Origin of the sequence: Achromobacter animicus (assembly GCF_040775605.1) — a bacterium.
In the GTDB taxonomy this organism is placed as follows: domain Bacteria; phylum Pseudomonadota; class Gammaproteobacteria; order Burkholderiales; family Burkholderiaceae_B; genus Achromobacter; species Achromobacter animicus.
Map to the genome: position 1 here is coordinate 3,229,920 of NZ_JAYGJK010000001.1, position 56,372 is coordinate 3,286,291.

General features: G+C 65.3%; 52 protein-coding genes (2 of these 52 cut by a window edge). 25 read left to right on the forward strand and 27 right to left on the reverse strand.

Annotated elements, in window-relative coordinates; all coding sequences use genetic code 11:
• The 3 genes from AB3147_RS14615 to AB3147_RS14625 form a co-directional block, all read left to right on the forward strand.
• Positions 1 to 536 carry the 3' portion of an RraA family protein gene (locus AB3147_RS14615; protein ID WP_239213756.1) on the forward strand. The gene continues 133 nt to the left of window position 1, outside the view, so 536 of the gene's 669 nt are visible here — the last part of the coding sequence; its start codon lies beyond the left edge, outside the window; it ends in the stop codon at positions 534 to 536.
• Positions 533 to 1,576, forward strand: a complete 1,044-nt coding sequence (locus AB3147_RS14620; RefSeq protein WP_239213757.1) for a hydroxyacid dehydrogenase — start codon at positions 533 to 535, stop codon at positions 1,574 to 1,576. Before AB3147_RS14615 ends, AB3147_RS14620 begins: the two co-directional genes overlap by 4 nt.
• A 72-nt stretch (positions 1,577 to 1,648) precedes the next feature.
• Positions 1,649 to 2,638 (forward strand): Bug family tripartite tricarboxylate transporter substrate binding protein, encoded by a 990-nt coding sequence (locus AB3147_RS14625; protein ID WP_367352247.1) that lies wholly within the window; start codon positions 1,649 to 1,651, stop codon positions 2,636 to 2,638.
• 51 nt (positions 2,639 to 2,689) lie between these two features.
• On the opposite strand, the gene argC is transcribed toward AB3147_RS14625, so the two are convergent.
• The gene (gene argC / locus AB3147_RS14630; RefSeq protein ID WP_367352248.1) at positions 2,690 to 3,622 is read right to left on the reverse strand and encodes an N-acetyl-gamma-glutamyl-phosphate reductase; all 933 of its coding nucleotides are present in this window, start codon (positions 3,620 to 3,622) and stop codon (positions 2,690 to 2,692) included.
• Between the two features lie 183 nt (positions 3,623 to 3,805).
• Between argC and AB3147_RS14635 the strand changes: the two genes are divergently transcribed.
• Positions 3,806 to 4,714: a LysR family transcriptional regulator gene (locus AB3147_RS14635; RefSeq protein WP_239213760.1), complete on the forward strand. Its 909-nt coding sequence runs from the start codon at positions 3,806 to 3,808 to the stop codon at positions 4,712 to 4,714.
• Here AB3147_RS14635 and AB3147_RS14640 read toward each other — a convergent pair whose 3' ends face one another.
• Positions 4,715 to 6,499: a chloride channel protein gene (locus AB3147_RS14640; RefSeq protein ID WP_175136415.1), complete on the reverse strand. Its 1,785-nt coding sequence runs from the start codon at positions 6,497 to 6,499 to the stop codon at positions 4,715 to 4,717.
• 83 nt (positions 6,500 to 6,582) lie between these two features.
• Between AB3147_RS14640 and AB3147_RS14645 the strand changes: the two genes are divergently transcribed.
• The 5 genes from AB3147_RS14645 to AB3147_RS14665 all read left to right on the forward strand — a co-directional run bounded on the left by AB3147_RS14645 (position 6,583) and on the right by AB3147_RS14665 (position 11,030).
• On the forward strand, positions 6,583 to 7,035 hold the full coding sequence (locus tag AB3147_RS14645; RefSeq protein WP_175136414.1) for a MarR family winged helix-turn-helix transcriptional regulator: 453 nt from the start codon (positions 6,583 to 6,585) through the stop codon (positions 7,033 to 7,035).
• Between the two features lie 119 nt (positions 7,036 to 7,154).
• Complete coding sequence (locus tag AB3147_RS14650) at positions 7,155 to 8,318, forward strand: HPP family protein (protein ID WP_367352249.1); 1,164 nt, start codon at positions 7,155 to 7,157, stop codon at positions 8,316 to 8,318.
• A 56-nt stretch (positions 8,319 to 8,374) separates the two neighbouring features.
• A complete protein-coding gene (locus tag AB3147_RS14655) occupies positions 8,375 to 9,814 on the forward strand; it encodes a sensor histidine kinase (protein ID WP_367352250.1) in 1,440 nt (479 codons plus the stop codon).
• Positions 9,811 to 10,425 carry a response regulator transcription factor gene (locus tag AB3147_RS14660; RefSeq protein ID WP_105239080.1) on the forward strand — a complete coding sequence of 205 codons (615 nt, stop codon included), beginning with the start codon at positions 9,811 to 9,813 and terminating at the stop codon, positions 10,423 to 10,425. Before AB3147_RS14655 ends, AB3147_RS14660 begins: the two co-directional genes overlap by 4 nt.
• 116 nt (positions 10,426 to 10,541) lie before the next feature.
• Positions 10,542 to 11,030, forward strand: a complete 489-nt coding sequence (locus AB3147_RS14665; protein ID WP_367352251.1) for a GlcG/HbpS family heme-binding protein — start codon at positions 10,542 to 10,544, stop codon at positions 11,028 to 11,030.
• 43 nt (positions 11,031 to 11,073) lie between these two features.
• Here the strand turns inward: AB3147_RS14665 and AB3147_RS14670 are convergent, their stop codons facing one another.
• From AB3147_RS14670 to AB3147_RS14685, 4 genes are all read right to left on the reverse strand, one after another.
• Positions 11,074 to 12,639 carry a hypothetical protein gene (locus AB3147_RS14670; protein WP_367352252.1) on the reverse strand — a complete coding sequence of 522 codons (1,566 nt, stop codon included), beginning with the start codon at positions 12,637 to 12,639 and terminating at the stop codon, positions 11,074 to 11,076.
• A 136-nt stretch (positions 12,640 to 12,775) separates the two neighbouring features.
• Entirely contained in the window at positions 12,776 to 13,315 is a 540-nt protein-coding gene (locus tag AB3147_RS14675; RefSeq protein WP_175136409.1) for a DsbA family protein, read from the reverse strand.
• Positions 13,312 to 13,815 (reverse strand): redoxin domain-containing protein, encoded by a 504-nt coding sequence (locus AB3147_RS14680; RefSeq protein ID WP_367352253.1) that lies wholly within the window; start codon positions 13,813 to 13,815, stop codon positions 13,312 to 13,314. The genes AB3147_RS14675 and AB3147_RS14680 overlap by 4 nt, the downstream gene beginning before the upstream one ends.
• A gap of 63 nt (positions 13,816 to 13,878) precedes the next feature.
• Positions 13,879 to 14,397 (reverse strand): Dps family protein, encoded by a 519-nt coding sequence (locus AB3147_RS14685; RefSeq protein WP_175121407.1) that lies wholly within the window; start codon positions 14,395 to 14,397, stop codon positions 13,879 to 13,881.
• A 326-nt stretch (positions 14,398 to 14,723) separates the two neighbouring features.
• Here AB3147_RS14685 and AB3147_RS14690 point away from each other — a divergent pair, with 326 nt between their 5' ends.
• The 4 genes from AB3147_RS14690 (at position 14,724) to AB3147_RS14705 (ending at position 18,728) form a co-directional block, all read left to right on the forward strand.
• Complete coding sequence (locus tag AB3147_RS14690) at positions 14,724 to 16,601, forward strand: PAS domain-containing sensor histidine kinase (protein WP_175121406.1); 1,878 nt, start codon at positions 14,724 to 14,726, stop codon at positions 16,599 to 16,601.
• Positions 16,598 to 17,248 (forward strand): response regulator transcription factor, encoded by a 651-nt coding sequence (locus AB3147_RS14695; RefSeq protein ID WP_279971057.1) that lies wholly within the window; start codon positions 16,598 to 16,600, stop codon positions 17,246 to 17,248. Before AB3147_RS14690 ends, AB3147_RS14695 begins: the two co-directional genes overlap by 4 nt.
• Before the next feature lie 116 nt (positions 17,249 to 17,364).
• Positions 17,365 to 17,745: a response regulator transcription factor gene (locus tag AB3147_RS14700; protein WP_218344018.1), complete on the forward strand. Its 381-nt coding sequence runs from the start codon at positions 17,365 to 17,367 to the stop codon at positions 17,743 to 17,745.
• 146 nt (positions 17,746 to 17,891) lie between these two features.
• Positions 17,892 to 18,728: an alpha/beta fold hydrolase gene (locus AB3147_RS14705; RefSeq protein ID WP_175121403.1), complete on the forward strand. Its 837-nt coding sequence runs from the start codon at positions 17,892 to 17,894 to the stop codon at positions 18,726 to 18,728.
• Between the two features lie 69 nt (positions 18,729 to 18,797).
• Here AB3147_RS14705 and AB3147_RS14710 read toward each other — a convergent pair whose 3' ends face one another.
• From AB3147_RS14710 to AB3147_RS14720, 3 genes are all read right to left on the reverse strand, one after another.
• Positions 18,798 to 19,727, reverse strand: a complete 930-nt coding sequence (locus tag AB3147_RS14710) for a CysB family HTH-type transcriptional regulator (RefSeq protein WP_367352254.1) — start codon at positions 19,725 to 19,727, stop codon at positions 18,798 to 18,800.
• A 10-nt stretch (positions 19,728 to 19,737) separates the two neighbouring features.
• On the reverse strand, positions 19,738 to 20,085 hold the full coding sequence (locus tag AB3147_RS14715) for a VOC family protein (protein ID WP_367352255.1): 348 nt from the start codon (positions 20,083 to 20,085) through the stop codon (positions 19,738 to 19,740).
• 227 nt (positions 20,086 to 20,312) lie between these two features.
• On the reverse strand, positions 20,313 to 21,146 hold the full coding sequence (locus tag AB3147_RS14720) for a DUF4189 domain-containing protein (RefSeq protein WP_367352256.1): 834 nt from the start codon (positions 21,144 to 21,146) through the stop codon (positions 20,313 to 20,315).
• Positions 21,147 to 21,450: 304 nt separating this feature from the next.
• On the opposite strand from AB3147_RS14720, the gene AB3147_RS14725 reads away from it, so the two are divergent.
• Positions 21,451 to 22,017, forward strand: a complete 567-nt coding sequence (locus AB3147_RS14725; RefSeq protein ID WP_367352257.1) for a hypothetical protein — start codon at positions 21,451 to 21,453, stop codon at positions 22,015 to 22,017.
• 26 nt (positions 22,018 to 22,043) lie between these two features.
• Here AB3147_RS14725 and AB3147_RS14730 read toward each other — a convergent pair whose 3' ends face one another.
• From AB3147_RS14730 to AB3147_RS14760, 7 genes are all read right to left on the reverse strand, one after another.
• Positions 22,044 to 25,643, reverse strand: coding sequence for an autotransporter outer membrane beta-barrel domain-containing protein (locus AB3147_RS14730; RefSeq protein WP_367352258.1), 3,600 nt, complete (start codon positions 25,641 to 25,643; stop codon positions 22,044 to 22,046).
• Between the two features lie 180 nt (positions 25,644 to 25,823).
• Positions 25,824 to 27,473, reverse strand: coding sequence for a PepSY-associated TM helix domain-containing protein (locus AB3147_RS14735; RefSeq protein ID WP_367352259.1), 1,650 nt, complete (start codon positions 27,471 to 27,473; stop codon positions 25,824 to 25,826).
• Between the two features lie 17 nt (positions 27,474 to 27,490).
• Positions 27,491 to 27,781, reverse strand: a complete 291-nt coding sequence (locus tag AB3147_RS14740) for a hypothetical protein (RefSeq protein WP_239212797.1) — start codon at positions 27,779 to 27,781, stop codon at positions 27,491 to 27,493.
• Positions 27,768 to 28,070 (reverse strand): hypothetical protein, encoded by a 303-nt coding sequence (locus AB3147_RS14745; protein ID WP_367352260.1) that lies wholly within the window; start codon positions 28,068 to 28,070, stop codon positions 27,768 to 27,770. The genes AB3147_RS14740 and AB3147_RS14745 overlap by 14 nt, the downstream gene beginning before the upstream one ends.
• 88 nt (positions 28,071 to 28,158) lie before the next feature.
• A complete protein-coding gene (locus tag AB3147_RS14750; protein WP_367352261.1) occupies positions 28,159 to 30,312 on the reverse strand; it encodes a TonB-dependent receptor in 2,154 nt (717 codons plus the stop codon).
• A gap of 198 nt (positions 30,313 to 30,510) precedes the next feature.
• Positions 30,511 to 31,143: a substrate binding domain-containing protein gene (locus tag AB3147_RS14755; protein WP_367352262.1), complete on the reverse strand. Its 633-nt coding sequence runs from the start codon at positions 31,141 to 31,143 to the stop codon at positions 30,511 to 30,513.
• A gap of 13 nt (positions 31,144 to 31,156) precedes the next feature.
• The gene (locus tag AB3147_RS14760; RefSeq protein WP_367352263.1) at positions 31,157 to 31,399 is read right to left on the reverse strand and encodes a LysR family transcriptional regulator; all 243 of its coding nucleotides are present in this window, start codon (positions 31,397 to 31,399) and stop codon (positions 31,157 to 31,159) included.
• 97 nt (positions 31,400 to 31,496) lie between these two features.
• Here AB3147_RS14760 and AB3147_RS14765 point away from each other — a divergent pair, with 97 nt between their 5' ends.
• Positions 31,497 to 32,246, forward strand: a complete 750-nt coding sequence (locus tag AB3147_RS14765; RefSeq protein ID WP_367352264.1) for a glucose 1-dehydrogenase — start codon at positions 31,497 to 31,499, stop codon at positions 32,244 to 32,246.
• A gap of 61 nt (positions 32,247 to 32,307) precedes the next feature.
• Here the strand turns inward: AB3147_RS14765 and AB3147_RS14770 are convergent, their stop codons facing one another.
• Positions 32,308 to 32,934 (reverse strand): DUF2625 family protein, encoded by a 627-nt coding sequence (locus AB3147_RS14770; protein WP_367352265.1) that lies wholly within the window; start codon positions 32,932 to 32,934, stop codon positions 32,308 to 32,310.
• 258 nt (positions 32,935 to 33,192) lie between these two features.
• Between AB3147_RS14770 and AB3147_RS14775 the strand changes: the two genes are divergently transcribed.
• Entirely contained in the window at positions 33,193 to 34,527 is a 1,335-nt protein-coding gene (locus AB3147_RS14775; RefSeq protein ID WP_367352266.1) for an MFS transporter, read from the forward strand.
• 190 nt (positions 34,528 to 34,717) lie between these two features.
• Positions 34,718 to 35,458, forward strand: coding sequence for an SDR family oxidoreductase (locus AB3147_RS14780; protein ID WP_367352267.1), 741 nt, complete (start codon positions 34,718 to 34,720; stop codon positions 35,456 to 35,458).
• A gap of 23 nt (positions 35,459 to 35,481) precedes the next feature.
• Here the strand turns inward: AB3147_RS14780 and AB3147_RS14785 are convergent, their stop codons facing one another.
• On the reverse strand, positions 35,482 to 37,395 hold the full coding sequence (locus AB3147_RS14785) for a B12-binding domain-containing radical SAM protein (protein ID WP_367352268.1): 1,914 nt from the start codon (positions 37,393 to 37,395) through the stop codon (positions 35,482 to 35,484).
• A 79-nt stretch (positions 37,396 to 37,474) separates the two neighbouring features.
• Positions 37,475 to 38,680 carry an alpha/beta hydrolase family protein gene (locus tag AB3147_RS14790; RefSeq protein ID WP_367352269.1) on the reverse strand — a complete coding sequence of 402 codons (1,206 nt, stop codon included), beginning with the start codon at positions 38,678 to 38,680 and terminating at the stop codon, positions 37,475 to 37,477.
• A gap of 251 nt (positions 38,681 to 38,931) precedes the next feature.
• Here AB3147_RS14790 and AB3147_RS14795 point away from each other — a divergent pair, with 251 nt between their 5' ends.
• From AB3147_RS14795 to AB3147_RS14805, 3 genes are read left to right on the forward strand one after another with little or no spacing between them, the layout of a single operon-like run.
• Complete coding sequence (locus tag AB3147_RS14795) at positions 38,932 to 39,585, forward strand: hydrolase (protein WP_175136389.1); 654 nt, start codon at positions 38,932 to 38,934, stop codon at positions 39,583 to 39,585.
• Between the two features lie 13 nt (positions 39,586 to 39,598).
• Positions 39,599 to 39,898, forward strand: a complete 300-nt coding sequence (locus tag AB3147_RS14800; protein WP_056561574.1) for a XapX domain-containing protein — start codon at positions 39,599 to 39,601, stop codon at positions 39,896 to 39,898.
• Positions 39,891 to 41,798, forward strand: coding sequence for an amidohydrolase (locus tag AB3147_RS14805; RefSeq protein ID WP_367352270.1), 1,908 nt, complete (start codon positions 39,891 to 39,893; stop codon positions 41,796 to 41,798). The genes AB3147_RS14800 and AB3147_RS14805 overlap by 8 nt, the downstream gene beginning before the upstream one ends.
• Positions 41,799 to 41,825: 27 nt before the next feature.
• Here the strand turns inward: AB3147_RS14805 and AB3147_RS14810 are convergent, their stop codons facing one another.
• The 6 genes from AB3147_RS14810 to AB3147_RS14835 form a co-directional block, all read right to left on the reverse strand.
• On the reverse strand, positions 41,826 to 42,836 hold the full coding sequence (locus AB3147_RS14810; RefSeq protein ID WP_367352271.1) for a Bug family tripartite tricarboxylate transporter substrate binding protein: 1,011 nt from the start codon (positions 42,834 to 42,836) through the stop codon (positions 41,826 to 41,828).
• 309 nt (positions 42,837 to 43,145) lie between these two features.
• Entirely contained in the window at positions 43,146 to 43,661 is a 516-nt protein-coding gene (locus tag AB3147_RS14815; RefSeq protein WP_367353540.1) for a DUF6708 domain-containing protein, read from the reverse strand.
• Positions 43,662 to 43,942: 281 nt separating this feature from the next.
• A complete protein-coding gene (locus AB3147_RS14820) occupies positions 43,943 to 47,155 on the reverse strand; it encodes a T6SS effector BTH_I2691 family protein (RefSeq protein WP_367352272.1) in 3,213 nt (1,070 codons plus the stop codon).
• Positions 47,156 to 47,513: 358 nt separating this feature from the next.
• Positions 47,514 to 48,623 carry a cyclic nucleotide-binding domain-containing protein gene (locus AB3147_RS14825; RefSeq protein ID WP_367352273.1) on the reverse strand — a complete coding sequence of 370 codons (1,110 nt, stop codon included), beginning with the start codon at positions 48,621 to 48,623 and terminating at the stop codon, positions 47,514 to 47,516.
• A gap of 166 nt (positions 48,624 to 48,789) precedes the next feature.
• Positions 48,790 to 49,716, reverse strand: coding sequence for a helix-turn-helix domain-containing protein (locus AB3147_RS14830; protein WP_367352274.1), 927 nt, complete (start codon positions 49,714 to 49,716; stop codon positions 48,790 to 48,792).
• 120 nt (positions 49,717 to 49,836) lie between these two features.
• On the reverse strand, positions 49,837 to 50,736 hold the full coding sequence (locus AB3147_RS14835; protein WP_367352275.1) for an alpha/beta fold hydrolase: 900 nt from the start codon (positions 50,734 to 50,736) through the stop codon (positions 49,837 to 49,839).
• Positions 50,737 to 50,826: 90 nt separating this feature from the next.
• Here AB3147_RS14835 and AB3147_RS14840 point away from each other — a divergent pair, with 90 nt between their 5' ends.
• Genes AB3147_RS14840 through AB3147_RS14850 form a run of 3 tightly spaced genes read left to right on the forward strand, consistent with a single transcriptional unit; the run spans position 50,827 to position 53,485 of the window.
• Positions 50,827 to 51,213: a MerR family transcriptional regulator gene (locus AB3147_RS14840; protein WP_175121381.1), complete on the forward strand. Its 387-nt coding sequence runs from the start codon at positions 50,827 to 50,829 to the stop codon at positions 51,211 to 51,213.
• Between the two features lie 50 nt (positions 51,214 to 51,263).
• The gene (locus AB3147_RS14845) at positions 51,264 to 53,012 is read left to right on the forward strand and encodes a SulP family inorganic anion transporter (RefSeq protein ID WP_367352276.1); all 1,749 of its coding nucleotides are present in this window, start codon (positions 51,264 to 51,266) and stop codon (positions 53,010 to 53,012) included.
• Entirely contained in the window at positions 53,009 to 53,485 is a 477-nt protein-coding gene (locus AB3147_RS14850; RefSeq protein ID WP_367352277.1) for a DUF1801 domain-containing protein, read from the forward strand. The genes AB3147_RS14845 and AB3147_RS14850 overlap by 4 nt, the downstream gene beginning before the upstream one ends.
• 244 nt (positions 53,486 to 53,729) lie before the next feature.
• On the opposite strand, the gene AB3147_RS14855 is transcribed toward AB3147_RS14850, so the two are convergent.
• Positions 53,730 to 54,281 carry an OmpA/MotB family protein gene (locus AB3147_RS14855; RefSeq protein WP_367352278.1) on the reverse strand — a complete coding sequence of 184 codons (552 nt, stop codon included), beginning with the start codon at positions 54,279 to 54,281 and terminating at the stop codon, positions 53,730 to 53,732.
• Positions 54,282 to 54,431: 150 nt separating this feature from the next.
• Between AB3147_RS14855 and AB3147_RS14860 the strand changes: the two genes are divergently transcribed.
• Positions 54,432 to 54,869, forward strand: coding sequence for a helix-turn-helix domain-containing protein (locus AB3147_RS14860; RefSeq protein ID WP_367352279.1), 438 nt, complete (start codon positions 54,432 to 54,434; stop codon positions 54,867 to 54,869).
• Positions 54,870 to 54,875: 6 nt separating this feature from the next.
• On the opposite strand, the gene AB3147_RS14865 is transcribed toward AB3147_RS14860, so the two are convergent.
• Entirely contained in the window at positions 54,876 to 55,775 is a 900-nt protein-coding gene (locus AB3147_RS14865) for a LysR family transcriptional regulator (RefSeq protein ID WP_367352280.1), read from the reverse strand.
• A 173-nt stretch (positions 55,776 to 55,948) separates the two neighbouring features.
• Between AB3147_RS14865 and AB3147_RS14870 the strand changes: the two genes are divergently transcribed.
• Positions 55,949 to 56,372, forward strand: partial view of an aromatic alcohol reductase gene (locus tag AB3147_RS14870; RefSeq protein WP_367352281.1) — the 5' portion only. Its footprint extends 509 nt past the window's final position; the window shows 424 of its 933 coding nt (coding positions 1-424); its start codon is at positions 55,949 to 55,951; the stop codon falls past the right edge of the window.

Consider the following 56,372-nt stretch of genomic DNA (forward strand, 5'->3'; position numbering starts at 1 on the left):
GACCCATGCACCGGACGCGCCGGATCCTGGGCCGCGCCTTCACGGTGCGCACCCGGCCCGGCGACAACCTGATGGTGCACAAGGCCATTGATACCGCGCAGCCCGGCGATGTCATCGTGGTTGACGCGGGCGGCGACATGAGCAACGCCATCATCGGCGAAATCATGGTGGGTTGGGCAGCCAAGCGCGGCTTGGGCGGCTTTGTGATTGACGGCGCCATCCGCGACAGCGAAACCATCGGCGAGGGCGATTTTCCCGTCTATGCCCGCGGCGTCGCGCATCGGGGTCCTTACAAGGACGGCCCCGGCGCCATCAACGTGCCCGTCACCGTAGATGGCATGGTCGTGATGCCCGGCGACCTGCTGGTGGGTGACGCCGACGGATTGCTGGCCATCCGGCCTGACGAAGCTCCGGCCATCGCAGAACGGGTTCGCGCCATCGCCCAAGCCGAGGCGCAAGTCCTGAAGGACATCGAGCGCGGCACGCTGGATCGCAGCTGGGTCGACGCGGCCCTCAAGTCGCGAGGCGTGCTGTGACGACCGCTACGCCCCGCCACCCGGCACGCCTTTGCAGGCTGGATCTCTGGCTCAATCCGGTGTTCGACGAGATCATCGGCGCCACGCCCGGAATCGCATTGTCGGTGCTTCCTGCGACCGGCGACGACGCCCGCACGCTGGCCGGCCTGAAGACCGCCCACGCCTACCATGTGTCCGCGGCCAAGGATGAGCTACCGCGCCGGTGGTTCGTCAACGCCGAGTTGATCGCGCAATGCCCGGATCTGGTGTGCGTGTCATCGGGCGGCGCGGGTTACGACACCATCGACGTGGCGGCCTGCACCGCGGCCGGCATCGCGGTCGTGAATCAGGCCGGCGGCAACGCGGAATCCGTAGCCGAACACACGTATGCGCTGCTGCTGGCCGTGCAACGGCGAATTGTCGAATCGCACAACCGCCTGCGCCGGGACACAGGTTTCACCCGCGAAGATCTGATGGGCCATGAAATCCACGGCGGCGTCATCGGTCTGGTAGGCATCGGCAAGATCGGCACCAGCGTTGCCCGCATCGCGCAAGGCTTCGGCCTGCGCGTCATCGCCCACGATCCGTTGCTGGACGCCGCGACCATCCGCAGCCGCGGCGCCGAACCCGTCGGGCTGGACGAGTTGCTGGCGCAATCGGACATCGTGTCGCTGCATTGCCCGCTGGACGCATCCACGCGAGGACTGATCGGCGCGAAGGCCTTTGCAGCGATGAAGCGCGGCGCAGTGTTCGTTTCGACGGCGCGCGGCGGCATCCACGACGAGGACGCATTGCATGACGCGCTGCGTAATGGGCATCTGCGAGGCGCGGGGCTCGACGTCTGGGAACAGGAGCCGCCCGATCGCTCGGCCCCGCTGCTGGCCCTGGACAACGTGGTCGCCACCTTCCACACCGCGGGCGTCACGCATGAGGCGCGCCGCAGCGTCGCCCGCTCATCGGCGACGCAGCTTGCCGCGATGCTGCGCGGCGAGCGGCCGCCGCAACTTGTGAATCCGGAGGTGTGGCCGCTGGCCGCCAAACGTATCGCCACGCTGACATAACAACGCGGCACACGCGCGGGTCCAGATACAAAGGCCGGCGCGGTGACCGCCAGAACCCCTGAGGAGACAACCATGCAACAACAAAACAAGCGCCGCACGCTGCGCACCCTGGCCACCCTGCTCGCGGGCGCCGCAATGTTCTCCGGCGCCGTGCAGGCCGCCGGCTATCCGGACCGACCGATCAACCTGATCGTGTCATACGGACCGGGTGGCGGCACCGATCTGGTGGCCCGGATGATGGCGCCCTACCTGCAGAAGCACCTGGGCGGTGACGCGCGCATCGTCGTGCTGAACCGGCCGGGCGCGGGCGGTGCAATCGGCTTCGCGGAACTGGCGCGCGCGCAGCCGGACGGCTACACCATCGGCTTCATCAACACGCCCAACCTGTTGACGATTCCCATCGAACGCAAGACCGCCTTCACCTGGCAGAGTTTTGACCTGCTGGGCAATCTGATCGATGATCCCGGCGCCTTCACGGTCCTGATCGACAACCCGGTCAAGAACCTTGCGGAATTGTCCGCCTACGCGAAGAAGAACCCCGGCAAGGTTACCGTCGGCACCACGGGCACGGGGTCGGACGACCACCTGGCCATGCTCCGGTTCGAGCGGGCGTCCGGCACGAAGCTCAGCCACATCCCGTACAAGGGCGCAGGCGAGGTGCGCGGTGCACTGGCAAGCGGCGAGATCACGATCGGCGCGATCAACGTGGGCGAGGCGCTTCAATACCAGAAAGGCGGCACGCCGCTGCGCTTCCTGGGCCAGATGGGCAACACGCGCTCGGCCGCGCTGCCGGACGTGCCCACGTTCAAGGAACAGGGCTTCAATTTTGAACTGGCTTCGCTGCGCGGGCTGGCCGCGCCCAAGGGGTTGCCGGACGACGTGCGCACGAAGCTGGTCACGGCGGTCAAGCGTACGGTCGACGATCCGGAATTCCAGGCCAAGGCCCAGGAGATGTTCGCGCCGCTGCGTTACTTGCCGCCCGCTGAATATGCGAAAGAGCTGAAGGCGGGCGAAGCGCAGTTCCAGCAACTTTGGAAAGAAGCGCCCTGGCTCGACAAGTAGAGATGTGTGCCCGGGGCGGCGGCCGATGGCTCGGCCCCGCGGCCATCGGCGTCAACGCATCGCCGCCAGCATCAGATCCAGATTCTGCACCGCCGCGCCCGAGGCGCCTTTGCCGAGGTTGTCGAACACGGCCGTCAGCAGCACCTGACCGTGCTGCGCATTGCCGTAGACGCCCAAGCGAAGATCGTTCGTGCCGTTCAGCGCCTCGGGATTCAGGTTCGTGTGCGCGGCGGCCTCGTCGCGCGGCACGACCTGCACGTGCTTCGTGCCGGCGTAGTGCTGTTGCAGGCATTCGTGCATTTTTTCGGCATCCACACCAGCAGGCAGCAGGCGCAGGTGCAGCGGAATCGTCAGGACGATGCCCTGGCGGAAAGCGCCATAAGACGGCACGAAAACGGGACGCTGCGTGAGGCCGGCGTGCCGCTCGATCTCGGGGGTGTGCTTGTGCCCCAAGCCCAGACCGTAGACCTGAAACGCGGGACCGCGCGGGCCATCCGCGCCTTCATAGGCATCCACACTGGCCCGGCCGCCGCCCGAGTAGCCGGACACCGCGTTGATGACCGCCGGATAGTCGGCGAGCACGAGGCCGGCCTGGACCAACGGCCGCAGCAGCGCAATGGCGCCGGTGGGGTAGCAACCGGGGTTGCTGACCCGCAGCGCGTGGGCGATGCGCTCGGCTTGGCCGGCGCTCATTTCCGGAAACCCGTACACCCAGCCCGCGTCCGTGCGATGCGCGGAGCTGGCGTCGATGATGCGCACCTTGGGATTGACGACGGACGCGGCCGCCTGGCGCGCGGGATCGTCGGGCAGGCAGAGGATTGCGATGTCGCTGGAATTGATCGCATCAGCGCGGCGCTGCGGGTTCTTGCGGTCGGACTCCGGCAGCGTCAGCAGTTGCAAATCGCTGCGGCCGTTGAGCCGTTCGTGGATCTGCAGACCGGTCGTGCCCTGGTCGCCGTCGATGAAAACAAGTGGTTGGGTCATGATGCTGTCCGGGTGGTTCGGCGTTGCCTGATTCGTTCAGGAATGGACCTTATCTTCGATCTGCGGGCGAGATAAGAAAAGTCGAATATCATGATCGTTTGGTTCAGGATTTCTGAACTGAGCCGATATCGGATTTGACCCTGAATCCGCAACCGAAGCCGACACCCAGCCCCGGAAACTCTCATGCGCGAAATCAGCCTGGACCGTCTGCGCACCCTGGTCGCCATTGCCGACCTCGGCTCGTTCGCCGACGCCGCGCGCGCCCTGCATCTGGCGCCGCCCACGGTCAGCCTGCACGTATCGGACCTCGAATCCCGCGTCGGCGCCCCGCTCCTCACCCGGAAACGCGGCCAGGTCCGGCCGACGTCAATCGGAGAAACCTTGCTGGAACGTGCGCGCCGCTTGCTCGCGGAGGCAGACCAGGCGCTGGATGACGTGCAGCGGCAAGTGCAAGGGCTGGCGGGCCGCGTGCGGCTCGGGGCGTCAACCGGGGCCATCGCCCACCTGCTGCCGCAGGCGCTGGAAACATTGGGACGCGATCACCCCGGCATCGACGTGCAAGTCGCGGTGCTGACGTCGCAGGAAACCTTGTTGCGGTTGGCCGAAGGCACGCTGGATGTGGGACTGGTCGCGTTGCCCCAGCCGCCCATCGACGGTCTGGTGCTGCGTCCGTGGCGCCGCGACCCGGTGATGGCCTTTCTACCTGCGGCCTGGAAAGCGCCAGCGCGCCTCACGCCCGCGTGGCTGGCCGAACGGCCGCTGATTCTGAATGACGCCAGCACGCGGCTGTCGCGCCTGACCGGAGAATGGTTCGCGGCCGCTGGACTCAACCCTCGCGCGCGCATTCAGTTGAACTACAACGACGCCATCAAGAGTTTGGTGGCTGCAGGTTATGGCGCGACGCTACTGCCGCATGAGGCCACCGCGCCGCAACCCGATCCCCGCGTCATCATGCGGCCGGTGCGGCCCGCGTTGTGGCGTCCACTGGGCATCGCGCATCGTGCCGGGCAAGTGGAAGCCGCCACGCAGCACGTGCTGGACGTGCTGTGGGAACTGCGCGCGTCGGGCGGCAAAGTCGCTGCGGCGACTTAGTCAGACTGGCTTCTGTGCCCGGCGAAAGAACGCCGCCCGTTGGCTTTCCTCGCGCAACCGCCGCGCGCGGGACCGGAACAGATCCTTTCGTCCAACGATGCCCAGAAGGCGGCCGCTATCGCGATCAAGGATAGGCACGCGCCCCGCCCCGGACAACGCCATCCGGTCGGCGATCTGACTGGCCAGTTCATCAGCGTGCCCGTACACCAGCTCGCGCCCATCGAGCGCCTGCGCCAGCGTCCGTTCGTCCGGCGCACCTTGCAGCGCCCACGCCAGGGTGTCGGCACGCGTCACTTCGCCCACCACGACGCCCTGCCCGTCCAGCACCGGATAACTCGTATGCACCGGCTGCGCGGTCGTGAAATGCGCGACGGCCTGCGCCACCGTCATCGTGTCGGGCAACGTCTGCACCGGCGTGGTCATGACGTCGGCCACGCGCAGCAGATCGAACGGATCCACGCGGTATTCGCGGCTGATATGGTGGCCGCGACGCGCGATCTTCTCGGTCAGAATCGACCGCTTGAGCAGCAGCACCGTCACGCCATACGCAAACACGCAGGCTGCCAGCACCGGCAGCAGCGCGTGCATGTTGCCGGTCAATTCGACGGCAAACAGGGTGGCGGTCAGCGGCGCGCGCATCGTGCCGCCCATCATCGCCGCCATGCCCACCAGCGCCCAAAAGCCGGGATCTGCCTGCGGCAGCACGGGCGACGCCAGCGCACCGATCGCGCCGCCGAAGATCAGCAGCGGCGCCAGCACGCCGCCGGACGTGCCGGAGCCCAGCGCGATCGACCAGATGGCGACCTTGACCACCAGCAGCACCAGCACGGCCTGAAAAGCCAGATCGCCCGCGAGCATGTGCCGGATGTTGTCATAGCCCACACCAAGCGCGGCGGGCTCGATCAACCCGCCAATGCCGATCGCCAGCCCGCCGATGGCCGGCCACCACATCCAGTGGATCGGCAGCTTCTCGAACAGGTCTTCGGCTGCGTACACCAACGAGGTCAGCACACCTGACCCCAAGCCCGCCAGCACACCCACGGCGGCGCAGGCCACCAGGTGCCACGGCGTGAAGGCCAGCGCGCCGGCATACGAAAAGATCGGGCCGGGCTCCATGATGAAGGCGCGCGTTGCGGCCGCCACCAGCGCCGCCACGGCCACGGGCAGGAAGCTGCGGGGCTTCCATTCGAACAGCAGCAGCTCGACCGCCAGCAGCACGGCGGCGAGCGGCGTGCCGAAGATCGCGGTCATGCCGGCGGCCGCACCCGCAACAAGCAGCGTCTTGCGTTCGCCGTCGTCCAGGTGAATGGTCTGCGCGAGCAGTGAGCCGATCGCGCCGCCGGTCATGATGATCGGTCCTTCGGCGCCAAACGGGCCGCCGGTGCCGATGGACACCGCCGACGACACGGGTTTAAGGACCGCCACCTTCGGCTGGATGCGGCTCTTGCCGATCAGGATGGCTTCCATGGCTTCGGGGATTCCGTGACCACGGATCTTCTCGGAACCATAGCGCGCCATCAGGCCGATGATGAGGCAGCCGATGACCGGAATGAACACGGAACCGAGTCCGAGCCGCCCCGTCGTGATGGGCAGGTCGGCAAACGAAAACAGGCCGTGATAGGCCAGATTGGTGCACAGAGCGATGAGGCGAAGGAGAAGCCAGGCGGCGGCGACACTGGCCAGTCCGACCGGTATGGCAAGGCCCATCAAGAGGACGACGCGACGGTCGGTGGTGAAGTCGCCAAGCCGCAGTCCGGGCTTGGCGGAAGAGGAAATGGGGGGCATGGTCAAGGAAGCGTTGGAAGTATTCGCACGGAGTTTGCGAAAAGTCATATATATCGTACCACGACATATATTAGAATCGCCGGGTGAACGCCTCCCCGACACCCACTCGCTTGTCTCCCGCCGACTACGAACTGCTCGCGGATTTCCGCTATGCGCTGCGAAAATTCGCGGCGTTCAGCGAAAGCGCGGCCGCGGGCCTGGACCTGATGCCGCAGCAGCATCAGGCGCTTCTCGCCATCAAGGGCACGCGCAAGACCGCGCCCGGACGGCGCGGACTGTATGTCGGCGAAATCGCCGACCGTCTGCTGATACGACCGCACACCGCCGCCGAACTGGTAGGCCGTCTGGCGCGGCTGGATCTCGTCAGCCGCGAAGCCGACCCCGAAGACGGACGCCGCGTCGAGGTCGTGCTGACTGCCAAGGCCGAGCGCATGCTCGAAGATCTGTCCGCCTCTCACCTCGAAGAACTGCACGCCATGCGCCCGCTACTGACGCGGCTGCTGACACGCATGGGCGCCGAAACCGGCAAGGACTGATCCACCCGCTTTTCAGTCTCGACTACGCCTGCGCGGCATAAGCTCATGCCGCCAGGAAATAAGCGGCGTGATAAATTGTCGCCCCGCGACATATCAATGCGTCGCGAGGAGAGATTGTCTTGGGTGTTGCATTCAAGCGCTGGCTGGGGTCGTTCGCGCCAGCGCCCGTGGGCGTCAACGGACGCGAGAAACTTTACGGCGCGGTAGGCGCCCTGCTCGGCCTGTTCTGCACCGAGTGGGTGGGACGTCACGCGTTGGGCGCCGACAATCCATGGTTCATCGCCCCGATGGGCGCGTCGGCCGTGCTGCTGTTTGCAGCACCTGCCAGTCCGCTTGCCCAGCCCTGGTCGCTGATGGCCGGGAACCTGGTGTCTGCCCTGATTGGCGTCTTCTGCGCCCAATTCATTCCTGTCCCAGGTATCGCCGCGGCCGTGGCCGTGGCGCTTGCCATTGGCGCCATGTTTTCGCTGCGCTGCCTGCACCCGCCCAGCGGCGCCGTCGCGATGACCGCCGTGCTGGGGGGCCCCGCGGTCGCCAAGCTGGGCTACGCCTTCGCCCTGTGGCCCGTTGCGCTGAACTCCGTCATCCTGCTGTGCATCGCCGTGGTCTTTAACGGCGCGCTGAAACGCAACTATCCCCGCCGCCACGCGGAACCGGCTGCCGGCCACAACACGCGCGATCCGATTCCCAGCGCACGATTGGGCTTTTCGCGAACCGACCTGGACGAAGCGCTGAGCCAGCGCGGCGAGCTGCTGGACATCAGCAAGGAAGACCTGGAAGAGATCGTGCTGGCTGCGGAGTTGCGCGCCAGCATCCGCCGTTTTGGCGACGTGCGTTGCGCCGACATCATGTCGCGCGATGTGGTGACCGTGATGGAAAAGGATCCGCTGGACTACGCGGTCCGCCTCTTCGACAAGCACCGCGTGCAGGCCCTGCCCGTGCTGGATTCGGCGGGCCGTTACGCCGGCATGATCGCTCAGGACGATGTGCTGGCGAGAAAGAGCCGTCTGACCCCGGTCCCCTCGGATACCGAATCCGCGCCCGACCTGCTGGTGGCCGACTGCATGCGCAGCGAAGTGCCATTCGCCACACCCGGCTTGCCCGTGATCGAGCTGGCCCGTCCGATGTCGGACAGCCTGCATTGCGTGCCGGTGCTGGACGAATCGCGCCATCTGCAGGGCCTGGTGACGCAATCGGACCTGGTGGCCGCGTTGTATCAGATGGCAGTGTCCGCGAACTCGCAGCCCGCGGGCGGCGCCGGCCCGCACAAGCTGGCCGCCTGACCCTCCGTAGCCCTACGGATTCCGGTGCGCATTTGCCGCAAGGCATAATTGCCGGCGTGAATCCCCTCTCGCGCACGCGCGCTTTCATCTGCTGGCTGGTCCTGTTCTTTCTGGGCGCAATCTGGATCGCGCGGCAGGAGTACGTGGACCAGTACGAGCGCTTCTTCCAGAGCACCAGCATCGCCCAGCGCATGCTGAGCCAGAAGACAGTGCAGCATGAAGCCGTCCTGGCCACGCTTGCCGCGTTGTCGCATCCACCCGCTCCCGAACGTCTCTTCCCCAGCCTGCAGCCCGCCATGCCGCAGTTGCTGGGGCTTGGCCATCTGCCGGGCGGCGTCTGGGCGGGCAGCCTGCCCGCGCCGGCTGGCCTGCAACAAGCAGTGGAGCGCGCGCGGCAACTGGGTCGCCCCGTGACGATTGCCGTCGACGACGCGCGCTATTGGCTGGTATCGCCTTCCGGGTGGAGCCTGCTGATCGACGCGCGGCAGCTCGTGCCGGCCGCCGACTTTCCGCCGGGCCTGGGCAACCTGACCCTGACGGTGGATCGCACCCCGCTACCGCTGCTGGACAAGCAACCCATCGATGCGCTGCCCGGCTGGACGCTGGCGCTGCAAAAGCCGCTGGGCGCGGCCAGCCAGCCGTTTCAGATGCGCAGCACCCGCACGTTGACGCCCGGATTCTGGCCGTGGACCGCGTGGCTGGCCTGGGCCGTGGCCAGCGGCTTGCTGGTGGCCGGCGCCGCCGCCTGGCATCGCTCGCGCGCAGAAGCGCGCCGGCAGCAGGAACAGGTGCGTCTGGCGGCCATGGCGCGCCTGAGCACGCTGGGCGAAATGGCCGCCGGCATCGCGCACGAGCTCAACCAGCCGCTGACCGCCATCCTGGCGCAAACCCGCGCCGCCGCACGCCTGCTGGATGACGAGGACGAGCGCCCGGTCGTGCGCCACGCGCTGCTTGCCAGCGCCGAACAAGCCAAGCGCGCCGCCGACATCATCAGCCGCATGCGCGCGCTGGTGCAGCCCAGTTCGCCCGCGCGGCGCGAAGCCATCGACCCCGACGCGCTGGTGGCCTCGCTGCGCTTTCTGCGCGAGCCGGAGCTTGCAAGACAAGGCATCCGCCTGACCTGGACCAACGCCAGTCCCGGCGCGCGGCCGCTGGGCGATCGCGTAGCCCTCGAACAGATCCTGCACAACCTCGTGCAGAACGCGGCGGATGCGCTGGACGGCGCCTCGGGCACGCGCCAGATCGCATTGGAAGGCCGCGCAGCCGACGGCAGCTACCAGTTCAGCGTCAGCGATACCGGCCCGGGCATTGCCGCGGACGCCATGCCGCGCCTTTTCGCACCGTTCTTCACCACCCGCGAACAGGGCATGGGTCTGGGCTTGGCGCTGTGCGATACGCTGGCCGGTTCCATGGACGGCCGCATAGCCGCGCGCAATCTCAGCCCCGCTGGCGCCTGTTTTACCGTCAGCCTGCCGCAGGCCGGAGCCGCCGAATGAATCCCAACGATCATTCCCCGCTGGTCTATCTGGTGGATGACGACGACGCGGTCCGCGACGGTCTTGGGCTGCTGCTGCGCAGCGTTGGCCTGCGTAGCGCGGGCTTTGCGGACCCGATGGCGTTTCTTGCCGCGCTGGCGCAGCCGGTGATCGGCTGCGTGGTGCTGGACATCCGCATGCCCGGCATCAGCGGACTGGACGTGCTGGCGCAGTTGGCCGAACGGTCAGACCTGCCCGTGGTCATGCTGACCGGCCATGCCAACGTAGACTTGTGCCGCCGCGCGTTCAAGGGCGGCGCCATGGAGTTCCTGCAAAAGCCGGTCGACGACGACGTCTTCCTCGATGCGGTCCAGGCGGCCGTGCGCACGCACATCGCCAGCCGAGAACGCCTCGCCGTCACGCAGGCGGCGGCGGACCGCCTGGCACGGCTGTCGGGACGCGAGCACGAGGTGCTGGAACGCATCGTGCGTGGCATGAGCAACAAGGAGATTGCGCGCGAATTCGATCTGTCGCCGCGCACGGTCGAGACCTATCGCGCCAACGTCTTTGCCAAGCTGGAAGCCGAGTCGCTGGCTCAGCTGATCCGCCAGTACGCGACGCTGCTCGATTGAGGCGCCGCCTCCGTAACGCTACGGAGGCGCGCGCGTAGTCGGGCGTATACCGCGCCCGCGGCCTTTTGGCCACACTGTCTGCTCCTACCGCAACACCCCCGAAAAGGATGCAGACCATGAAGAAACTGACGCTCGCCGCCCTGCTCTCCACGCTGGCTTTCGCCGGCGCCGCCAACGCTGCCGTGCTGAGCGAAAACAACCTGTCGATGGCCGACGCGCAGAAGCTCGCGACCGCCACTGTCGCCGCCTGCCAGGCCAAGGGTTACAACGTCAGCGCCTCGGTGGTGGACCGCGCCGGCCTGCTCAAGGCCTTTGCGCGCGCCGACAACGCCGGCCCGCACACCATCGAAGCCAGCCGTGCCAAGGCGTTTACCGCGGTGTCTGCCAAGACCCCCACCCTGACCATGATGGAAAACGCGCAAAAGAACCCCGGCGCGGCCAACCTGACCGACATTCCGGGCTTTCTGCTGCTGGGCGGCGGCGTGCCGGTCAAGGCCGGCAACAGCGTGATCGGCGGCATCGGCGTGGCCGGCGCACCGGGCGGCAACCTGGACGCGCAATGCGCCGATGCGGTGCTGGAAGAGAACGCCGCGCTGTTCAAGTAAAAAGCGGCTCGGCTGCGGGCGATCTTCCGACCCCGCAGCCCGTTCAGTCCTGCCGTTCCCGCGCCACTGCGCGCGACAGCGCCAGATGCTTGTTCAGCAGCATCGCATCCGCTGCCGCCGGGTCCCGGCGCTGCAGGCGCTCGCTCTCCGAAGGCTCCAGCTCCGCGGCACGCACCAGCGACAGCAGGTCGCGCGTGCGGGTTTCAATCACGGGGGTCAAGGTGTCTTCGATCAGCTCGCCCTTCACGTACGACTGCACCCGCGTCGACAGATTGCGGGTATGCGTGAAAGTGGCTTCGGCCAGCGCGCCCAGCTCGTACTGGATGCCGGTCTGGCTGGTGACCTCGTCCTTGATCTGGATGAACTTGTAGTTCTGCGAGTCCTTGTCTTTGGACAAGTCAAGCGTCTGCTGCGGCGTCAGTGCCAAATGGTAGCTAGCGGTCAGATTGGCACGCTGCTCCTGCTTGACACCCAAATCGAACAAGGGCCGGCCGCTCGTGCTGCTGTTCTGCGAGACCTGATAGGTGAACTGATCGACTTCGCTGGTCCTGTACGGATTGCTCGCGTCCATGGTCTGCGAGATCGAGGCCGAGAAGTCCGCCACGCCCGACAGCAGGCTTCGGTACGTGTAGCCGGCCGCCACGATGCGCGGCGACTGGCTGGACGGGGCGGCGCCGGCCTCGTAGCTCTGGTGCAGTTCGGCGAATGCGTCCTTGAACACCGCCATCATGGCCTCGTTGCCCTTGCCGCGGCTGCGGGCCGCGTCGAACTGCTGCAGATAATCGCTGACGGCCGCAGCGCGCTGCTGCGCATTGCCAAAGAGCGCGGCCTTGCTTACGTCGACGTCGACCTTCACCACGCCGTCGGCGTTCTTGATGGTCAGCGACCGCTGCTTGCTGTCCGCGGAAAAATCGATGGATTGCGAAACGACACCATCCGTCGTGGTCGTGGCCTGCAGCGATACCGACGACAGCACTGCGGAATCAAACTTGGCCAGGCTGGACCACGCCATGCGCGGCGGCACCGACGCCAGGCCGTCCACCGCGTCCTGGAACGCCTCGGATAGACCGGCGATGGCCTTGCGCTCGGTGTCGGACAGCTCGCCCTCGGCCACGTCGATCTGCACCCCAATGCCATCTGCGGTGTTGGTCAGGCTGACCTGGACTTTCACGCCGCTGGCCGTGGTGATGCGCAGCGTGTAGGCATCCTCGGCCTGCGTGGCCGTACCTGCCTGCACGTTGCCCAGGGCGTCGATCTGGCCGGCGCCCGGCGACAACCTGGCAGACTGCGAATAATTGGTGCCGTCGGTCTGGAACCGGTCCAGCAGCGCAGAAGCCACGCCTTCCAGACGCCCGGCTAGTGTGCGCGCGGAAATCGTGTCGGCGATGACGGAGGACACCTTGTCCGCCGCGTCGCGCTCCCAGACCACGCCCGCGGCCGCCGGCTGCGAGGTGTAGGTCAGCGCGGGGGACGTGCCTTGGCCAAGCGTGACCGTCGTCGATGCAGGCACGGCCGCGATATCGGCCTTGTCGCCCGCACGGGTCACGCCGGTGGCTGGCGGCGCCAGACCGATCGTGGTCACGGGGCCGATGGAGGCAACGGATGTCATGGCGTCTCTTCCTCTGGAAAGCCGGAGGCAAGCCTGCCACCCGGCCGGGGTTCCTTTGAGAAATGTAACGGCAGCAAAACGCCAGACTTAAGTCCCAGGGCAACGCGGCGACCGGGCGATGCCGGTCCCTACCCCTTCACGCATGGACCGGCGCGGTACGCGCCGCCTGGTTCAGCGCGTCAATCAGGCTGTCCGCATCGCGCGGGCCGTCGTACCGCACGCCATTGATGAAAAGCGTGGGCGTACCGTTCACGCCGCTGCGCACGCCACCGCTAAAGTCCACTTCGATCTTGGAGTCGAACGCCCCGCCAAAAGCGCGGTGCAGCACCTGCGGCGACAAGCCGATCTCCTCGCCGTAGGCGAACAGATCGCTCTCCTTCAACGCGTTCTGGCGCTCGTAAAGCATGTCGTGCGCCTGCCAGAACTTGCCCGCCTGCGCGGCGGCCTCGGCAAATTCCGCCGCCGCCACCGCGTCCGGGTGCAGTTCCGAAATGGGAAAGTTGCGAAAGACGAAGCGCAGCCGGTCGCCCAGCGCACGCTGCACCGCCTTCAGCACGGGATAGGCCTCGCCGCAATACGGACATTCGTAATCGCCATACTCAACCAGCGTCACGGGCGCGGTGTCCGGCCCTTCGGCGTGATCTTGGGCATTCACGGGGATGAAAAGGCGGCTCATGATTGAACTCCTTGCAAAGCGGGGGCAAGCTTGTCCAGCGCGTCCAGGACGCCGTCAGCGCCCGGGTTGATGCCCAGCGGCGACACATAGCTCCACCGGATGACGCCCTCGGCGTCAATGACGAACAGCGCACGATCAGCGATGCCCTCCTGTTCGCGATAGACGCCGTAGCGCCGGGCGACCTCGCCCTTGGGCTCGAAATCCGCCAGCAGCGGGAAATGCAGCTTGCGGTCCGCGGCGAACGCGGCGTGGCACCAGACCCCGTCCACCGAAATGCCGACCAGCTGCGCGCCGGCCTTGTGGAATTCAGGAAGGATCTGGTTGTACAGCGCCATCTGGTCGCCACAGACGGGGCTCCAATCCGCGGGATAGAACGCCAGGATCAGCGGCCGGCCGCGCAATTCTTCCAGCGCAACCGTCTGGTCCGGCGTGGCCGGCAAGGCGAAGGACGGAGCGGTCGTGCCGGCAGGCAGGACGGCCGCGGGATAGTCGTATGACATGAAACGTCTCCTGGACGCGCCGCACGCGGCGCGAAGGTCAGGACTGCATGTGGCCGGGTCGGATCAGCGTGCGGCGCGGGTCGATTCGTAGAGGAACCAGGTGCGGCGCTCGGCCTCATCGATCCAGTTTTCGATCAGGCTGGTCGAGGCGACGTCGTTGTGTTCCTCGCACACGGCGTGCGTGGCGCGCAGGAAGCCCGTCAGACGGCGGTTGTCGTCGGCCAGCTCGGCCAGCATGTCTTCGGGCGTCACGTAGTCGGCGTCGTTGTCGGCCAGGCGCTGAAGGCGCTGGATGTGGCCGATCGAACGCAGCGTCGTGCCGCCTACCTTACGGGCGCGTTCCGCAATGACATCCGTCGTGGCGTAGATCTCGTCGCCCTGCTCATCCAGCATCAGGTGATAGTCGCGAAAGTGCGGACCCGACATATGCCAGTGAAAGTTCTTGGTCTTCAGATACAGCGCGAACATGTCGGCCAGCAGGCCCGTGAGGGCGGCGGCGATGTCGACCCTGGCCTCGGCGCCCAGGTCGGTGGGGGTGCGCAGGGGAGCGGTGATGCGGCTTTGAAGCGAAAGATCGTTCATGGAATTTCTCCGGGTTGGCTTCAGGGGTTGGCTTCACGATTCGGGCTTCGATTCCCGATGGAAACCAGAATAGCCACGGCGCCCCGCCAGCAAAATCGGCTCATCGTTTTCTCGGGTCATACCAAGGTTTACCCAGGAAATACGCGTGTCTTCTTCCAAAGATGGCTGATAATGTGCGGGTCTCATTGCGTGCCCCCGGTTTCCTGCCCGACGCGCGCGCCCTTACCCAGAGGTGGATCTTGCTCACGTCGACACTCGGCCGCGCACCTGGCCAGCCGCCGCAGCAGTCGCGTCCCGGCGCCCCGGAGACCGCGGGCCCGCATCGCATGCAATTTCTGTTTCGCGCGGCCGCCCTGCTGCTGGCGCTGGTCATTGCCGTGGTGGACACGTTCACCGACTTCGACGGCGCCGTGGCCGTGCTCTATGTCGTGGTGGTGCTGCTTGCGGCGCGCACATTCCGGCGCCTGGACATCATCGTAGCGGGCACCGGCGGCATCGTGCTCACCATCGCGGCCTATCTGAATTCCCACGGTCTGAATCATGTGGGTTCGCCCACGGCCCGGGCGCTGGTCAGCCTGGCCGCCATCGGCATTGCGGCGCTGCTGGCGCTTCAAAACCAGAGCGCCACCCGCAGGCTCGCCGCGCAGGCGCGCCTGCTCAATCTGTCGCACGACATGATCTTCGTGCGCGACCACCAAGGCGTGATCAACTTCTGGAACCGCACCGCCGAAGACGCCTATGGCTGGCCCGCCAGCATGGCGCTGGGCCGCGTTGCCGATGACCTGCTGCATACCCGCTACCCCGACCGCCGCGAGGCCATCGAGGCCGAACTTCTGTCTACCGGCAGCTGGGACGGTACGTTGGAACAGAAGACCCAGGCCGGCGCCACGCTGGTGCTGGAAAGCCGCTGGGTGCTTCAACGGGATCATCAGGGCCGGGTCACCGGCGTCATGGAAACGCATCGCGACGTCACCGACCGCAAGGCCGCCTACACCGCGCTGGTCAGCAGCGAAAGACGCTACCGCCGCATGTTCGACGCCAGCCGCATCGGTGTCATCCAGGAAGACTGGCGCGCCGTGCGCACCGAGCTGACCGCCCTGGGTCTGATGGATGGCCCCGCCCTCACCGCCCACCTCGCCCAGCATCCCGAATTCATCGGCCAGATGCGCAAGCTGACCGACGTGGATGACATGAATCCCGCGTTCCTGGCCATGGTGGGCCGGCCGGCCGCCCCAAGCGCGCCCTACTCCGTGGACGACATCCTGTGCGAAGACGACCGCATGTTTGCGCGGTCCCTGACGGCGTTTGCCCAGGGCGACGCCTTCCACGAAGGCGAGACCGAGGTCGTGCACGCGGACGGCTCGCGGGTGCCGGTGCTGTTCACCATCACCTTCCCGCCGGCCGACGACGTGGACGGTTCCGTGCTGGTCTTCGTGGTGGACATCACCGAGCGCAGGCAGGCGCAGGACGCGCTGCTGCTGGCGCAGACCGAACTCGCGCACGCGGCGCGTGTCGCCACGCTGGGCGAACTGACGGCGTCGATCGCGCACGAAGTCAACCAGCCCTTGATGGCGGTCGTCACCAGCGGCGACGCGGGCATGCGCTGGCTGCGCCGTCCCCAGCCCGATCTGCATGAGGTCGAGCTGGCCATGGAACGCATCATTTCCGAAGGCCGGCGCGCCAGCGAGATCGTCAAACGCATTCGCGCGTTCCTCAGCAAGGCGCCGGTGCAGCAGGCCCCGCTGGATATCGGCGCCGTCATCGACGAAGCCACCCGTCTGGTCGCGCACGAACTCACGCGCGAGCGCGTGGCGTTGCAGGTGGACATCGAGCCGGGCCTGCCGCTCATCATGGGCGACCGGATCCAGCTTCAGCAGGTGCTGGTCAACCTGATGGTCAACGCCAGCCAGGCCATGTCCGGCCAGACGCAGGCCCGCCAGTTGTCCGTCAGCGCCCGGCGCCACGACGACGGTCTGGTCGCCGTTTCCGTGGGCGATACCGGTCCGGGCATCGCGCCGGACGACCTGGAACGCCTGTTCGATCCCTTCTTCACCACCAAACCGCAAGGCATGGGCATGGGCCTGCCGATCTGCCGCACCACGGCGCAGGCCCATGGCGGCAGCCTTACCGTCGAAAACAAGCCTGGCGCGGGTGCGGCCTTCACGCTGACGCTCGCCACCACGCAGGGGAACCCTTCCACATGAACCACCTCTCCGCCACCGGGGCCGCGCCCGCCGCTCCGCAATCCCAGGTGATCGTCGTCGACGACGAGGCCAGCGTGCGCGCCTCGCTGGACAGCCTGTTCCGCTCGATCGGCCTGCGCACCACCCTGTGCGCGTCGCCCGCCGAACTGCTGCAGACCCAGATTCCCGACGCGCCCGGCTGTATCGTGCTGGACGTGCGGCTGCCGGGCATCAGCGGCCTGGACTTCCAGGACCAGCTCATCCGCCAAGGCATCGACCTGCCGATCGTGTTCATCACCGGCCACGGCGACATTCCCATGACCGTGCGCGCCATGAAGGCCGGCGCGGTCGACTTCCTGTCCAAGCCATTCCGCGAACAGGACATGCTGGATGCGGTTTCGGCCGCCATCGAGCGTGACACCCAGCGCCGCTCCCGCGATGCAGCCATGGACGGCCTGCGCGCCCGCTACGAGACCCTGACCCCGCGCGAGCGGGAGGTCATGGCGCACGTGGTGTCAGGCTTGATGAACAAGCAGGTGGCGGGCCTGATCGGCCTGAGCGAGATCACCGTCAAGATCCACCGCGGCCACGTCATGCGCAAGATGGGGGTCCGATCGCTCGCCGATCTGGTCCGCCATGCCGAGGCGCTGGGCGTTTCCGCGTCCTGACCCGGGGATGGGACAAACCTCTGTATGATTTTCGCGGCAGGCGCAAAGGTTCATAACGGAACATGCCGGGCATCGGATGCGCATCGTGATCCGACCGGCCCGAAGGATTTTCTTACATGAACCACACTCCCACTATCGCGGTTGTCGACGACGACGATGGGGTCAGGATCGCGCTGTGCAGCCTGCTTCGCTCGCTTGGTTACGAGGTGCGCGCCTATGGCTCGGGCCCCGAGTTCCTGAACGACCCGCGAGGCAGCGACCCGGACTGCATGATCACCGATGTCCAGATGTCGCCCATGACGGGCGATCAGCTGCAGGCCGAGCTCATCGCGTCAGGGCGCCGCTTTCCCCTGATCTTCATGACGGCCTTCCCCACCGAGGCGGCGCGGCAGCGGCTGCTGGCGCTGGGCGCCTGTGCGTACCTGGACAAGCCGGTGGACGGTGAAGCCATGGCGCGATGCGTGGCCGACGCGCTGCAAGGCGCGCAGACCGCGTAAAGACGGGTGGTGGCGGATTGGACACATCCGCCGCGAAATCCCGCTTATACCTTTGTATGACGCGCCAAGCCCAGCGTAGGATTTCCCGGTGACGCATAAGGCCCTAGTCTATCCCTGCGGTCCAACTAACCCCCGGAGAACCCGACATGAGCACGATCACCACCCCCGACGGCGTTGAAATCTTCTACAAGGACTGGGGCCCCAAGACGGCCCAACCCATCATGTTCCACCACGGCTGGCCGCTGTCCAGCGATGACTGGGACGCCCAGATGCTGTTCTTCCTCGCCCAGGGCTATCGCGTCATTGCGCACGACCGCCGTGGCCACGGACGCTCGACCCAGGTCAGCGACGGCCACGACATGGACCACTACGCCGCGGATGCCGCCGCCGTGGTTCAACATCTGGACCTGCGCAACGCCGTGCACATCGGCCACTCGACGGGCGGCGGCGAAGTCGCCCGCTACGTCGCCCGCCATGGCGAGCCGCAGGGCCGCGTCGCCAAGGCCGTGCTGGTCAGCGCCGTCCCGCCGCTGATGGTCAAGACTGAATCGAACCCGGGCGGCACGCCCATCGAAGTCTTCGACGGCTTCCGCAAGGCGCTGGCCGACAACCGCGCGCAGTTCTTCCTGGACGTGGCCGCGGGCCCGTTCTACGGCTTCAACCGCGACGGCGCCAAGGTCTCGCAGGGCGTGATCAACAACTGGTGGCGCCAGGGCATGATCGGCGGCGCCAAGGCGCACTACGAAGGCATCAAGGCTTTCTCCGAGACCGACCAGACCGAAGACCTGAAGGCCATCAGCGTGCCGACGCTGGTGATGCATGGCGACGATGACCAGATCGTGCCGATCGACGACGCCTCGCGCCTGTCGGTCAAGCTGCTCAAGAACGGCACGCTGAAGGTTTATCCGGGCTTCCCGCACGGCATGCTGACGACCCACGCGGACGTGATCAACGCCGACCTGCTGGCATTCATCAAGAGCTGATCCGGTCGTTGCGAAATGAAAAAGGAAGGCACCGCGCCTTCCTTTTTTTTCGCCCCGATGGCGGCGGCGTCAGCCGTCGCCCTTCAACTCTCGCTCCACCACTTCCCGTGTCAGCGTGGGCACGAACATCTCCACGAAGTGGAAGGCGTAGCCGCGCAGCCATGCGCCGCGCCGGATCGCCAGCCGCGTCAGGTTGATCTCGAACAGATGCCGCGCATCGATGGCGCACAGCCGGCTGTCGCGCTCGGCGTCCCAGGCCACTGCGGCCACGATGCCGACGCCCAATTCCAGTTCCACGTACGTCTTGATCACATCCGCATCCATCGCGGTCATGACGATGTCGGGCGTGATGCCTGCGCGTGCAAAGGCTTCGTCGATATGCGCGCGGCCCGTGTAGCCGCGTCCATACGTGATGATGGGATAGCGCGATAGCTGCGACAGCGTGACGCCGTCGTGCTGGCGCGCCAGCGGATGGCCTCGCGGCACGATGACGCTGTGACTCCACCGGTAGCACGGCAGGTTCACCAGGCCTGGGTAGTCCGCCACGGCTTCGGTCGCCACGCCGATGTCGGCCTCGCCTTCTAGCAGCATGTCCGAGACCTGTCTGGGCGACCCCTGGTGCAGATGCAGCACGACCTCGGGGTAGCGCTGGCGAAATTCCTTGATGACCGGCGGCAAGGCATAGCGCGCCTGCGAGTGCGTGGCCGCGATCGAGAGCACGCCTGTCCGGCTGTCCGCATACTCCGCGCCCGCATGGCGGATGTTGTCGGCCGCCTGCAGGATCTGCTCCACCAGCGGCAGGATCAATTCGCCGGGCGGCGTAAGACCGATCAAACGTTTGCCCGAACGCACGAAGATGTCGACGCCCACCTCTTCTTCCAGTTCACGGATCTGCCGGCTGACGCCAGGCTGGGAGGTGTGCAGGCTTTCTGAAACGTCGGTCAGGTTGAAGTCGCGGCGCACCGCTTCGCGCACGGATCGCAATTGCTGAAAGTTCATCGTGCGCGCCTCAGTCCAGGATGGCCAGCTGATTGCCGGAAGGATCCTTCACGTACATGACACGCGGCAGCGCATCCGGCAGCGAGCACACGGGATGATGGCCCGCCTGGCGCAGGCGCGACAGGATGTCGTCGTAGGCGCTGGCCTTGATGCCCAGGTAGTCGGGTTTGACCGCGCGGCTCACTTTGTCCACCGGCGACAGCGACAACGTGGCGTCGCCCAAGGCGAATCGCAGGCGGTCGCCGTCGCCCGGCATCTCTTCCAAACCGATGATCCGATGGTAGAAATCGCGGACGGCCTGATGCCGTTGCGACAGGAATGGAAGCTGTACCGATTCGATCGAAAGTCGCGATGACATGCCCTGCCGCCTGCTATGGAACAAGGCTGATTCTAGGCCGCGCAAGTACAACCAGACAAAGAGGTTGTAATTGCTTGGACATTGCCAGAAGCCTTAAAGACGCGGGCTTATTTGCATATGTTCGACGATCGTTTGCTCGCGTTGGCACAACGCGCCACGCGGCGGCTTCAACAACAAAAACGGGCCCTCAGGCCCGTTTGTATTGCAAGCGGCATCGTGCGCCGCCGTCAGTTCGGTTTTTGGTCCTCGCCCGCATAGCCGTCGATATACGAACGGCCCGAGCAACGCACCATCGCCACGCAGGCCGGGCTGCCGGTCTTGGCGGTGCACGCGGCGCGCGACTCATCGCGGGCCGTCTTCGGATCGGGATTGAGAACAGTGAAGTTGGTGCCACGCCCTTTGGCGCCCTTAGGCCATGCCATGCCCACGCAGCTATCGGTGTAGGTCAACACCTTGCGGCATCCCTTGCAGTCTTCCCAATCCAGCAGCTTGGACAGCGCATCGTTCTCGTTGGGATAGCCGTCGGCATAGAGAAGGCCGCCTTCTTCGTTTTCGGCGATGGCGCCCCAGTATTCGCGCTGGTTCAGCTTGGCCGACAGCCGCTCCAGATCGGCGGCCGTGGCCTTCACGGGCGCCTGCATGTCGGCGGCGCTGTAGCCAGGGCCCACGCACAGCGGCATGGTGGTCAGGCGGCATTTGCCGTCGGGACTGCCGGCGGTGCAACGCCGGATCGCCTTCTTGGCGGCCATCTCGGGCGACACGCTGTTGCCCGGGAACAGATCCTGAACGGAGTTGCGCGCATACACCATGCAGCTGTCGGAGAACCAGCTCAAGACCTTGCATTCCTTGCCGCCGGCCTTGCGGCATTCAGCCAGCGCGGCGGCTTCAGCCGCTTTGCCGTCGGTTTCGGGCAGCACCCAGAAAATCCGGGAATGCTTGCCGTCCGTGGCGATGCCGCCGTAGAGCTTTTCGGCGGCGTGCGCCGTGGGCGATGCCAGCCCCGCCACCAGGGCCAGGGCCGCAAACGCGGCGCGGATCAGGAATTGAAAGCGAGCGGGCATGATCGTCGTGAAATCCAGTGGATTGGGCGGGGACGATCTTAGCGCAGCGTCCCCGGGGTCCGTCCCTCTATGGCGTTGCGCAACCGGCATATTAGGTAACAAATTTCACACTTCGGATTGCGAACTCCGGCCCCTTTTTTCGGTAAAAATGTCGCACTTTCCAGCGCGGGCCATCCTTGTCTCGGCCGCGCGAATTGCCGTCGAGGGCGCCAGCGATCAATGGCCCCGTCACGAACAGAAACAATCGGCGCCGTGTCCTCGCCTACCGAGGGACCTGCCACCCCGCAAGCCTGGACCACACACCATGAAGCCGACACCGCATTCCAACCGACACCGCAGTTCCTTCCTTCTGTTGACCGGCCTGCTCCTCACGCTGGGTCTGGCCGGCTGCGCGCCGATGCCCACCGGCGGCAGCTCCACGATGCCGTCGCTGAGCCAGGTCTTCAAGTCGGGTCTGTCGTTTTCGCCCAGCGTGAACGTCGCCATGAACATGGAAGGCCGCTCCATCGACGACGCCATTGCGGCGCTGGGCGAGCCGTCCAAAATCCGGCCGGTGGGCAACACGATGGAGCTGGAATGGTCGGACTACCAGTCCGCCCCCTACACCGAATGGGTGGTGGACAGCACCAGCCAGCAAGTCGTAGGCATGATCCCCGCCACCAACACCACGGCGGCCACGCCGGTGTTCCAGAACAGCAGCACCGGCCACTACGCCAACCGCACGCGCGTGTATGAGTGCAAGGTGCTGATGCGCATGCAGGACAGCGTCATCACCGACACCAGCGTCGATGGCAATGTGTGCCCGGAGTTCATCAGCGCGCTGCGCAAGTGGGCGGGCGAGGCCGAGGCGAAGAATTACGTCGTCAAGTAAGTAGCGCGCGCGATGCTGCGCCATCGTTAGAAGATGATTTTGATCCCGGCGTTGAGGTTGTAGTTGCTGGACTTGCGGCTACCGATGCCTTGTTCGGTGCCGGCTTGAACATTCAGGAAAGTATTTCCGCCCAGCAGGCTGTCGTATCCCAGCGTCAAACCCGCTCGCGGACCCGCAAGTTTGTTCTTGAAGGTGATGTCGCCCTGCGTGGCCGTCGCATAGCGGCTTGACGAGTGGCCTGCGGTGGTTAGAAGGTTGACCGTCGCCCAAGCCGTACTGGCCTTGGCGGAATCGGCATCCCATGTCTTGGACAGGCGCAGGCCCAGTCGGCCCGTCAGGCTGTTCACGCCGGGAAACTCCACCGCGCTTGCGTCGTCCTGACCGCCCGAGAACTTGATCCGCTGATAGATCACCTGCGCCTGGGGCTCAAGCCGGAGGTTGCTGGCGTCGTCGCCGACGGCGAATGATTTCCCGGCCTCCGCGGAAATCAAGCCGCCCCACCCCGTGGTGGTCAACTGACCTGCGCCCGCAGCCGAATTGGCCTTGACGTCGTAGCGGCTGACCTGCGTGACCAGATCCAGATAGCTGCCCTTTCCATCCAGCAGCGTGTAGTAGCCGCCCAAGCTATACGCCGTCTGCTCGCTGCGCCCCGCGTCGACGGTTTCTTTGCTGACGTCCAGATAATGGTCCACGTCGGTCTTCATGGTGCTGGCTGACGCAAAGACCCCCGCACTGCGCCGCGACAAGCCTTGAAAGTTTACATAGACGTCGGTTCCAAGCTGGACGCCCGCCAGCCTGGAGCGCGTCGCGACGTCTTGCGCGGCCAGTCCGGCGCTGCTGCCGTGATTACGCCCCAAGTCCGCCAGGCTGCGTGCCCACACGATGGGGTAAACCTTGCGGGCCAGGCTTTCGGTGGCCCCCATCCGGTCATTCAGCGTGCCGACGGTCAGTTCTCCGTGGCGCGCGGCCTGATTGCCCAGTTGGGAATACAGGGAAACCTCGGGCCGCGCTTCGCTGCGCACATACCAATTATGCGGAGCAACCTGTACGCCATTGACAACATTTGATCCGTGTTGCAACCGGTAGAGAAAAGCCCCTCTGCGGTTTGCCCCTGGCGTTTCCTCCCGTTGCACGAACGCGTTGTCGGTCGGGCCATTTGCCTGGACAACCATCACGCCGTCGCCGGTAAGCGCGTCCCCAACGGAGGATTCATCCATTTGCAGAACCAGATGAGTCGTTCCGACGGCGCCGCCGTTGAGCCGAATGAGATCGGTGAATCCGGTTTCCGTCGACTGCACATGCAGTTGGACGATACCGTCCTGGCCGTTCAGGTTGTCGGCGACCAGCACGCTGCCGCCGGATAGGCCATTGGCCGTGCCGGGCGGCATGAAGTTGATGCGGCCGGCAAGGTTGATCTCGCCAGCGAAGCTAATTATGGTCCCGTGACTGGTGGTCGCGTATACGGGGTTGTATGTGGGATTGTCCGGCCCGGTGAACATGTTCCAGCGGCTGGAGGCATCCACGTTCAATGTGTCCGGCACATGCATCCAGCCGTTCAACTCTGCATTGCGCAAGGTCAGCGTGTGTTGCGGCGGGAGCTTTGCCATGACGCCCGCCGCGCTTGACATCGAGCCCAGCGTCGTACCGTCAATGGCCAGTTCTCCCTGGTTCAGCAGTGTCAAGCCGGTGTAAGTCAGCGGCCCCGTCAGCGTCGTCAGGCCCGGGCCCGCTTTCACCACATTCCCTGTGCCGGCGATCGCATTGCCGAACACAAAGTCATCCGCGCGGTTGAACGCCAGCGTGCCGTGGTTGATGAAAGCGCCGCTGCCGATGGCGCCGCTTGTGCCGCCCGCGCCGAGTAGCAGCGTGCCGTCGTCAATATGCGTGACGCCGTGGAAGTTGCCGTCGGCTGCGATGGCCAGGGCGCCCCCGCCCGTCTTGGCAAAGTCGCTGCCGTTTCCGGTCAGCACGCCGTGCAGCACTGACTGCTGTCCGTCGTCGACGCTGATCGCGCCCGTGCTGTCAACGACCACATCATGGTGGAGGGCCGCGTTGTCCTGGAGCTGCAGCGTTCCGCCGTCCAGCGTCACGGCATCGAGCGTGCTGCCAAGACTGTCGCCGCTGGTAATGGCCAATGTGCCGCCCGTGATGCGCCACGCGGTGCGTGCCTGCGTGGGCGCATGGACCAATTGCCAGGCGCCTTCGGAGGCTTTCTCGAAAGCGGAGAAGCCCTGGTACACGTCCTTGTTGGCGCCAACGCCCCCCGCAGCGCCCAACTTCGAAACGTCGAAAGCCATTGAAGCGCCGGTCGTCGGGTCGACGCCTGCCGCGCCGTCAAGCACCAGCTTGTTGTTGGTGGATCGGGTGGCATCTACGGTGCCCTGGATATCGCTGCCGGCCTGCAACCTCAGCACTGAATTGTGGGCCGTATCGGCGTACAGGATCGCCACCGATTGCTCCGACCCCGTGCCCGGGACAATGCGGCCGGCGTTCGTGATCACAGTGTTGGCGCCCACGACGTGTATGCCATAGCCGCCCAACGACGTGCCGCCAGCGCTTGACCCCGTAGGCCCGCCTTCGGCGCCGCCGCCTCTGCCCCCCAGGCCACCGGGCGCGCCGCCACCCCCGCCTCCGGCGCCCGTCCGGGAAGAAACGATGTTCGCGCCGTTCGTGCCATTCAGGTTGTTGGAGGCGCCAGGCTGCCCGCCACCCGCGCCGTAGGCCAACCCGCCGCCGGCCCCGGCCGCTCCACCGCAACCACTATCGGCGCCATTGGCGCTTTCGCAGCCAAACGGATTAAGGCTGCCGCCCGCACCGCCGCCGCCGGCGCCAAAAAAAGCGGAGCCCACGGTGCCATCCAGCCCTGGCTGACCGCCGTTGCCGCCGTCGCCTGGCAGCATAGGCACTCCATTCAAGGGAATATCGCCGCCACCGCCGCCGCCGCCGCCCGCGCCGCCCACGCCATCGCCGCCTCTCCCGCCGGCGGCCGACCCCATGTTGAACGCGCTGCCGCCGCCGCCCCCGCCGCCACCACCGGCGCCCCCTTGCATCAGATCCCGGTTGGTCAACACCGCGCCGTCCGCGGACAGCTCGACACCGTGTCCGCCCTGGCCGCCATTGCCGCCGGCTCCGCCGCTGCCGCTTACCTGGCCCCCGCCCCCGCCGCCACCGCCGCCACCGCCACCCGCGCCGCCGATCAGACGTTCCGCGTTCTCGAACGGCGTGGTGTCCGTGATAACGACAGCGGTGTGCCCGGCGCCGCCATCGCCGCCGCGCATGCCGGATGTGCCACCTACGCCGGCGACACCGCTTTCACCGATAATGTCCGCCAGCGCCGAAACCGGCGCCAGCAACGCCACGCTCGCGATGAAACACGTTGCACGGCGGTGTCTGAAAGCACCTGGGCCGGCTTTCCCGCGATCAACGAATATAGATTTTTTTATTTTGGCGTGACCGGTTGCCTTTGAAACCGCATGCACGCCGCTTTCCACAGAATCGCACCCGCAACGCATGTTCCCCCCTGCTTGGATTGGCTGATAAATCCGCGTCGTCGTCACGCCCAGCGAGTGGACCGGGAGCGGCGCAGCCAATTTCAATTGGTCGCGCTCGACGCAGGACGTTTGCATTAGGGGTCAATGCTAGAAAACCCTTCCGAATAAACATTGAGCACAAATACTCTGACTGAATCAGATCTGTCTGGTATTCACGTTTTGACGAGGATTGGATCGCCGGGCACAGAGACTAAAAATCTGCAAGAGCGCGCGGTTTTTTTGCTTGTATGAGGTGCCGGGCGGGCGGCCCGGCGCTCAAGCGTGCGATTCAGCTGTGGTGTCCGCCCCGGGGCGCGAGCGCCGGAGCGCCCACGCGCTATCTGCCTCGCCGTGCGCCAGCCGTCGCTGCGTGACTCGCGCCATCCATGTGAACCCGAGCGCCATCGCCAGCGCGGTCGCGTCCACGCCCAGCGTTGCTGCCGACGAGTGCGCCCACAAGCCGGTTGACGGCGCCACCACGCCCAACAGTGAGGTCAACGGAATTGCCAATGTGAACGCGGCCGCCAGCCATAGCAGATGCACCGCCGCCGCAGCACCGCCTCGCACGAACGACCAGACAATGGCCGCGAAGAACGCCGCGTAATACAGTCCTTTGATCCACATGTCCAAGTCGGCGACGTGCCCATGCAAACCCTTGGCGGCGACCATCATGAGCGAAATGCCGCACACGCTGCCCAGGCACACGCCCACTGTCGCGGACGCCATCAACCGCGTGTCGAGCCGCTGCACCGGCACCGCGCCGGTTCGCCGGTCCGCGCGCTTGCGCCGCGACTCGATCCAGAGCAGGTTGCCGCTGTAGAACAGCCACGCGCCCGCCAGCCCCAGCAGGAAATACAACCACTGCACCGCCGCGCCGCCGAAGGACGCCATGTGCAATGCAAAGAAGCTGCTGACCCACAGGTTGGCCGCATCCTGGCGACCCGGCAGGTAGTCGGTGTTGAGCACCTTGCCGCTGTACGGGTCCATCGCCACGAAGCCGCCGCGGGCGCGGGGCGACACCGCGGCCGGGTCCTTGCCCCAGATGCGGACGATGGCGCGTGGCGCGGTCACCTGCGTGTACTGCAGCGCAATGGGCTCGAACGATGGCGACAGCCTGCGCGCATGCTGCAGCAACTCTTGCGGCGGCAGCATGGCGGATGGATCGCGCGGCGCGGCGTCGGGCGTAGCGCCACCACCGCGCTGAAACACCGATTCCAGCTTGCCGCCGTACATCAGCCGGTCCTGAATGTCGTATATGCCATCGTGAAACGCGAACACGACCGAGCTGAGCGCCATCACGATATGGAACGGCAGCGAGATGATGCCCACCACGTTGTGCGCGTCCAGCCACATGCGTTTGCGGTTCTTGCCCACCCGCAGCGCGAAGAAGTCCTTGACCAGCGAAGGAAGCAGAACGATGACGCCGGACACCAGCGCAATCGCATACAGCGACGCGACGACGCCCATGAACCAGCGGTTGGGGTCGCTGTCCGCCGGCAAACCGAGCACGCGATGCAGCACGTCGATGAAATTGCCCAGCCCGCTGGGCTCGGCCTCGCCGATCTGCACGGCCCCGGCCGCGTCCAGGCGGGCGACATAATGCCGCACGGATGACTCGTCATGGTCGTCGGCCTGCGGGTCGCGCACTTCCCATGCCATGCGCGCAGGCACGTTCTCGGTGGGCTGCAGATGAATGGTGAAGCCCTTGGCCACGTCGGGCCGCGCCGCCAGCGTCTTGGCGATCAGGTCGGGCGCGGTTTCAAGCGGCGCCATCGCCACGTCCGGCCGCGGCGACGCCCAGCGCGCGATAGGTTCCTTGAAGAGGGTCAGCGCGCCCGCGTAGAACGCAATGAACAGCGCCATGCCGGTCAGAATGCCCGTCCAGGTATGGACCGATTTGTAGATGCGGATGTAGTCGGCTCGCATGATGGAGATCCTCCTGCTTATAACGCGCCGGCCGCGTACAGCCCGCCGTACAGCGCCAGGCAGATCCCGCCCAGCCAGCACCAGGCGCGCAGACCGCTGCCGAAGAAGTAGACGGTGGACGCGATGCCCAGCCACACGGGCGGCACCAGCCACATGGCAAGCTGCGAGCGCGTCGCAAGCGGTACGGCGGAAGTCAAGGCGGCCAGCAGCGCGCTGGCGCCCAGGGCGATCGCGAATCCCAACAACGTGCCGGCCAGGGTCTTTGAGACCCAGTCACGGCGGATGGGCGCTGGCTTAGCGGGCGTCATCGCGTACTCCCCCGGGCATGGCTCTGCCGTACATCCGACGCAATACGCCCAGATGCGGAATCAGGCAGAAGAACAGCATCAGCGCCGTACAGAATACGAACACCGCGGTGACCACGGTGAATCCGTACAAGCATCCCCAGCCGCCCAACGCCAGCAGCACGATGCCTGCCGTGCGGGCGGGCGCGGCGGGCCACGGAGCGCTTGCCCACTGCTGGTTGGGCGATGCGCGATAGATGCAGAAGCAGCCGATGCACAAGGCAATCAGGCTGGCAAGGATGAGGACTGGCATGGTCACCCCGGAATGAATGATGTCTGGGTCCGCCGCACGCCCCGATCGCCGGAACCGAGGGCGCGGCGGACGCCATGCAGGCCGCCTGTCAGAAGGTGATGGCGGCGGACGCCATGACGCTGCGGGCGGGCCCCAACGTCGCAATGGGCGTGGTGTCGCTGAAGATGCCCGCGTAGTAATACTTGTTGAACACGTTGTTGACGTTCAGGCGCAGCACCACGTCGCGGCCATTGACCTTCGTCGCATAGCGCGCGCCCAGGTCGACCTGGCCCCAGCCGGGGATCTCGATGTTGTTGGCCGAATCCGCGTACTGGCGCGACGTCGCCTGGACGCGTCCGGTCAGCGTCAGGCCAGGCACCCACGGCGTATCCCATTCCACCCCGGTGTTGACCTGCCAGCGCGGCGCGCCGACGGCAGTATTGCCGTTGTAGCGGCCATATGAAGTCTTGACCTGCGTGCCCTGCGTGTACGTGACGCCACCCAGCACGCGCACGCCCTGCGCGATCTCGCCAAACGTATTCCACTCGACGCCGCGCACGCGCTTTTCGCCACCGTCCGCATAGGTGGGCTGGGTGGTGGAGCCTTCGGTCACGAGCATCGGCTTTTCGATCTCGAAGAGCGCCAGCGTGTTGGTGAAGGTGCCGGCGTTCCACTTCACTCCCAGCTCCTTCTGCTTGGTCTTGTAGGGGGCAAAGACTTCGCCAAAGTTGGTTGCGGTGGTGTCGGTGACGCTGTCGCCCTTGCTCAGGCCTTCCACGTAGTTCGCGTAGAACGACAGATCGGGCCCCCACGGCTTGACGACGACGGCCACGGCTGGCGTCACGGCGTCTTCGTCGTAGCGCGCCGTGGTCTTGCCGGTCTTGTCGAAGTTGCTGGTCTTCACGCGCTGGTTGCGCACGCCACCGGTCACGCGCAGTTTGTCGTCCAGGAACGACATGGTGTCGACCAGCGCCAGGCTGGTCAGCGTGTTCTCGCTGGTTTTGGGCGGGCTGCCCGGCAGTGCCGGCATGACCGGCGTGATGGGGTTGTAGATGTTGGAGCGGAACACCGATGCCGGACCGGTGGCCGATCCGTCCTCGAGCTTGAGGTAGGACGCCTGCAGCACGAGTTCATGGCCCACGCTCCCCGTCTTGAAGCGCGTGCGCAAGCCGCCCTCGGCGGTAGTGGCGTCGGTGTAGGCGCGCTGGCCTACGATCTGGCCGGTGAAGTCGCCGTTGGGCTGGATCTGCCGGGCATGCGTGCCGTTGATGAGGCCGGACTGGTCGCTGTCACGCCGGCCCACGCCCGCGAACGCCGACACGTGCTCATTGAAGCGGTACTCGGCCTGCCCCATGACGGCGTTGCTCTGGATGCTGCCGTAGGCGGTGCTGAACTGGTTGATGCGAGGATCGGGCGCCACCGGCACCACCGGGCTCGCAAACCAGAACATGGCCGGCGTGCCGCCCGTGAATGATTCCTGGCTGTGATAGGCGTCGATGGACGCCGTCAGCGCGCTGCCGCGGTAATCCAGGCCAGCCGATAGGAATTCGCGCTTTCTGGACTGGCCGTCCAGCGTGGTGGCGCCGTCGCTGAACGAACCGTTGACGCGCGCGCCCCATTCGTTGCGGGTCCCAAAGCGCCGGCCCGCGTCAATCGTGGTGCCCAGTTGCCCATCGGACAGCCAGTCCACGCCGAACGTGGCCGTGGGCGTGTCGGTCGCACGCTTGGTGACCAGATTGACCGTTCCGCCCACCGCGCCGCTGGGCGCCATGCCGCTGAACAGCGCATTGGGCCCCTTCAGCACTTCAACCCGCTCGACGAATTCCACGGGCGTGCGGCCCATGGGCGCCAAGCCGTACATGCCGTTGATCGCCACATCGTTCTGGTTGACGTCGAAGCCCCGGATGCGGAAGTTTTCGTAGGCGTGGCCGCTGGAGGTCGTGAAGCGCACGGACGGATCGTTCGCCATCACGTCGGCCAGCGTGCGCGCCTGCTGGTTCTTGATGAGTTCGGACGTATAGCTGGTGACGTTGAACGGCGTGTCCATGACGGACTGGTTTCCCATCAGGCCGAGCCTCGCGCCTTCTGCGACTTGGCCCCCGGCATAGACCGGCGGCAGGTCCCCGTCGCCCAAGGCGCCCGCCGTCACGGTGACCGGCTGCAACGTGGTCGCCTGCTGCGCGTCCTGCGCGTACGCCGCGTGCAACGGCAACATCAGGATGAGCGCCACGCTAGGGGCGATTCGCGCTACCCGCGAATCCATCAAAAACAATTTTTCCTCAGACACTTTCCACGCCCTCAAGTTCAATGCAAATGAGAATGATAGGCGCTTATCTTACGAAAAATATCGTTAACACGGCAGTGGTCAACCCGGCGTGCGCGAAGAATTTGCGCTCGCGCAAACGATTCGATGCGGACCTGTTTTAATTCCGCCACACGTCCTGCGCTCGCTCGGATGACGCTACGCAAGCGACTGCAGCTGATCCGCCATGAATTCGATGAACAGCCGCGCCCGCATGGGCGCGTGGCGGCCGAAAGCGTGCAGCACGGACACCGGCACGCGGGGCAATTGCGCCTCGGGCAGCACCTCGGTCAGCCGCCCGGCCGCAAGGTCGTCGGCGACCGCCAGCCGCAGGATCTGGATAATGCCCAGGCCGCCCAACGCGGCCGCGCGCAGCGCCGTGCCGTCGTCGGTGTCGAACACGCCCTCCGGGCGGACCACCTCCCCCGATGCGAACGTGATGGGAAAAGGGCTTCCGGCCAGCAGATATCGCACGTGCGCGTGGCGCGGCAGATCACCGATGCTGCGCGGAGTGCCACACCGCTTCAGATACGCAGGCGACGCCACCAGCGTCAGTGGCAGTTGCGCCAGTTGTCGCGCGTTCAGTTCCGAATCCGCGACACGGCCCGCGCGGATCGCAAGGTCGAATCCTTCGCGGATCAGATCCACATGGCGGTCGGCAAGGCTCATTTCCAGCTTTAAGTCCGGGTGCGCGGGCAGGAAGCGGTTGACGATGGGCGTCATCAGCAAGCGCCCCAGGTCGCCGGGCGCTGTGATCCGCAGGCGCCCTTGCGCGGTCGCTGCCGGCTGCATGACCTCGCTGGCATCATCCAGCGCTCGCAGCAGCGAGCGACACGCGCTCGTAGTAGGCCGCCCCCTCGGGTGTGAGCGACAGCACTCGCGTAGACCGCTGGAACAGCCGGATGCCGAAACGCCGCTCCAGCCGCGCGATGGCCTTGGACACGGCAGAAGGTGACGTGCCCAGGATCCGGCCGGCGCTGCTGAAGGAGCCGGCCTCGACGGCAGTGGCAAAGGCAACCAGCGCGGAAACGACAGGCGGCATGTCCATTGATAACCTTGCGGAATAGGTGCTTGTACAAAGACCCCATATTTAACGCCTTTTGGAATAGATAAAGTGGGCTTTCCTTCATCTTTCTGGAAAAGCCATGACCCAACTACAGGGAAAAGTCGCCCTCATCACCGGGGGCAACAGCGGCATCGGGCTCGCTTCCGCCCTCGCCTTCGCCCACGCCGGCGCGCAGGTCGTCATCCTGGGCCGCCGGCAGGACGCGGTGGACGCAGCCGTGCGCGCCATCGGCCATGACGCGCTGGGTATCACGGGGGACGTGGCCGATCTGGACACGCACGAGCGCGTGGTCGCCGACGTCCGGCAACGCTTCGGCGGCCTGGACATCTACCTGGCCAACGCCGGCGTCGCCATTCTGGAGCCGTCGGCGCAGGTGTCCGTCGAACACTACGACCGTCAGTTCGCCACCAACACGCGCGGGGTGTTTTTTGGCGTGACCAAAGCCCTGCCCGTACTGAACGAGGGCGCGTCCATCATCCTGATCAGCTCGATTGCCAGCGCCAAGGTGCTGGAAGGCCATGCCGTCTACGCGGCAAGCAAGGCCGCCATCGAAGCCATGGCCCGCAGTTGGGCGCTGGAACTGAAGGCGCGGCGCATCCGCGTCAACGTCATCAGCCCCGGCCCCGTGGATACGCCCATCCTGGAAAAGCTGGGACTGCCCGCTGATCAGCGCGCGGGGCTGGACGACGCCATGGCCGCCGCCATTCCGCTGGGCCGGATGGGCCGCCCCGACGAACTGGCGCGTGCCGCGCTGTATCTGGCCAGTGACGAGAGCAGCTTTGTCACGGGCGTCAACCTGCGGCTGGACGGCGGGATGGCGCTGACGTAGGGCGCCGGCGCGCCGGGCGGGCTGTAGCCGGCCGGGTCAATGCCCGACGTCAATGCCCAACCTAAATGCCCAATGTCATGGCGTAGTGTTCGGCGATATCGACCGCCTTGCGCGAACTGGCCGCCGGCGAGCCTTCCTGGGTCCACAGGAACGGATAAAACGAAAAGCACTGATCCGGTCCCAACGCCTTCACGTCGGCTTGCCATTCGGGCCAGCGCAACGCGGCATAGAAGTCCTCGATTCGTCCGGCCAGCATGGCTTGCAGGAAATCGGAGTAGCCCAGCTCCAGCGCCTCCCATTGCAGGTTGTCGGGCGCGCGGTAATAGAGCATGCCCGGATCATCGCCCAGCGCTCCGCCGTTCAGCGCAAAAAAGCCGCCCGCTGCGTCGTCCGCCACAAGCAGGAAGCCATCCGCCCGCCCCGCGTTCCAGCCGGCCAGGTCGCGCGGTAGGCGCGGATGCCCGCTGCCCAGCACGCGAAGCCAGCCGCCATCAAGCAGCAGGCCGCCCGTGCCGTGCGCGATGGCTCCCATCAGGGACCGGGTCGTCACTTGCAACGCATACAGGACATCGTCGTTGCGTGGCGAAGGCGGCAGGATTTCACACTGAACAGCCGCACCGGCAATCCAATCATGGACGAGCGGCAAGGCCGGCTCGGTTTCGTTGATGAGTTCGTTCAAAGGTCGCATGGGGCGCGATGCTGACCGGTTCAGCCTGATCTGGCAAGCCAGCCGCAAGCGCCCAGGGGGCCCGCCAGACCGCCCGCCAACTAGCGCTACAATCCGCGCCGGATTCCCGCCGAGCGTGCCCCGCGCCACCCGGCCCGCGCCCAAGCGCATGGCATTGCCCTCCCAAGCCAGGCGAACCATGACGCATTCCCCCAAACCCCATTGATCGTTTGTCCGGTCGCACCGGATGCTTTTGCTGTTCTGGAAATCGAGGATTTCATGTCTCGGCAGTTGTTGGGCCTGGTGCTCGGGCCCCTACTTGGCTTGTTCGTTGTCTGCATCGGCAACGCTTTCATCTCTTCCCTCACGACCCTGCAGTTGGACGCCGCCGGCGAATCGGCCACGGTGGTCGGCATCATTTCGTCGTCGTACTTCATCGGGCTGACCCTGGGCGCGATCTTCAATGACCGCCTGATCCTGCGCATCGGCCATATCCGCGCCTACAGCAGCTTTGCGTCGCTGATCGCCGTGACGGTGCTGCTGCAGGGCCTGATCTTCAATCGCGAGGCTTGGTTCGTGCTGCGCCTGATCAACGGCTGGGCAGGCGTCGGCGTCTTTCTGGTGGTCGAGAGCTGGCTGCTGCTGGCGGGCGATGCCAAGATGCGCGGCCGTCTGCTGGCGCTGTACATGATCGCGCTGTATGGCTCGGGCATGCTGGGCCAGTTGGAGCTGGGCGCGATCACGCGGCTGGGCGACATGGCGCCGTTCATGGTGGCCGGCCTGCTGGCGTCACTGTCCGTGCTGCCGATGGTGATTATTCCGCGCGTGTCGCCGCTGGTGGAACGTGTCGAGCCGCTGTTGCCGCAGCATCTGGCGCGCATGACGCCCACCGGCGTGATGGGTTGCTTTGGCTCGGGCGTGGCCATTGCCGCGGTCTACACACTGCTGCCGCTATATCTGCAGCGCATCGGCCTGGACGTTGCCGAGGTCGGCAAGATGATGGGCGCGGTGATTCTGGGCGCCATGGTGCTGCAGTACCCGGTGGGACGCTGGTCGGATCTGCGAGACCGGCAGGTGGTGCTGATCGCGCTAGCCGTATTCTGCGCCGTGCTCAGCCTGCTGATCCTGATGCTGCCGCCGGGCTCGTCCTTCTTGATGCCGCTGCTGTTCCTGCTGGGCGGCGGCGTCTTTGCGATCTATCCGGTCGCCGTCAGCCACGCGGCCGACCGCGCGCCGGCCGACGCGCTGGTGCGTATGATCCAGGGGCTGCTGCTGATCAACTCACTGGGATCGGCGCTCAGTCCGCTGGCGATTTCGCCGGTGATGGCGAAGTTTGGCGAAGCGGGCCTGTTCTGGTGCTTTGCGCTGTTGAACCTGGGGTTGGTCACGTTCTTTGTCTGGCGCCGCAACGAGCGTCCCGCGCCCGCCCCCGTGGCGCCCTTTGCGGCCGCCGCGCAGATGTCGCCGGTGGGTGTGGAGCTGCGCGTGACCGATGACCTGATCCAGGGTGCGCTCGATCACGAAATGACCGAGGATCTGACCAACGCGGTACACGGCGCCGAGGCCGCCGAGCCGGTGCTGAACACCGTACCGGACGCGCCGCCGACGGCCTGACGGGCGGCATCAAGCGGCAGATTTCGGTCGCCTTTGCGCCAAAACGGCGGGCCGGAACGCGCGCAAGCAGGGGGAATCGTACCGGCATGTATCCGCGATTCCTGCCACACACACTGCGACTTGAAATCGGTGGTGCGCGGGCGCGGGTTCAGCGGGATGATGCAAGCACCTACTGAAAACGGTGCACATCATGGAACAAATCCCACCTCTTGAATCCCCCGCCGCGCTCGTGTTCGGCGGCTCCCGCGGCATCGGCGCCGCCATTGCCGCGAGGCTGGCGGAAGCCGGCTATGCAGTGGCGCTAACGTACGCCAGCCGCGCAGACAGCGCCAACGCGGTCGTCGCGTCCATCGAGGCCAGCGGCGGGCGCGCGCTGGCCATTGAAGCCGACAGCGCCGACCCGCAAGCCATCGCCTGCGCAGTGGACACCGCCGTGCAACAGTTCGGGCCGCTGAGTGTCGCTGTCGTCAACGCCGGCATCTACCGCGCCAATCCGATCGGCGCAGTTCCGCTCGACGAGCTGGACCGGATGCTGGCGGTGAACGTGCGCGGCGTGTTTTTGGCCATCCAGGCGTCGGCCGCCAACATGCGCGACGGCGGACGGATCATCACCATCGGCAGCAACACCGCCATCCGGACCGGCTCGCCCGGCAGCAGCGTCTACGCCATGACCAAGGCCGCCGTCGCCGCGATGGTCAGCGGCGCGGCGCTGGACCTTGCACCACGCCGCATCACGGTCAACAACATCCAGCCGGGTCCCATCCAGACGGACCTGACGGCGGAATGGACGGCGCAGCTCATTCCCCGCATTCCGCTGGGGCGCATGGGCAAATCAACGGAAATCGCGGGTCTTGCGGCATTTCTGGCGGGGGCCGACGCCGGCTACATCACGGGCGCCAGCCTGACTGCGGATGGCGGCTTCGTGCTGTAGCAGCACGAACCGCGCCTGGACCACTACCCCCGCTGGCTCAGCGCGCGCGCAATCCGATGCCGCGCCACCGTCGTGCGCGGCACCTTGAACGGGAACCAGCTGCGCACGTCCTCTTCCAGGCCGATGCCGTGCATGAAGTTGTAGATGGCCTTCTTCAAACCCTTGCCCAGCGCGTCGTGATCCACGCCCGTGGGGTCGTGAAAGCCCACGTCGTTCTTGGCGAACGTGACGTCCGGCAAGGGTCTGAGCGTGATGCCGTATTCGTCCGGATTCAGGCCCACCGGCGAATGCACCGTACAGGCGAAGCGGTGAAAGAACCCGCTCTGGATGCAGTCATTCTCAAATAGCTGGCGTACGTACTCCAATGCGTCCACCGTGTCCTGCACGGTCTGCGTGGGAAAGCCGTACATCAGATAGGCGTGCACCAGCACACCGGCATCGCTGAACGCGCGCGTCACGCGCGCCACCTGGTCGATCGACACGCCCTTTTTCATCAGGTTCAAGAGCCGGTCCGACGCAACCTCCAGGCCACCGGACACCGCAATGCAGCCGCTGTCGGCCAGCAGTTCGCACAGTTCCGGGCTGAAGGTCTTTTCGAAGCGGATGTTGCCCCACCACGAAATGCCGGCGTTGCGCTCGATCAGCTCGGCTGCCAGCGCCTTCAACGCCTTGGGCGGCGCCGCTTCGTCCACGAAATGAAAGCCGGTCTGCCCGGTCTCGGCCACGATGGTCTGAATGCGATCGGCCAGCACGGACGCAGATGCGCCCTCGTAACGGCCGATATAGTCCAGCCCCACGTCGCAAAAACTGCACTTCTTCCAGTAACAGCCGTGGGCGACGGTCAGCTTGTTCCAGCGGCCGTCGCTCCAGAGGCGGTTCATCGGGTTCAGCATGTCCAGCAGCGACAGGTAGCGATCCAGCGGCAGGCCGTCCCACGTGGGCGTGCCCACCTCGGCGAACGCGACGTCCGGTTCAACCAGGTTGACGTACCGCACCGCGCCGCTGTCGGCATCGCGCACAAACGTGCGCACCAGGCGCTGGCGCGACCGCTTGCCCTGCACATGCTCCAGCAGCGCCAGCAAGGGGCGCTCGCCGGCGTCCAGCGTGACGAAGTCGAAGTAATCGAACACGCGCGGGTCTTTCAGTTCGCGCAGCTCGGTGTTGACGAAGCCACCGCCCAGCACGGTGACGATGGTGGGGTCCTGCGCCTTGATGGCCTGCGCGATGCGAAAGGCTGCATACACCGCGCCCGGAAACGGCACCGACAGCAGAACCATCGTCGGCTTGTGACGCGCCAGCGCCGCATCCGTCAGTTCGCGCAGCGTCTCGTCCACCAGGTTCATCGGTGCAGCCAGCGCCTCTGCCAGCGGGTCGAACGTCGGCTGGCTGCCCGCAAGCGATTCGGCATAGCGCACGAATTCAAAGCGCGGGTCGATGGCGTCACGCAGCACATCGGCCAGGTCGTTCAGATACAGCGTGGCCAAATGCTTGGCCCGGTCCAGCAGGCCCAGCGCGCCAAACGCCCACGCCAGCGGATCGCCCCCATCCTCGTCCAGATAGACGTCCAGCGAGCTGAAGCGCGGGCCTTCCGGCAGATAGTTGCGCCCGGCAATGCGGTGCGCCAGCGTGGGATCGCGGCCTTGCAGAAAGCCGATCACCGGGACAATGGTCGCCAGATAGCGCGCCTGCATGGCGACGAAGGCCTGGATCGGTTGCGTGTGTTTTTCAAGAGGCAGCGCGTCGATACGCTGCGCCATGGCACGCAGGCCGTCGGCCGACAACAGGCGCAGCACCAGGGCAAGCGCCAGATCCTCCTGATACGCGGTGACCTCGCGCGAACGCAGGAAGCCGGTCAGGTAGGCGGTGGACGGGTACGGGGTATTCAGCTGCGTCATCGGTGGAATCACCGACAGCACGCGCAAAGGCAAGGTCGACATGAGGCACGGCAGGACTGCCGTCTTAAAAGCGGGGATCGGTGCAATTATAGGCAGCGCGGCGGGCGCGGCCCGGTCCGCCCTACAGCACGCCGTCCAGCCAGTCCAACACGCGGCGGTTCAACAGCGAGCGGTTCGCGGATTCGCAGTGATCCCCCGCGCCCTCCTGCGCGGTGAAGCGCAGCAGCGTCTTGGGGCAGCGCAACTCGTCGAAGAACTGCAGCGTGCCAGCCGCCAACGGGTCGTTCTCGGCCAGCGTCATGAGCGTCGGGCACGTAATCTGGTCGACCCGGCCCTCCAGGGTGAACGGCTCGATTGCTCGCAGGTAGTCACGCAGATTGTCCACGCCGTGCACCCAGAAGCCGCGCTGCACCACCTTCCACGTCAGCGCGGGGCTGGCCGTGACGAACTGCCAAAGGCGGTCCATCACGGGTTGGTCCACCTCACCCAGGTTCTGCGCGCTTTCCGGGCTGGCGCCCAGCTTGACGGCCAACGGCCGGAATGAGCCCGCGAGGCTACGTTGGCCCGGGTCCGCAATGCAGGCCGCAAGCCGGGGTTCGCCGGACGCCGCACGTGGCGCCAGGTGGCCGCCCAGGCTCCAGCCGCTGAGTGCGATGCGTGTGGGGTCCACGATAGGCAGCGTGATCGCGTAGTCCACCACGGCGCCCACCACCGTCTCCCAATCGGGCCGCATTGTCACGCCCTGTTCGTACAGCATGCCGCCCTGCCCTGGCCCGTCAAACACCAGGGCGTGATAACCCCGGCGCGACGCGGCCACGGCGCTTGCAAAATACATATCCGTCACCGTGGCGTCATAACCGTTGGTGAAGATGACGAGCGGCCTGACGTCAGTGTGGTGGCCGACAGCCGGAATCAGATAGGCCGGCATATTCGCGCCGTCCAGCGGGATACCCACGGGCATGACGGGATGCGCAGACAGCGCGAGGCCTCGGTCGAAAGCCGCGATCTGCTTGCGAAAGGCCGCCAGCAACCGTGCATCTGTCGGCGCGCCATATAGCGGCCGATAAGCCGTGCAATAGAAGGCGCTGGCTCGCAGGTGCAGTTCACGCGCGCTGGCGACAAGGTTGCGGCGTTCGGCGTCTTGCGCCTCGGCGGTCAACCGATCACCCGCCGCCATCCAGGCCTCGAAGAATGCGGTGTCGTCCCCGTCGCCTACCGCCCGGCCCACCGCCAGCATTTCCCCCAGATCGGCACCGCCATAGGGTAGGTAGGCGGCCGGCCGCATGCCGAAGTCGTCGTGCAGGTCGTTCTGGAAAGCCAGGCCCATGGGATTCTCCGAAAAGGAAATACTGCGACGCGCCGGGACCGAAGCAGCGTAACCGAGCGACGCGCCCGTGGCGATACACCGTTTCGGCAATGCGTTTCGCCGATGCGCCCGGCCTATGCAGACCGTCTTTGCCGAAATGATCGCCCGCCGCGATCACAATCTTCAAACCGGCGGACTATCGTTCAATACGTCCCGCCGGGCGGCTGGCACATTGCCGGGGTCTCACACCCCGGCAACCGAAGGAATCACCCGTGCCTGTCATTGCGACCCCCGCCCCCGGCGCCAAGCTGCTGTCCCCGCACGATCACACGCTGATCATGATCGACTTCCAGTCGCAGATGGCGTTCGCCACCCATTCCATCGACGCCGTCACGCTGCGCAGCAACGCCGCGTTGGTCGCCCATGCGGCCGCCGGGTTCGGCGTGTCCACGATCCTGACGACGGTTGCCGAAAAAAGCTTCTCCGGCCCCATGTTCGAGGAAGTCACCGCCCCGTTCCCCGGCCGGCCGCTGCTGGACCGCACGTCCATGAACACCTGGGAAGACGCCGCCGTCATCAAGCAGGTCAATGAAATCGGCAAGAAGCGCATCGTGCTGGCCGGGCTGTGGACCAGCGTGTGCATTGTCGGCCCGGCCCTGTCGGCGCTGGATCAGGGCTTTGAAGTCTATGTGATCACCGACGCCTGCGGCGACGTGTCCGCCGAAGCCCATAACCGTGCCATTGAGCGTATCGTTCAGGCAGGCGGCCAGCCGGTCACCGCGTTGCAGTACCTGCTGGAATTGCAGCGCGACTGGGCCCGCATCGACACCTACGACATGACGACCGGCATTGCCCGGAAGTTCGGCGGCGCCTATGGCCTGGGCATCATCTACGCCAAGTCCATGTTCAACGCCCACGAAGGCTGATAGGAGCGCGCCAATGAAGGTCTACCTCGTTTCCTTGGGTCTCGGCCTGTTGGTCGGTATCATCTACGCCCTGTTCAATGTGCGATCGCCGGCGCCACCGGTGATCGCGCTGGTTGGCCTGCTGGGCATCCTGGCTGGGGAACAGATTCCCCCGCTGGTCAAGCGCCTGCTGGCGGACGAGCCCACCCGCACGTCCTTCATCCATGAACAGGTAAAACCGCATATGTTCGGCGAATTGCCCAGCTGCCCCAAGGCGTCCGCCGACACCGCCCAACAACCCGCCGATGCATGTGGAGACAAGCGCAATGGCTGACACCCTGGATCCCGCGCGCCAAGGCGCCCCCGACCTCATCCTGCATCAGGGCCGTTTCACGACCCTGGACCCTGCCAACCCCATCGCCGACGCGGTCGCCATCAAGGACGGCCGTTTTACGCGCGTGGGCGCAGCCAGCGACATCCTGCCTTTGGCAGGCCCGGCCACCCGCGTCATCGCGCTGAACGGACGCGGCGTGCTGCCCGGCCTGATCGACAATCACCTGCACATCATCCGCGGCGGCCTGAACTACAACATGGAACTGCGCTGGGACGGCGTGACCAGCCTGGCCGACGCCATGGCCATGCTGCGCCGCCAGGTCGCCATCACGCCCGCTCCGCAATGGGTGCGCGTGGTCGGCGGCTTCACCGAACACCAGTTCGCGGAAAAACGCCTGCCCACCATCGAGGAACTGAACGCGGTGGCGCCCGATACGCCCGTGTTCATCCTGCACCTGTACGACCGCGCCCTGCTTAACGCCGCCGCCCTGCGCGCGGTTGGCTACGACAAGAACACGCCCGCGCCTCCCGGCGGCGAAATCGTCCGGGATTCGGCCGGCAACCCAACCGGGCTGCTGCTTGCCAAGCCCAACGCATCGATCCTGTACGCCACGCTGGCCAAGGGGCCCAAGCTGCCCTTCGAATACCAGGTCAATTCCACGCGCCACTTCATGCGCGACCTGAACCGCCTGGGCGTCACGGGCGCCATCGATGCGGGCGGTGGCAACCAGAACTACCCCGAGGACTATCAGGTCATCCAGCAACTGGCCGACGCCAATCAATTGACGATCCGCCTGGCCTACAACCTCTTCACCCAGAAGCCCAAGCAGGAAAAGGAAGACTTCCTGAAATGGACGGCCACCTCGCAGTACAAGCAAGGCACCGACTACTTCCGCCACAACGGCGCGGGCGAAATGCTGGTGTTTTCGGCGGCCGACTTCGAAGATTTCCGCCAGCCGCGGCCCGAGATGGGGCCCGAGATGGAAGGCGACCTCGAGGAAGTCGTGCGCATCCTGGCGCAGAACCGCTGGCCCTGGCGCATGCACGCCACCTATGACGAGACCATCTCGCGCTCGCTCGACGTGTTCGAACGCGTGAACAAGGACGTTCCGCTGGCCGGGCTGAACTGGTTCTTCGACCACGCCGAGACGATTTCCGAGCGCTCCATCGACCGCATCGCCGCGCTCGGCGGCGGTGTGGCCGTGCAGCATCGCATGGCCTACCAGGGCGAATACTTTGTCGAGCGCTACGGCGCCGGTGCCGCCGAGGCCACGCCGCCCGTCAAGCGCATGCTTGAAAAAGGCGTCAACGTGTCGGCGGGCACCGATGCCACCCGCGTCGCCTCATACAACCCGTGGGTGTCGCTGTCGTGGCTCATCACGGGCAAGACGGTGGGCGGCCTGCGGCTGACCCCGCAGCGCAATTGCCTGGACCGCGACGCCGCCCTGCGCATGTGGACCGAGAACGTCACCTGGTTCTCGAACGAACAGGGCAAAAAGGGCCGTATCGCCGTCGGCCAGCTTGCCGATCTGATCGTGCCCGATCGCGACTTCTTCTCGTGCCCCGAATCCGACATCGCCGACACGAGCAGCCTGCTGACCGTCGTGGGCGGCAAGGTGGTCTGGGGCGCAGGCGAGTTTTCCGAACTCGACGAGGCCGCCCCGCCGCCCGCCATGCCCGACTGGTCGCCCACGCGCCTGTTCGGCGGCTACGGCGCCTGGGGCGACAGCGAGGGCAAGCCTTTGCAGGCCACCCTGCGCGAGGCGGCCGCTGCCTGCGCGTGCGCCAACGACTGCAATGTCCATGGCCACCAGCACGCCGGGGCCTGGGCCAGCAAGCTGCCCGTTTCCGACCTGAAGGGTTTCTGGAGCGCGCTGGGCTGCGCCTGCTGGGCCGTCTGAGGATGCATTGCGGGCCGGGGCTTCCCGTCAGTTGACGGTGATGCCCCCCTCGCGAATGACCTTTGCCCACTGCTCGATCTCGGCGTTCAGCCGGGCCTTCGACGCTTCCACATCCAGCGCGTCAGCGTAAACGCCTTGCTGCAGCAGTTGGGCCTTGGCATCGTCCTTGGCCAGCGCCGTGGTCAGTGCCTTATTGATCTTGGCCACGATAGGAGCCGGCGTGCCCGCCGGCGCCATCACGCCAAAGAGCGAACTGACGTTGAAGCCGCTGAACCCTTGCTCCTCGGCAGTGGGAATATCCGGCAGCATCGAAACGCGCTGCGGCGTAAGGACGGCCAACGGACGCAACTGGCCTGATTTGATGAACGAGATTGCAGCAGGAACCGTCTCGGTCATCGTCTCGACCTGTCCTCCGACCAGATCGGTCATGGCCGGACCGCTGCCGCGATAGGCCACGTGCACGATGTTGACGCCCGCGATCTGCTTGAACAGCTCCATCGCCATGCGCTGCGGCGCGCCGGCGCCCGACGAGGCGAAGTTGAGCTTTCCCGGATTCGCCTTGGCGTAGGTCACCAGTTCGGACAGCGATTTGATCGGCAGCTTGGGATTGACCACGGCCACCAGCGGCACGAAGCCCACCACGCCAGCGGGCGCGAAGTCCTTGCGCAGGTCGTATGGGATCGTGTCCTTCTCCAGGGTCGCCATGACCGAGTGCGAGGTCAGCGCGCCCATCAGGAGCGTATAGCCGTCGGGCTGAGCCCGGGCCACCTCGGCAGCGCCGATGTTTCCGCCAGCGCCGCCCCGGTTCTCAATTACAACCTGGCCGCCGATCTCATCGCTCAGGCGCTGGCCCACGATGCGTCCGATGACGTCGGTGGCGCCTCCCGGCGGGTAAGGAATGATCAGGCGGATGGGTTTGCTGGGATAGCTGTCGGCGGCCTGCGCGGAGGCAAGGCTGGGGACGGCGAATGCGGCAGCTGCGATGACGGCTGCAGCGACGATGTTGACGCGCTTGCGCGCGGCATGCGTACAGATCATGGTTGTCTCCCGATGCGTTCCTATGGCTGGAAAGCTTTAGACGCATGTTCGCAAACTCTCGCCTGCGCAAAGAGAAAAACTTTTATGGTCTGACAACAAAATCCTTGCGAGTCTTAGGGCATTTGGATGAGGGAAAGGCGCTTACCCGAGGTCGACGCGCTTTAGGCTGAGGCTTTCTCAGACTTCGGGATATGCATGATGTTGCCAGAGGCAAAAGCTGAATCGGCCCGGGTGCTTGGATAGGACAACGTCGCTCCTGCTCGCTCACGCTTTCAGGGACGTCCGCCGGTTGGTGAACCGCTAACGGCCTCACGGCCAGGTGCGCGACTCGAGATCCAAATCAGCGGGCCACTGAACTTTCGGCGCCAGTCGCAGGCCCGGGTCAAACGCCGGTACGTAATTGTTCCAGTCGCGCGGTGGGTTCGAATACTTCGGCAGCGCCCCGGGTCCCTGATTCATGAACGCGCGCGCCATCGCCCACATATGTTCGCCATTGGCATTGCTGCCTGCCAGTTGAAAACGGTCGACGACGTGAAGGGTGTCCGGCGCGACTACGGCGATGTCAACGCCCCACGCGAAGAACGGCACACCGCTGGGGCTCGGGGCCATACGACTCCAGGATTCTGCTCGAAGGTCTTCCCAATTGAAGACGATAGGGCAAACGCCCCAACCTCTGCGGCTTATCGGGCCGCCGCGGTGAAACCGATACAGGTAGACTTTGCCGCGCTTGCGATTGAAGCGGATTGGTTCGTCTCTAGGCGGGCATATACTCGCTCTTAACATGCCTATTCCCCCGATTCCCGCGCCAATGGATACAGCGGTCATGAAAGTTGGCAAGGCTAAGACTCCAACATCTGCGCCTATGAGTCTGACGAAAAAAAAATAGATCAAGGACAGCAGTGCCGTAACCAACACTACGAGAGAGAAAAAGAGCAAGACGGTACGATTCCCTCGCCTTGTCGCGCTTAATTCCAAGTATTTGTCGTTCGCGAAATTCGGAGGCCGCCCAATGGGAAATAACGGCCCGGAGGGGGCAACTTGTGGCAACGGCAGATCTGCCCTCCAGCCGTCAGTTGGATCATCGAGTAGTGGTTTGGCGCCTTTCTTCACTTGACCTCCACCACTTCCACACTGGCCACGACTTCCGAATCGTGAATATTTGGAAAATATTCAAAGGAGAGCCGCACCTGGTCGATATCATGCTTTCTTTTGAGTTTTATATTCCCCTCAATAATAAGAAAGCGCGTTTCCACCCCATCTATTGCGGTGATTTTTCTTTCCCCGATGACTGGTGTAACGGTCTCGGGCAGGTAGTCCAACCGTTTTTCCGAGTTGCACCTCTCGAGCGCTAGTGGTGCGCTTGACGGGTGGCCACCCGACGCCAGATTCTCATCCCCGGAATATCGTCTGACAGAGAGGCGCCAGTTATAGCCAGCGCGCGCTGAATCATATTGGGGAAGAACTATTTGGTAGTCCAGATCTGAGCCCAATTTCACGTACACCTCCACACCCAAGGCCGCAGCATTTAATGCCGAAACCGCAGTACTCGCGTCGGGAAACCTGTGCGTCCCTGCAAGCCCAAAGTCGCTGTAGTAAGCCCAACGTTCCAAAGGAGAAGACTCTGCCTCTTCACCATGCTTTAGAGCGAGGTACGCGGCAACGCCGAGAATAATGGCCCAACCGACTGGCCCAACAATGAACGAGGCGCTCATAATCGCCGTAGTGCCGACAAAGGCGGCATATCCGGCAAACGCGGCACTAAGCGTAAATAGGGCCGCGGCCGTGAAATACGCATCTTCCGGTTTTCCCCGTCCTGAGGCGTCGACGCGTCTGGCTGCACGAATCGACGCGAGTGCATCCACAAAGCCAGACACTGCAGCCATCACTCCCCCAAACCGTGCCAAAGTCTTACCTGCATCTGCGATTCGGCTGATAGCCCCAGTTCCGGACACGGAGGCGCGGAGGGCCTTCCGCGCGTGCTCAGCGCTGCCCTTCATCGTCAGTCCCACCACTTCAATGCTTCCTCCCAGCACTCCTATCGACGCCGAATACACCGCCAACACAGCTTCCTCGTGTTTGGCTCCAAAGGCTGCATCTACGGCTTCAACAGATTTACGCAACCCCTGGGATAACAGGTACGTACCGCCCACAGCGACCAGCAGTTCGGCATTTCCTACCGTTCCGCGGGCAATCGCCGCAGCACTGCGCGCGCCCCTCAATCCGGAGCGCGCAAGTTCGGCAGCCTGGAATGCGCTGAGCTGAAGACCAGCTAACGCCTTGCGCACCTCCGGCTCCAGCGTGCCGGCGAGCACCTTGAGTTCGCTTAACCCTTCGCCGGCTCGGCGCGCGGCGTCTCCGATAACCTCCCCTGTTTGCTGGGTGGCATCCTTGACGACGTCGCCGAACCGCTTTCGCAGGTCATTCGCGTTGCCTTCGACCCAGAGCACCACTTCAACCATCTGTTCCGCGAGTTTGGGGTCACTTAAGGCAAGACTGAGGACACCGGCAGTCAGCACCGACCGCACCTGCTTGTGCGCCTTTCCGGTCGCCTGCGCGATGGCAGCAGCAAGCCTGTTGCGGTCTTCCCCGATCTGTTTGCACATCAATGTGTAAAACTCGCCCAGCTTCATCTGAACGGCGACCTGGGTCATGTACGTCCGCGAATACAGCAGGAGCGATGCGCTGTTCACGCGCGTGGCGACGTTGCGCACGCCGGCATCAACCTTCAGTTCCAGTCGGCTCACCGCACTGTTGTAAGCCGCCAGCACACTCGCGATTGCGTCCTGGACATTCGGCCAAATAAGTTTGTCGCCCAGGTCGCTACTGGTAATGATCTTGGTGATCGGGGCATAGAGCTTGCCGAAGTCGTTCCAATCCAGTTCGCCCTGATTGCTGAACGTGGGAACGAGGCTTTGCATAAGGTTCTTGTCGAGCGCGAGCAAGGTTTTGAAGACGATGCTCTGACCATCCTTGATCCACGCTTCCCAAGCCCGCGCCGACGGCCCGTTGACGGCTTGAGTGTTGCCCTCGGAATCTGGTTTAGGCGTTGCTTCGGTGATGCCGCCGCTCAGGCACAGCTCCATGGTGCGGATGTAACCCAATACTGAGTACGCGTTTTGCGCATCGTAGTCATGGCGCTCAGCCACACGGAACATCGGGTTGTTGAGGATCTGGTCTGTGTAGAGCGCGGCCAGCCTATCCACTTGCGTCTGCAACCGCGCCTTGTGCGCTTCGAACGACCGCTCCCAACGGGCGCGCGCGGCTTCGTCATATCGCTCGTCAAGGCGCGCAAGCAGATTCTCAGCCTTGTGCTCGACCTGTTCGGCTCGCTCGCGGGCGGGATCGCCGAAAACCGGCGGGCCGCCGGACTCGGTAGGCATCATCTCCCAGGCGGCATTCGGGCTGTCGGCGATGGCGTCGCCCGCGGCCACCTTGCAGAGTTCACGCAGGCGTTTGAGGCTTTCGGAGGTGAAAAATTTGTAGTTATTGAGCGGGTCTGCCTCGTAAGCCTGCCGCTCCCTTTGCCAACCCAGGCGCTGATGATTGATTTCCTGGACCAACCCGACTGGGTCCGGCAGGACCAGCGCCAACACGCCATTCGGCAACTGTTCGCGCTGTGTCTGAGTTCGGACGAAGCCCTGCAGCGCGTTCAAGCGATGATTGCGCGAGCAAAAGCCGTGCACGCTGACAAAATCGCCGATGGTGGGTGTGGCGTATTCCAGCACCTGCTGATCGACGTGAAGCCTTTGCTCCGTCATCGCGATGCCTACGCTCGCGGGATCTTCGCGGGCAGTCTTTAGGTCCAGCCTATGAAACCTGGCGCTCACTGGCGACTGTTCGGCCGTGAAACTTTGAAGATATCGGTTCAATACGTTTTCGGACCACGGATCGCTGGAGAATGCAATCCACGCGGTCGTGAACAGTTCGGTATCGATGTTGATGAACGAAGCGGGGACATCGTGGTCCCGGTGAATGCATCTTTCGCTCAGCGGCTCTGGCGTTGCCCGCGGCATGGAAAATGGGTTGAACTGACGCAGCGCCCCTTCGGGCGTCACCTGATAGGCCTGCCACTCTCGCTTGTCGAGCAGCACATAGAGATACCCTTCACGCAGCGTCCGCGGCTGATCGAACCGCATCGGTACTGCAGCCAGATCGCCGCCGCCGGCAAGCGGCCGCTTGGATGTGGCAGTGGGCATGGGCGCATAGGCCGATCGCAGCGGAAGAATCGGCAGGCCGGTACGTTCGCAGGCTTTGCATGTGCCCGTAGGGTTAGGGACAGCATGGCGGATCGTCTGGCCCAAGATCGTGCTGATGCTCATGAGTTCCTTTGCTTGGCGCAGTGCGGCGGTAGTCGGTGATGACCTATCGCCTCAATGCAAACCCTGTGCCAAGTTGGAAGCGTCTTTCCGTTGTTCTTTCTTATCAACTGCTTACGCGTGCTTCACCGCCAAACATGGGAATCCCAACGGCGCAAAAGCAGCGAAAGTGTTTTTTTCAACGGAAGTTCGGGCCATTTGTGGCCCGAGATTCTTCAACGGTTTGAAAACAAACAAAAAAGAATCGGGCCAACTTTGGCCCGGGCGAGCTAAAGTTGGCCCGATCACCCCCATTCAGGCGAATCGCAGATCTCGTCGTCGACTCATCTTTGTCCTCGCCTCTGCCCATCCGCCCCGGCCCTCAATGCGCCGACGCATCCAAAAACCGATGCACCACCCGCACCGCAGCCGCGCCCTCGGCGATGCTCGCCAGCACATGCTTCACCGACCCGGCACGCGCTGCCCCCACCGCAAACACACCCGGCTGCGAGCTTTCATAATCCCTGGCCTGCATCGACCCCGCGGCGGCACGACCCGTATGGATGCAGCCCTGGTCGTCCGTGTCCAGCCACCCGTCCAGCCAGGCGGTGTTGGCCTGATCGGTCACCGTTTCCGCATCGCCCTGCATGCCGGTCGCAACGATGAGGCTGCGCGCCTCGACGAGCCGGCCGTCGTCCAGCCACACCCGATAGGGATAGCAGCCGCCGTCGAAGCGGCAGACCGTGCGCAGCGGCAGCACGTGCGCGCCGAAGCGCTTGCTCTGGTCCTGGGCGCGGCGCAGCAGCGGGCCCTCGCATAGTCCGGTGATCGTGCCGGGGAACCCCTTCAGCACGTCCAGTCCGGACGCGTCGCCACAGGAGAGCGAGCCGCCCACCAGCAATGTCTGCAGCCCCTCGGAGGCGGCATAGGCGGCGGCGGCCAATCCAGCCGGCCCGCCGCCGATGACGGCCAGGTCCATGACGGGATCTTCCTGCGCGCTTCCCGCCACAGAGCGCAGAATGGCGCCCCCATACGGCCGGCGCCGCAGATACCCGATGCGGCGCAGCATGAACGCGCGCAGGATGATTTCTGCCAGCGGACGCTCCGCCAGAATCAACGTTTCAAGCGCTGCGCGGCTCAGCCGCAACAGGCGGCTGGGGGTGTTGGCGCGCACCGTGACTGCATTCGGCCGGTCGGTGAAGAGGTCCAGGCTGCCCGTGAATTCGCCGTCACGATGGACAAGCAGACTGCGCATGGCGCCGCCAGCGTCGGCTTCCAGCACTTCGGCATAGCCCTGGAGCAGGATGTAGAACGCGGCTTCGCGATCACCGCTGTTGAGCAGCACGCGGCCCGGCTCGGCCGACATCTCCTCGCCATAGGCGGCCGCGCGCTCGATCAGCGCGCGCGGCAGCATCGGAAACGCCTGCGCATGCAAGGCGGCCAAATCGGGCGGCAGGTTGGCCGGCGCGGGGCCAGCGGCAAGAACACTCATGGAACGCTTTCGGAACATCGGGGACAGAGGGAAGGCATTCCATCACGGTAACGCCAGGGCGCGGGCACGTCTTGCCCACTTGCGTCCTGCTTTGCACGAAAGAGCAACGCTTGCGTCCTCGGCAACGAAGCCGCGCCAGCCGGGCTGGCGGCCGCTGAGCGCTATCTCAAGCCCCGTGTTCCCTGCGCCACGCCCCGGGCGCCACCCCCACCACACTGGTGAACACGCGCGTCATATGCGCCTGGTCGGCAAAGCCGCACAAGAGCGCGATGTCGGTGATGGACGGGCCCGGTGCGCGCAGCAGTTCCTGCGCCTTTTGCACCCGCTGCTCCAGCAGCCACCGATGCGGCGTAGTGCCAACCGTCTGGCGGAACGCCTTGATGAAATAGCTGCGGGACAGATTGCAGGCCTCGGCGATATCTGCCACGGACGCGTCCTCGCGCCGGGACGCCAGCAGCATGTCCTTGGCGCGCGCCTCCAGCTTGCGGGACAGCACGCGGCCCCCGCCCGAGTCGGCCCAGCCGCTCGTCGCCCCGGCCCCGTATTGCGACAGCAGATGGGTGCCCAGGGCCAGACTCAAATGATCCACGAAGAGTCCACTCGTCTGCGCGGGATTCGCCACCACGCCCGCCAGCACCTGCGACAGATGGCCCAGCACCGGATCGGGCTGCCCATTGCGCGGCAGCAGGCTGCTGACACGCGGGCCGCCCTTCTCGTCGTTGATGCGTTCGATGAACGCGCGGGGCATTTCGACCAACATGAAATCGAACCCGCCTTGCAGGTCGGCCCGGTAATCGTCGGTGAAGTCGCGGATGTAGATTGAACCCGCGTCGAAATCATGGGTCGACGCGTGATTGCCCTGCAGGATGCGGCGACGGTGGCCGCCCCGCAGCGCCACGCCCACCAGAAACCCGCGATCCGACGCGGGCGTTTCGACGCTGCCGAATTGCGCGGTTTCGGTGCGCTTGCGGTAGAACGTCAGTCCGCCTCCGTGGAATTCCTGATTCACAGCCAGCTTGCTGGCCGAGCAGCCCAGCGTGTCGGTGGACCGCGCGGGCGTGGGTTCGGGAATCAGAAGCTGGGAGGCGGGCATTGACGCGGTCCAAATCGGGGCAAACGCATTTCGGGGTCGAAGATAGCAGGCGATGCTGCTTCGCAACAAGCAACATTTGGCAAAAGCAGCTGTCGCGAGCCCCCCGCTTCATCCATCCCGTCAGGGTGTCACGACGCTGTCAACAAACGCAGCCAGCTCCCGGTTGAACCTGTCCGCCTCCTCCATGAATGGCGCGTGCCCGGATGCCGCATAGATCTTGCTGCGCACGTGCGGGTTCAGCGCCCTCGCCCGGTCGATTGACGGCGCCGGCTGCACCAGTGCGTCCTTCGCGCCGTAGATCAGCAGCAAAGGCTTGCGCGCCGAGCCGAGGCCACGCGCCGCCTCGACCGTCATCGATTGCACGGCGGCCTGCATGTCGAAGGACGCCATGGCGGCATTGGCCAGGAGCCGTTGGAAAGTGACGCCATCGGGCGCTTGCGCAAAGCACAGGCCGATAAACTCACGCTCCGCGTCCAGGTGGGTCTTCAGATCCGGCGACACCATGTCCCGGTATAGGGCAGGATGCGGTGCGATCTGCTCGGGATCCAGCTCGATCACACCCCCCACATAGACGGCGCCCGCAATCTGCGCGTCACCGTAAGCGGCAAGGTAGTTGGTCGTCACCGCGGCGCCCAGCGACCAGCCGACGACGACGGGATTTTGCGCGCCGGTCGCCGTGATCACTGCCGCCAGATCGTCCGCCCAGCGCCGGCCGTCGGTGTACGCCGCCGCGTCCACCGGTTTGCCCGACAGACCGTGACCCCGCAGGTCGTAAGTTATCAGCCGATACCGCTGCAGCGCCGGGCTGGCAAGCTGGGCCTCCCAGTTCAGGTGGCTACCCAGCAACCCGTGTACGAAAACGACCGGCGGACCCGCGGCATTGCCGGCCTCCTGGACGGCGAGGGCCACGCCATCAGGCGCCGTGACGGTGTAGTGCCGGGATTGGGCGTTGGCGGCCACGGAGACTGCCATGAACAAGGCTGCTGCCGCCACATGGCGAAAAAAGGTTCTGCGTTGCATGGATGATGCATCCCGAAGATTGAAGGGAGCGCCAGTTTCAACCCTCACACCTATGTCAAAGTCAAGCACCAATCTGCTACGCTTTCCCGCATGAAAACGCCCCCGCCTCAAACACCCATGTCGATCGGCGAGCTCGCCCGCAAGACCGGCGCAAGCCTGCGTTCGCTGCGCCACTACGACGACCACGGTCTTCTTGCGTCGGCACGGGCGGACAATGGGTATCGCACATTTCCCGCCGCCGCTGTGACTCAGGTCCGGCAAATCCAGCGCCTGATCGCCTCCGGGTTCACGTTGGCGGAGATCCGCGGATTTCCCGATTGCATGCGGCTGATCGAAGGCGCGGCGGCGTGCCCGGAGACGTCGGAGGTGCAGCGCCAGCGGTTGGCGTCCGTGGAGCGTCAGATCGCCGACCTCGAGCGCCGCCGCGCTCGCCTGCGACAGATGTTGGAAGATACCGGCAACCCTTCTCCGCCATGATGCGCGCAGAACTCCCTAACCCGTAGCGCACGCGTTTGCACCGGGATTCCATGTCCACCTTGACGCCCCGCTCCCCTGCCAAGCGCGCGCCGAACTGGTTGCGCTGGCTGCCCGGCCTGGCAATGCTCAAGTCCTATCAGGCAGGTTGGCTGCCCAAGGACGTCGCGGCCGGCCTGGTCCTGACAACCATGCTCGTGCCAGTCGGCATCGCCTATGCCGAAGCCTCTGGCGTTCCGGGCGTCTACGGTCTGTACGCCACCATCATTCCCATGCTGGCCTACGCGCTGTTCGGCCCAAGCCGCATCCTGGTGCTGGGGCCCGACTCCGCATTGGCCGCGCCCATCCTGGCGGTGGTGCTCAGCGTCTCCAACGGGGATCCGATGCGGGCCATCGCCGCGGCCAGCATGATGGCCGTCGTCTCCGGGCTGTTCTGCATCGTGCTGGGCCTGATGCGGCTGGGCTTCATCACCGAGCTTCTGTCCAAACCGATCCGCTACGGGTACATGAACGGCATCGCGCTGACTGTGCTGGTCAGCCAGTTGCCCAAGCTGTTCGACATCTCCATCGACGACGCCGGCCCTCTGCAGGAAATGCAGCAACTGGCGCTGGCCGTTGCCGACGGGCAGACCCATGGGCCAAGCTTCGCAGTCGGCGCGGCAAGTCTGGCGGTGATTCTGCTGCTCAAACGCTTTGATCGCGTGCCGGGCATTCTGATTGCGGTGATCCTTGCCACGCTGGCGGTCAAGCTTTTCAGCCTGGACGCGCAAGGCGTCAAGGTGCTTGGCGAAATTCCGCAGGGACTGCCCAGCCTTGCCTGGCCGTGGCTCAGCAACGCCGATCTCGTCAAGATCGTGCTGGGCGGCTGCGCGGTGGCGCTGATTGCGTTTGCCGACACCAGCGTGCTGTCACGCACCTATGCCGCGCGCACCCACACGCGGGTGGATCCGAACCAGGAAATGGTGGGACTGGGCGTGGCGAACCTGGCGGCGGGGTTTTTCCAGGGCTTTCCGATCAGCAGCAGCGCGTCGCGCACGCCGGTGGCCGAAGCAGCCGGCTCGCGCACGCAACTGACCGGCGTCGTCGGCGCGCTGGCCGTGGCCGCGCTGCTGATCGCCGCGCCAAACCTGCTGCGCCACCTGCCCAACAGCGCGCTGGCCGCGGTCGTGATCGCCGCCGCCATCGGCCTTTTCGAGTTCAAGGACCTGCGGCGCATCTACCGCATTCAGCAATGGGAGTTCTGGCTGTCGATGCTGTGCTTTGCCGCGGTCGCCGTTTTTGGGGCGATACCCGGCATCTGCCTTGCGGTCGTCATCGCCGTCATTGAATTCCTGTGGGACGGCTGGCGCCCGCACTTCGCGGTGCTGGGCCGCGTGCCGAACCTTCGCGGCTATCACGACCTGAAGCGCTATCCGAATGCCGCACTGATCGACGGACTGGTGCTGTTCCGTTGGGATGCGCCCCTGTTCTTTGCCAACGCCGAGCTCTTCCAGCAGCGCCTTCTGGAAGCCGTCGAGGCATCGCCCTCGCCCGTGCGGCGCGTGGTCGTGGCTGCTGAACCCGTCACGAGCGTCGACGTCACGTCCGCGGACATGCTGCGCGAGCTGTGCGAAACGCTGTCTCGCGAAGGCATCGCGTTGCACTTCGCGGAGATGAAGGACCCCGTGCGGGACAAGCTCAAACGCTTTGAGCTGTCCCGTCTGTTCAGCGACGACCATTTTCACCCGACGGTCGGCAGCGCGGTGGACGATTATCTGGGGCGGGAAGACCCGTTCCCGGACCACAGAGAGCACCATCCATGACGCAAAATGCAAATTCCGCGCCGACTCGAAAGACCGGTAGAGCGCGCAACCCCGCAACGAAGGCGGCGCCCGGCGAAGTCGTCCTGCTCTCCGGCGGCAACCCTCAGATCCCAAAGGGAGATGGCGACGACCCCGTGCAGGCCTACATCGCCGCGATGCCCGGCTGGAAATCGCCTATCGGCAAACGCATCGACGCCCTGGTGGAAGCAGCTGTCCCCGGCGTCGCCAAGGCGGTCAAATGGAATTCGCCTTTCTACGGACGCCCGGGCGAAGGCTGGTTCCTGAGCCTGCACTGCTTCACGAAGTACATCAAGGTAACGTTTTTTCAGGGGGCTGCGCTGCGGCCCATCCCCGCTGGAAAATCGAAGTATCCGCAGGTGCGCTACCTGGACATCCACGAAGGTGCATTCGACGAAGCGCAGTTTTCGGACTGGGTCCGGCAAGCCAGCAACTTGCCGGGCGAAAAGTTGTGAATGGCGCCGTGCCGGGCGACATCAACCCCGGCGACGACGCCGCGCCTGGTACACCTGGAACGGGCCAGGTGCCCTGCCCCGCTTTTCACGGCAGCGGCAGGATCGAGCAAACCCGCTGCGCGACGTGCGGCGGAACGGGCAAGGTGGTGCGCGGCGTCGGCGGCGCGTGACTCGGCGAGTGTGATGCAGCGGGGCCAGGAGGAGCGCTCCTGGCCGCTTTGAACCCGCCCGCAAACGAGCCGGTTTAAGGACGACGCGCGGCTGTGATCACGATCTCCACTCGCCGGTTCTTGGCCCTGCCCTCAGGCGTCGAGTTGCTGGCTACCGGCCGCGCCTCACCGAACCCCTCCGCGGACACCGAGTTTGGCGATACGCCCTTGGCGATCAGATAACGCGCCACGTTGTCCGCGCGCGCCGATGACAGCTCGAGATTGGAGGGAAACTGCCGCTTCAATGCCGGCCCGATGGGCTCGTTGTCGGTGAACCCTTCGACGACGATCTGCTTGCCTTGCAGATTGGAAAGCGTGGGCGCGATCTTGGCCAGCGTCCTCTCGCCGTTGGAACTTAGGCTCCACCCGCCTTCGGGAAAGAGAATCTCGTTCACCATGGTGACCTTCAACTCGTCCTGCAATTGCGTAATCTGCACTTGGTCGCCGCGTAGTTCGGCCGAGAGCTGCTTATTGAGGGCGGAATACTCGGCTGCCAGTTGCGCCTCTTTGTCGTAGGTCTGCTTGGTCACGCAACCCGAAACCGCCAGCACGACGCACAGCGCCAGGATGGTTTTGTGTAGTCTCATTGCGATTCTCCGTCAGGTTTGTAAGCCAAATAAAAAGAGGCCTCGCCCTTTGTTGGCTTAGGTAATATCCGAAGGCACATCACTCCGATTTCTGCCAGGCAGGAAGCGCGCTAGCAGATTCTCGCAACTACACGCGAAGAATAAGCACAAGTGAATGACGCCACTACTCATATGACGCCAACCCCGGTCCCGCCGGGCACGGTTGCCGGTGTGCAGGGGCCTGCGCCGGAATCAGCCGCAAGCGCGGACTGCGATTATCTGGTCACCGTCATCTGGCACATCCGCATCCAGATGCAAGCCGGCGCCGTCTCTATCGACACCACGGCCAAGGCGATGGGCACCAGCGTGCGCACCCTGCAACGCGTACTGCGCCGCGACGGCGGCGTCAGCTTTCGTCAGCTCTCCAATACCGCGCGTCTGCGTCGTGCTCAAGACCTGCTACGCGAAAGCACCGTTTCCATCACGCAGATCGCCATGGACTCTGGTTATTCCACACCGGCTAATTTTTCCCGGGCGTTCAGGAAAGCGAGCGGCGTCGCGCCGCACGAATACCGGCAGGACGCGATGGCGAGCAGTGTCGCCCCGTGACGATCATCACTCCGCCAACACGGGCCGGCTGATCTCCAGCACCCACTGCACGAACGCCTTCACCGCCGCGGTCGCACGCGCCTGGGGATAGACGATGGAAAGCTGCACCGGCTCGCAGCGCGCATCGGCCAAGACCTCGCGCAGGCGGCCGCTGCGCAGATACGGAGACGCCGCCAGCGCCGATAGTTGAATCAGGCCCAGACCCTCCAGGCCGCAGTGCAGATACGCCTCGGTCTCGTTGACCGCATAGCGGCTTGGCAACGCCATCGACACGTTTTCACCGTCGACTCGGAACCGCCAGTCCAGCGGCCGGCCGGTGGCGTTGGACAAATAGTTGACCACCCGATGCGCGGACAGCGCTTCCACCGATTTCGGTTCGCCGAAGCGGCCCAGGTATTGGGGCGACGCGCAGGTCACCCATACCAGGTGACCAAGGCTGCGCGCCACCAGCGTGGAATCGGTAAGCTCGCCGCTGCGGATGGCGCAGTCGATACCTTCATAGATCAGGTCGGCCGGGCGATCGCTCAGGCCCAGCACGACCTCGACGTCGGGAAAACGCGCCTCGAACTCGACCAGCCTCGGCACCACAATCGCGCGGCCAACCACGCCGGGCATGTCGACGCGCACGCGGCCGCGGGGCGCCTGGATCGCGGCGGTAACGTCATTCTCGGCGTCGGCAATATTGGCCAGGATGGCCTGGCACGCCTGTAGATAGCGCGCACCGGCATCGGTCAGGCTCAGGCTGCGGGTGCTGCGATGCAGGAGCGGCGTGCCCAGGTGGGTTTCCAGGTTCTTGATCATCGTCGTGACCGACGACCGAGGCAGCGCCAGCGATTGCGCGGCCTTGGTGAAGCTGCGCGCCTCGACGACCCTGACGAATGCCGCCATCGCTTGAAGTTTGTCCATGAGCCGATCCCGACGATAGAACGTGCGCCGCATGCGGCGGGAAGGTCCCGATATTACCAACGCATATTGGCCGCGAATGCGCGCTGCGGCGCGTTGTGAATTCCGTCACGGCGAACAATGGATGCCCTGCCCGCTCCTACACTGCAAGCCACTTTTTCTGCTTGAGGCATCCCATGATTCAACACAACGCCATCCTCGTTTTGGGCGCGGGCCAGCTTGGCATGGCCGTGCTGCGCAACCTGGCCCCGCGTGTCGCCAAAGGCCAGTTGTCGGTCCTGTTGCGCGCGTCGACCGTCGATTCCAACGATCCCGCCAAGCGGCGCGATCTTGCCGAGTTGCGTGGGCTGGGCGTCGGCATCATCGAGGGCGATCTTGCCCAGCAATCCACGGAGGCGCTCGCAGCCACCTTCCGCCGCTACGATACGGTCGTCTCATGCACGGGCTTTGTCGGCGGACCCGGCGTTCAACGCAAGATCGCCCGCGCTGCGCTGGACGCGCGCGTCAAGCGCTTTGTGCCGTGGCAGTTTGGCGTGGACTACGACGTCATCGGCCGGGGCAGCCCGCAGGACCTGTTCGATGAGCAGCTTGATGTGCGCG

Coding starts and splice junctions, on each gene's coding strand:
- AB3147_RS14625 (WP_367352247.1), top strand. CDS start 1,649: ATGCAACAACAAAACAAGCGCCGCACGCTGCGCACCCTGGCCACCCTG.
- argC (WP_367352248.1), bottom strand. CDS start 3,622: ATGACCCAACCACTTGTTTTCATCGACGGCGACCAGGGCACGACCGGT.
- AB3147_RS14635 (WP_239213760.1), top strand. CDS start 3,806: ATGCGCGAAATCAGCCTGGACCGTCTGCGCACCCTGGTCGCCATTGCC.
- AB3147_RS14640 (WP_175136415.1), bottom strand. CDS start 6,499: ATGCCCCCCATTTCCTCTTCCGCCAAGCCCGGACTGCGGCTTGGCGAC.
- AB3147_RS14660 (WP_105239080.1), top strand. CDS start 9,811: ATGAATCCCAACGATCATTCCCCGCTGGTCTATCTGGTGGATGACGAC.
- AB3147_RS14665 (WP_367352251.1), top strand. CDS start 10,542: ATGAAGAAACTGACGCTCGCCGCCCTGCTCTCCACGCTGGCTTTCGCC.
- AB3147_RS14670 (WP_367352252.1), bottom strand. CDS start 12,639: ATGACATCCGTTGCCTCCATCGGCCCCGTGACCACGATCGGTCTGGCG.
- AB3147_RS14675 (WP_175136409.1), bottom strand. CDS start 13,315: ATGAGCCGCCTTTTCATCCCCGTGAATGCCCAAGATCACGCCGAAGGG.
- AB3147_RS14680 (WP_367352253.1), bottom strand. CDS start 13,815: ATGTCATACGACTATCCCGCGGCCGTCCTGCCTGCCGGCACGACCGCT.
- AB3147_RS14685 (WP_175121407.1), bottom strand. CDS start 14,397: ATGAACGATCTTTCGCTTCAAAGCCGCATCACCGCTCCCCTGCGCACC.
- AB3147_RS14690 (WP_175121406.1), top strand. CDS start 14,724: ATGCAATTTCTGTTTCGCGCGGCCGCCCTGCTGCTGGCGCTGGTCATT.
- AB3147_RS14695 (WP_279971057.1), top strand. CDS start 16,598: ATGAACCACCTCTCCGCCACCGGGGCCGCGCCCGCCGCTCCGCAATCC.
- AB3147_RS14700 (WP_218344018.1), top strand. CDS start 17,365: ATGAACCACACTCCCACTATCGCGGTTGTCGACGACGACGATGGGGTC.
- AB3147_RS14705 (WP_175121403.1), top strand. CDS start 17,892: ATGAGCACGATCACCACCCCCGACGGCGTTGAAATCTTCTACAAGGAC.
- AB3147_RS14710 (WP_367352254.1), bottom strand. CDS start 19,727: ATGAACTTTCAGCAATTGCGATCCGTGCGCGAAGCGGTGCGCCGCGAC.
- AB3147_RS14715 (WP_367352255.1), bottom strand. CDS start 20,085: ATGTCATCGCGACTTTCGATCGAATCGGTACAGCTTCCATTCCTGTCG.
- AB3147_RS14720 (WP_367352256.1), bottom strand. CDS start 21,146: ATGCCCGCTCGCTTTCAATTCCTGATCCGCGCCGCGTTTGCGGCCCTG.
- AB3147_RS14725 (WP_367352257.1), top strand. CDS start 21,451: ATGAAGCCGACACCGCATTCCAACCGACACCGCAGTTCCTTCCTTCTG.
- AB3147_RS14730 (WP_367352258.1), bottom strand. CDS start 25,643: ATGCAAACGTCCTGCGTCGAGCGCGACCAATTGAAATTGGCTGCGCCG.
- AB3147_RS14735 (WP_367352259.1), bottom strand. CDS start 27,473: ATGCGAGCCGACTACATCCGCATCTACAAATCGGTCCATACCTGGACG.
- AB3147_RS14740 (WP_239212797.1), bottom strand. CDS start 27,781: ATGACGCCCGCTAAGCCAGCGCCCATCCGCCGTGACTGGGTCTCAAAG.
- AB3147_RS14745 (WP_367352260.1), bottom strand. CDS start 28,070: ATGCCAGTCCTCATCCTTGCCAGCCTGATTGCCTTGTGCATCGGCTGC.
- AB3147_RS14750 (WP_367352261.1), bottom strand. CDS start 30,312: ATGGATTCGCGGGTAGCGCGAATCGCCCCTAGCGTGGCGCTCATCCTG.
- AB3147_RS14755 (WP_367352262.1), bottom strand. CDS start 31,143: ATGCAGCCGGCAGCGACCGCGCAAGGGCGCCTGCGGATCACAGCGCCC.
- AB3147_RS14760 (WP_367352263.1), bottom strand. CDS start 31,399: ATGGACATGCCGCCTGTCGTTTCCGCGCTGGTTGCCTTTGCCACTGCC.
- AB3147_RS14765 (WP_367352264.1), top strand. CDS start 31,497: ATGACCCAACTACAGGGAAAAGTCGCCCTCATCACCGGGGGCAACAGC.
- AB3147_RS14770 (WP_367352265.1), bottom strand. CDS start 32,934: ATGCGACCTTTGAACGAACTCATCAACGAAACCGAGCCGGCCTTGCCG.
- AB3147_RS14775 (WP_367352266.1), top strand. CDS start 33,193: ATGTCTCGGCAGTTGTTGGGCCTGGTGCTCGGGCCCCTACTTGGCTTG.
- AB3147_RS14780 (WP_367352267.1), top strand. CDS start 34,718: ATGGAACAAATCCCACCTCTTGAATCCCCCGCCGCGCTCGTGTTCGGC.
- AB3147_RS14785 (WP_367352268.1), bottom strand. CDS start 37,395: ATGTCGACCTTGCCTTTGCGCGTGCTGTCGGTGATTCCACCGATGACG.
- AB3147_RS14790 (WP_367352269.1), bottom strand. CDS start 38,680: ATGGGCCTGGCTTTCCAGAACGACCTGCACGACGACTTCGGCATGCGG.
- AB3147_RS14800 (WP_056561574.1), top strand. CDS start 39,599: ATGAAGGTCTACCTCGTTTCCTTGGGTCTCGGCCTGTTGGTCGGTATC.
- AB3147_RS14805 (WP_367352270.1), top strand. CDS start 39,891: ATGGCTGACACCCTGGATCCCGCGCGCCAAGGCGCCCCCGACCTCATC.
- AB3147_RS14810 (WP_367352271.1), bottom strand. CDS start 42,836: ATGATCTGTACGCATGCCGCGCGCAAGCGCGTCAACATCGTCGCTGCA.
- AB3147_RS14815 (WP_367353540.1), bottom strand. CDS start 43,661: ATGACCGCTGTATCCATTGGCGCGGGAATCGGGGGAATAGGCATGTTA.
- AB3147_RS14820 (WP_367352272.1), bottom strand. CDS start 47,155: ATGAGCATCAGCACGATCTTGGGCCAGACGATCCGCCATGCTGTCCCT.
- AB3147_RS14825 (WP_367352273.1), bottom strand. CDS start 48,623: ATGAGTGTTCTTGCCGCTGGCCCCGCGCCGGCCAACCTGCCGCCCGAT.
- AB3147_RS14830 (WP_367352274.1), bottom strand. CDS start 49,716: ATGCCCGCCTCCCAGCTTCTGATTCCCGAACCCACGCCCGCGCGGTCC.
- AB3147_RS14835 (WP_367352275.1), bottom strand. CDS start 50,736: ATGCAACGCAGAACCTTTTTTCGCCATGTGGCGGCAGCAGCCTTGTTC.
- AB3147_RS14840 (WP_175121381.1), top strand. CDS start 50,827: ATGAAAACGCCCCCGCCTCAAACACCCATGTCGATCGGCGAGCTCGCC.
- AB3147_RS14845 (WP_367352276.1), top strand. CDS start 51,264: ATGTCCACCTTGACGCCCCGCTCCCCTGCCAAGCGCGCGCCGAACTGG.
- AB3147_RS14850 (WP_367352277.1), top strand. CDS start 53,009: ATGACGCAAAATGCAAATTCCGCGCCGACTCGAAAGACCGGTAGAGCG.
- AB3147_RS14855 (WP_367352278.1), bottom strand. CDS start 54,281: ATGAGACTACACAAAACCATCCTGGCGCTGTGCGTCGTGCTGGCGGTT.
- AB3147_RS14865 (WP_367352280.1), bottom strand. CDS start 55,775: ATGGACAAACTTCAAGCGATGGCGGCATTCGTCAGGGTCGTCGAGGCG.